This is a genomic window from Vibrio sp. Vb2131, assembly GCF_033338535.1.
GTDB classification, from domain to species: domain Bacteria; phylum Pseudomonadota; class Gammaproteobacteria; order Enterobacterales; family Vibrionaceae; genus Vibrio; species Vibrio alginolyticus.
The window spans coordinates 57,672-115,342 of record NZ_JAWOSW010000008.1; the positions used below are offsets into that span (position 1 = coordinate 57,672).

The 57,671-nt window shown below is 43.8% G+C and carries 47 protein-coding genes and 1 pseudogene (2 of these 48 cut by a window edge); 21 read left to right on the plus strand and 27 right to left on the minus strand.

Going from position 1 to position 57,671, the window contains the following annotated elements; all coding sequences use genetic code 11:
* The 4 genes from R7E38_RS10855 to R7E38_RS10870 form a co-directional block, all read left to right on the plus strand.
* Positions 1–348 carry the 3' portion of a GumC family protein gene (locus R7E38_RS10855; RefSeq protein ID WP_005377649.1) on the plus strand. 1,086 nt of this gene lie to the left of the window's left edge, so only the last 348 of its 1,434 coding nucleotides appear in the window; its start codon lies beyond the left edge, outside the window; its stop codon occupies positions 346–348.
* Between the two features lie 221 nt (positions 349–569).
* Positions 570–1,688, plus strand: a complete 1,119-nt coding sequence (locus R7E38_RS10860) for a glycosyltransferase (protein WP_226083614.1) — start codon at positions 570–572, stop codon at positions 1,686–1,688.
* On the plus strand, positions 1,681–2,871 hold the full coding sequence (locus R7E38_RS10865) for a glycosyltransferase family 2 protein (protein WP_226083615.1): 1,191 nt from the start codon (positions 1,681–1,683) through the stop codon (positions 2,869–2,871). Before R7E38_RS10860 ends, R7E38_RS10865 begins: the two co-directional genes overlap by 8 nt.
* A 10-nt stretch (positions 2,872–2,881) precedes the next feature.
* Complete coding sequence (locus tag R7E38_RS10870; protein WP_226083616.1) at positions 2,882–3,520, plus strand: sugar transferase; 639 nt, start codon at positions 2,882–2,884, stop codon at positions 3,518–3,520.
* Positions 3,521–3,539: 19 nt separating this feature from the next.
* Here R7E38_RS10870 and R7E38_RS10875 read toward each other — a convergent pair whose 3' ends face one another.
* The 5 genes from R7E38_RS10875 to hrpA all read right to left on the minus strand — a co-directional run bounded on the left by R7E38_RS10875 (position 3,540) and on the right by hrpA (position 11,362).
* On the minus strand, positions 3,540–3,929 hold the full coding sequence (locus R7E38_RS10875; protein WP_226083617.1) for an ATP-binding protein: 390 nt from the start codon (positions 3,927–3,929) through the stop codon (positions 3,540–3,542).
* 126 nt (positions 3,930–4,055) lie between these two features.
* Entirely contained in the window at positions 4,056–5,636 is a 1,581-nt protein-coding gene (locus tag R7E38_RS10880) for a BCCT family transporter (RefSeq protein WP_005377659.1), read from the minus strand.
* Positions 5,637–5,998: 362 nt separating this feature from the next.
* Entirely contained in the window at positions 5,999–6,514 is a 516-nt protein-coding gene (locus tag R7E38_RS10885) for an outer membrane beta-barrel protein (protein ID WP_005377661.1), read from the minus strand.
* Between the two features lie 199 nt (positions 6,515–6,713).
* Complete coding sequence (locus R7E38_RS10890) at positions 6,714–7,193, minus strand: outer membrane beta-barrel protein (protein ID WP_021033871.1); 480 nt, start codon at positions 7,191–7,193, stop codon at positions 6,714–6,716.
* Between the two features lie 182 nt (positions 7,194–7,375).
* Positions 7,376–11,362, minus strand: a complete 3,987-nt coding sequence (gene hrpA, locus R7E38_RS10895) for an ATP-dependent RNA helicase HrpA (RefSeq protein WP_206946894.1) — start codon at positions 11,360–11,362, stop codon at positions 7,376–7,378.
* Positions 11,363–11,547: 185 nt separating this feature from the next.
* Here hrpA and R7E38_RS10900 point away from each other — a divergent pair, with 185 nt between their 5' ends.
* Positions 11,548–12,132 (plus strand): FMN-dependent NADH-azoreductase, encoded by a 585-nt coding sequence (locus tag R7E38_RS10900; protein WP_017820648.1) that lies wholly within the window; start codon positions 11,548–11,550, stop codon positions 12,130–12,132.
* A 94-nt stretch (positions 12,133–12,226) separates the two neighbouring features.
* On the opposite strand, the gene R7E38_RS10905 is transcribed toward R7E38_RS10900, so the two are convergent.
* Positions 12,227–12,514, minus strand: a complete 288-nt coding sequence (locus R7E38_RS10905; RefSeq protein WP_005389458.1) for a hypothetical protein — start codon at positions 12,512–12,514, stop codon at positions 12,227–12,229.
* Between the two features lie 164 nt (positions 12,515–12,678).
* Positions 12,679–13,983 (minus strand): MipA/OmpV family protein, encoded by a 1,305-nt coding sequence (locus tag R7E38_RS10910; RefSeq protein ID WP_033905356.1) that lies wholly within the window; start codon positions 13,981–13,983, stop codon positions 12,679–12,681.
* 235 nt (positions 13,984–14,218) lie between these two features.
* On the opposite strand from R7E38_RS10910, the gene R7E38_RS10915 reads away from it, so the two are divergent.
* From R7E38_RS10915 to R7E38_RS10925, 3 genes are all read left to right on the plus strand, one after another.
* Complete coding sequence (locus R7E38_RS10915; RefSeq protein ID WP_017634942.1) at positions 14,219–14,569, plus strand: hypothetical protein; 351 nt, start codon at positions 14,219–14,221, stop codon at positions 14,567–14,569.
* Between the two features lie 9 nt (positions 14,570–14,578).
* Entirely contained in the window at positions 14,579–16,519 is a 1,941-nt protein-coding gene (locus R7E38_RS10920; protein WP_226083618.1) for an alkaline phosphatase D family protein, read from the plus strand.
* A gap of 189 nt (positions 16,520–16,708) precedes the next feature.
* On the plus strand, positions 16,709–17,149 hold the full coding sequence (locus R7E38_RS10925) for a TerB family tellurite resistance protein (RefSeq protein ID WP_017820644.1): 441 nt from the start codon (positions 16,709–16,711) through the stop codon (positions 17,147–17,149).
* Between the two features lie 241 nt (positions 17,150–17,390).
* Here the strand turns inward: R7E38_RS10925 and R7E38_RS10930 are convergent, their stop codons facing one another.
* Together R7E38_RS10930 and R7E38_RS10935 are read right to left on the minus strand one after the other, a co-directional pair.
* Complete coding sequence (locus tag R7E38_RS10930) at positions 17,391–17,921, minus strand: 3'-5' exonuclease (RefSeq protein WP_005377684.1); 531 nt, start codon at positions 17,919–17,921, stop codon at positions 17,391–17,393.
* An 83-nt stretch (positions 17,922–18,004) separates the two neighbouring features.
* Complete coding sequence (locus R7E38_RS10935) at positions 18,005–19,546, minus strand: sensor domain-containing diguanylate cyclase (RefSeq protein WP_005377686.1); 1,542 nt, start codon at positions 19,544–19,546, stop codon at positions 18,005–18,007.
* A 291-nt stretch (positions 19,547–19,837) separates the two neighbouring features.
* On the opposite strand from R7E38_RS10935, the gene R7E38_RS10940 reads away from it, so the two are divergent.
* Genes R7E38_RS10940 through R7E38_RS10950 form a run of 3 tightly spaced genes read left to right on the plus strand, consistent with a single transcriptional unit; the run spans position 19,838 to position 25,300 of the window.
* Positions 19,838–20,470: a DUF2760 domain-containing protein gene (locus tag R7E38_RS10940; protein ID WP_226083619.1), complete on the plus strand. Its 633-nt coding sequence runs from the start codon at positions 19,838–19,840 to the stop codon at positions 20,468–20,470.
* On the plus strand, positions 20,470–22,434 hold the full coding sequence (locus tag R7E38_RS10945; RefSeq protein WP_020195930.1) for an Hsp70 family protein: 1,965 nt from the start codon (positions 20,470–20,472) through the stop codon (positions 22,432–22,434). The genes R7E38_RS10940 and R7E38_RS10945 overlap by 1 nt, the downstream gene beginning before the upstream one ends.
* 55 nt (positions 22,435–22,489) lie before the next feature.
* Positions 22,490–25,300: an Hsp70 family protein gene (locus R7E38_RS10950; RefSeq protein ID WP_226083620.1), complete on the plus strand. Its 2,811-nt coding sequence runs from the start codon at positions 22,490–22,492 to the stop codon at positions 25,298–25,300.
* Positions 25,301–25,385: 85 nt separating this feature from the next.
* Here the strand turns inward: R7E38_RS10950 and R7E38_RS10955 are convergent, their stop codons facing one another.
* Positions 25,386–25,580, minus strand: a complete 195-nt coding sequence (locus R7E38_RS10955) for a hypothetical protein (RefSeq protein ID WP_005377692.1) — start codon at positions 25,578–25,580, stop codon at positions 25,386–25,388.
* 86 nt (positions 25,581–25,666) lie between these two features.
* On the opposite strand from R7E38_RS10955, the gene R7E38_RS10960 reads away from it, so the two are divergent.
* The gene (locus R7E38_RS10960) at positions 25,667–26,353 is read left to right on the plus strand and encodes a DNA-3-methyladenine glycosylase I (protein WP_226083621.1); all 687 of its coding nucleotides are present in this window, start codon (positions 25,667–25,669) and stop codon (positions 26,351–26,353) included.
* Between the two features lie 84 nt (positions 26,354–26,437).
* On the opposite strand, the gene R7E38_RS10965 is transcribed toward R7E38_RS10960, so the two are convergent.
* Both R7E38_RS10965 and R7E38_RS10970 read right to left on the minus strand, forming a co-directional pair.
* Positions 26,438–27,415 carry a Gfo/Idh/MocA family protein gene (locus R7E38_RS10965; protein WP_226083622.1) on the minus strand — a complete coding sequence of 326 codons (978 nt, stop codon included), beginning with the start codon at positions 27,413–27,415 and terminating at the stop codon, positions 26,438–26,440.
* Positions 27,416–27,426: 11 nt separating this feature from the next.
* The gene (locus R7E38_RS10970) at positions 27,427–27,714 is read right to left on the minus strand and encodes a putative quinol monooxygenase (RefSeq protein ID WP_053303095.1); all 288 of its coding nucleotides are present in this window, start codon (positions 27,712–27,714) and stop codon (positions 27,427–27,429) included.
* Positions 27,715–27,817: 103 nt separating this feature from the next.
* Between R7E38_RS10970 and R7E38_RS10975 the strand changes: the two genes are divergently transcribed.
* Positions 27,818–28,696 (plus strand): LysR family transcriptional regulator, encoded by an 879-nt coding sequence (locus R7E38_RS10975; RefSeq protein WP_226083623.1) that lies wholly within the window; start codon positions 27,818–27,820, stop codon positions 28,694–28,696.
* 128 nt (positions 28,697–28,824) lie between these two features.
* On the opposite strand, the gene R7E38_RS10980 is transcribed toward R7E38_RS10975, so the two are convergent.
* Positions 28,825–28,980 carry a hypothetical protein gene (locus tag R7E38_RS10980; protein WP_154204611.1) on the minus strand — a complete coding sequence of 52 codons (156 nt, stop codon included), beginning with the start codon at positions 28,978–28,980 and terminating at the stop codon, positions 28,825–28,827.
* A gap of 142 nt (positions 28,981–29,122) precedes the next feature.
* Between R7E38_RS10980 and R7E38_RS10985 the strand changes: the two genes are divergently transcribed.
* From R7E38_RS10985 to R7E38_RS11005, 5 genes and pseudogenes are all read left to right on the plus strand, one after another.
* The gene (locus R7E38_RS10985) at positions 29,123–30,466 is read left to right on the plus strand and encodes a sodium/glutamate symporter (protein ID WP_226083624.1); all 1,344 of its coding nucleotides are present in this window, start codon (positions 29,123–29,125) and stop codon (positions 30,464–30,466) included.
* A 204-nt stretch (positions 30,467–30,670) separates the two neighbouring features.
* The gene (locus R7E38_RS10990; RefSeq protein WP_318081784.1) at positions 30,671–31,162 is read left to right on the plus strand and encodes a type II secretion system protein; all 492 of its coding nucleotides are present in this window, start codon (positions 30,671–30,673) and stop codon (positions 31,160–31,162) included.
* Between the two features lie 271 nt (positions 31,163–31,433).
* Entirely contained in the window at positions 31,434–33,173 is a 1,740-nt protein-coding gene (locus R7E38_RS10995; protein ID WP_065274505.1) for an ABC transporter transmembrane domain-containing protein, read from the plus strand.
* A gap of 3 nt (positions 33,174–33,176) precedes the next feature.
* Positions 33,177–34,950: pseudogene (locus R7E38_RS11000) on the plus strand (ABC transporter transmembrane domain-containing protein).
* Positions 34,951–35,201: 251 nt separating this feature from the next.
* Positions 35,202–35,750 carry a hypothetical protein gene (locus R7E38_RS11005; protein WP_005377712.1) on the plus strand — a complete coding sequence of 183 codons (549 nt, stop codon included), beginning with the start codon at positions 35,202–35,204 and terminating at the stop codon, positions 35,748–35,750.
* A gap of 42 nt (positions 35,751–35,792) precedes the next feature.
* Here the strand turns inward: R7E38_RS11005 and R7E38_RS11010 are convergent, their stop codons facing one another.
* From R7E38_RS11010 to R7E38_RS11045, 8 genes are all read right to left on the minus strand, one after another.
* Positions 35,793–38,015 (minus strand): TonB-dependent siderophore receptor, encoded by a 2,223-nt coding sequence (locus R7E38_RS11010; RefSeq protein ID WP_318081785.1) that lies wholly within the window; start codon positions 38,013–38,015, stop codon positions 35,793–35,795.
* A 199-nt stretch (positions 38,016–38,214) separates the two neighbouring features.
* On the minus strand, positions 38,215–40,191 hold the full coding sequence (gene fhuB, locus R7E38_RS11015; protein ID WP_226083626.1) for a Fe(3+)-hydroxamate ABC transporter permease FhuB: 1,977 nt from the start codon (positions 40,189–40,191) through the stop codon (positions 38,215–38,217).
* On the minus strand, positions 40,188–41,072 hold the full coding sequence (locus R7E38_RS11020) for an iron-siderophore ABC transporter substrate-binding protein (protein ID WP_226083627.1): 885 nt from the start codon (positions 41,070–41,072) through the stop codon (positions 40,188–40,190). The genes fhuB and R7E38_RS11020 overlap by 4 nt, the downstream gene beginning before the upstream one ends.
* An 11-nt stretch (positions 41,073–41,083) precedes the next feature.
* Positions 41,084–41,848, minus strand: a complete 765-nt coding sequence (locus R7E38_RS11025) for an ABC transporter ATP-binding protein (RefSeq protein ID WP_226083628.1) — start codon at positions 41,846–41,848, stop codon at positions 41,084–41,086.
* A gap of 324 nt (positions 41,849–42,172) precedes the next feature.
* A complete protein-coding gene (locus R7E38_RS11030; protein ID WP_005377723.1) occupies positions 42,173–42,391 on the minus strand; it encodes a hypothetical protein in 219 nt (72 codons plus the stop codon).
* An 87-nt stretch (positions 42,392–42,478) separates the two neighbouring features.
* Entirely contained in the window at positions 42,479–43,603 is a 1,125-nt protein-coding gene (locus R7E38_RS11035) for an HD-GYP domain-containing protein (protein WP_226083629.1), read from the minus strand.
* Between the two features lie 274 nt (positions 43,604–43,877).
* Entirely contained in the window at positions 43,878–45,083 is a 1,206-nt protein-coding gene (locus R7E38_RS11040) for an aromatic amino acid transport family protein (RefSeq protein ID WP_017634024.1), read from the minus strand.
* A gap of 161 nt (positions 45,084–45,244) precedes the next feature.
* Positions 45,245–46,438, minus strand: coding sequence for an iron-containing alcohol dehydrogenase (locus R7E38_RS11045; RefSeq protein WP_238852933.1), 1,194 nt, complete (start codon positions 46,436–46,438; stop codon positions 45,245–45,247).
* A 629-nt stretch (positions 46,439–47,067) separates the two neighbouring features.
* Here R7E38_RS11045 and R7E38_RS11050 point away from each other — a divergent pair.
* Positions 47,068–48,333, plus strand: coding sequence for an HD domain-containing phosphohydrolase (locus tag R7E38_RS11050; RefSeq protein WP_025766702.1), 1,266 nt, complete (start codon positions 47,068–47,070; stop codon positions 48,331–48,333).
* Positions 48,334–48,387: 54 nt separating this feature from the next.
* Here the strand turns inward: R7E38_RS11050 and R7E38_RS11055 are convergent, their stop codons facing one another.
* A complete protein-coding gene (locus R7E38_RS11055) occupies positions 48,388–48,990 on the minus strand; it encodes a 2OG-Fe(II) oxygenase (RefSeq protein WP_005377733.1) in 603 nt (200 codons plus the stop codon).
* Positions 48,991–49,150: 160 nt separating this feature from the next.
* The gene (locus tag R7E38_RS11060) at positions 49,151–49,921 is read right to left on the minus strand and encodes a TerC family protein (RefSeq protein ID WP_005377734.1); all 771 of its coding nucleotides are present in this window, start codon (positions 49,919–49,921) and stop codon (positions 49,151–49,153) included.
* A 411-nt stretch (positions 49,922–50,332) separates the two neighbouring features.
* On the opposite strand from R7E38_RS11060, the gene R7E38_RS11065 reads away from it, so the two are divergent.
* Positions 50,333–51,271: a LysR family transcriptional regulator gene (locus tag R7E38_RS11065; RefSeq protein WP_005377737.1), complete on the plus strand. Its 939-nt coding sequence runs from the start codon at positions 50,333–50,335 to the stop codon at positions 51,269–51,271.
* Positions 51,272–51,290: 19 nt separating this feature from the next.
* Here R7E38_RS11065 and R7E38_RS11070 read toward each other — a convergent pair whose 3' ends face one another.
* The 4 genes from R7E38_RS11070 to R7E38_RS11085 form a co-directional block, all read right to left on the minus strand.
* Positions 51,291–52,172, minus strand: coding sequence for a YjjW family glycine radical enzyme activase (locus R7E38_RS11070; protein WP_193837397.1), 882 nt, complete (start codon positions 52,170–52,172; stop codon positions 51,291–51,293).
* A 22-nt stretch (positions 52,173–52,194) separates the two neighbouring features.
* Entirely contained in the window at positions 52,195–53,739 is a 1,545-nt protein-coding gene (locus R7E38_RS11075; protein ID WP_225496838.1) for a YjjI family glycine radical enzyme, read from the minus strand.
* Between the two features lie 212 nt (positions 53,740–53,951).
* A complete protein-coding gene (locus tag R7E38_RS11080) occupies positions 53,952–54,575 on the minus strand; it encodes a LysE family translocator (RefSeq protein ID WP_158156333.1) in 624 nt (207 codons plus the stop codon).
* A gap of 201 nt (positions 54,576–54,776) precedes the next feature.
* On the minus strand, positions 54,777–55,994 hold the full coding sequence (locus R7E38_RS11085; protein WP_225496836.1) for an HD-GYP domain-containing protein: 1,218 nt from the start codon (positions 55,992–55,994) through the stop codon (positions 54,777–54,779).
* Positions 55,995–56,481: 487 nt separating this feature from the next.
* Here R7E38_RS11085 and R7E38_RS11090 point away from each other — a divergent pair, with 487 nt between their 5' ends.
* A protein-coding gene (locus R7E38_RS11090; RefSeq protein ID WP_226083630.1) for a putative bifunctional diguanylate cyclase/phosphodiesterase crosses the window boundary here: on the plus strand, positions 56,482–57,671 show its 5' portion. Its footprint extends 514 nt past the window's final position; 1,190 of the gene's 1,704 nt are visible here — the first part of the coding sequence; it begins with the start codon at positions 56,482–56,484; the stop codon falls past the right edge of the window.

Sequence of the window (57,671 nt, forward strand, 5' to 3'; positions counted from 1 at the left end):
ACGGCAACAGAAATCAACCGCTTAGCTCGTGACGTCGCAGTGAAGAGAGAAATGTATGATGAACTCGTCGAACGCTATGAGATGGCCCAACTAACGGGTTCTTTGGGAGAGTTTGAAGAGAATAAGCGCGTAAAAATCATTGATGAACCGTTCACGCCAACGATTCCAACTAACTTACCTAGTTTTGTATTTGTCATTTTAGGATTTATTGGTGGCGCTGGTTTAGGCATTGGATTAGCGACGATACTAGAGTTAGCCGATAACTCTATCCGCTCTAAAAGAGCATTAGAAAAACACCTTGGTGTTCCTGTCATCACCACTTTACCTAACGTAGTGTACGGAAACTAACCGCCATAAGAACTCATTTACAAGCACTCGGTCGGCGAGTGCTTTTCTTTTACTACTGCCTTATACAGCCTCATAGTATGTCCACTAATATGAATCTCAAATTGAGAATAAACATAGAACTTCACACGAGCTGAAATTAACCTATTGTTTTTAAATATTTAATTTCTTGGCACGCTGTCTGCAATTCCTAAATAAACAAAGAACTCAACGAGGGTTTGAAAATGGAATTCAGACAAAAACACAATAACACTAAGCATAGCAAAAAAGTGATATTACACGTCGTGCAGCACTTAGCTCCTGGCGGTTTGGAAATGCTCGTATTAGAGATGCTTCGTTTTGCGCAACCGAATCATTCCGTGTTTGTCGTAAGTTTAGAGGGAAGCAAAGCGCAAGCACTGCAATGCTGGCAAAAACTAGTGCCCTACCAAGGCCAACTGCACTTTCTTAATAAAAGACCTGGATTCAGCGGAAAAACCATCAGTACGCTGACTTCCATGCTCAAAGGACTTAAGCCTGATGTGGTCCACACTCACCATATCGGACCACTCTTATATGGTGGGATTGCGGCACGTTTAGCGCACGTACCTGTAGTTATTCATACCGAACACGACGCATGGCACCTTAATAACAAAAAATCAGCTCGACTGCAGTCCCTACTGCTAAAAATGATTCGTCCACATGTGGTTGCCGATGCGAACTTTGTCGCCGAACAAATCCAAACAAAACTGAATTACCGCAAAGTCTGCACCATACATAATGGGATCGATTGCCAGAAATTTCAAAGCGGTAACCAAGCAACCAAGAGAAACTTGTTTGGGCTTCCAGCCAACAAAACCGTGATTGGAGTGGCTGGACGTTTAGAAGCAGTTAAAGGCCATAAAGTGCTTATCGAAGCCTTCTCTCATCTTGCGCCAAACACACACCTAGCCATTGCTGGAGATGGTTCTCAGCGAGCTCAATTGGAAGCACAAGTTAGAACGTTAAAACTTGAAGATCGAGTAACCTTTTTAGGTTTGGTGGACGATATGCCCAGCTTTTACCAAAGCCTAGATTTGTTTTGCTTACCATCACTTCAAGAGGGCTTTCCTCTCTCAACCCTCGAGGCTCAAGCATGTGACATTCCTTGCGTCGCGACGGATGTTGGCGGCGTGAAAGAGACGCTCTGTCCGAACAACAGCACACTGGTTGAAGCAAATCGCGTGTTTTCGTTGGCCGAAGCGTTATCACAGCAACTGGAATCATCACACCATTCTCCTCGAACTTTTATTCTCAAACACTTTGATATCAGAGACATGGTGAGTCGCTACTCACGTTTGGCCAAGGAGGCTAGCTATGAATGATTTACTTTGGATTATAGGGTTTGGTTTATCCGCGTTTTTGATTGTCTATCATCACGTTGGGTATCCACTGCTCCTTAAGTGGCTTCCTTTAAAACAGCAAGACGAAACCAAAGCACCATTTGTAGAGCGAGCTTACAAAGCCTCCAAAGCAGATAACCAGCTACCCTCTATTACTGTCATCGTGCCCGCCTACAATGAAGAACAATGGATAGCAGAGAAGATCCGTAACCTTGCGAGCCTAGATTACCCGAGGGATAAATTAAGAGTAGTGATCGCATGTGATGGCTGCACAGATAACACAGCCGAGATTGCCCAAGCGACAATTCAAGAAGCAATCTGCTCTGATACTCTGTTCATTATTAATGATCACCAAGTCAATCGCGGTAAAGTTGCCCTACTCAACGAAGAAATGCGTCATGTTAGCTCGGACATTACCGCACTGAGTGACACGTCGGCATTGATTTCTTGCGATTCTCTATTGCTAGCTAGTCAGCATTATCAAAATGAGAACGTTGGAGTGGTTAACGCAACATATCAAATAATGAGCACTGATAACCAAGGTGAAGCAGCGTATTGGCAATACCAGTCTCGAGTAAAGCACCAAGAATCCTTGTTAGGTTCAACGATTGGTTCCCACGGTGCGTTTTACACTTTCAGAACTCACTTATTTGAACCACTGGAAGTTAGCACCATTAATGACGACTTTATTCTCCCTATGAGAATCGTTTTGCGAGGCTATAGCGCTATTTACGAGCCAAACATGCTGGCGCTTGAGCTCGAACAAAGCTCAGATGACGCAGATTTCAAACGACGCCTAAGAATTTCAGCGGGTAACATGCAGCAGCTCATGCAATTAAAGAAATTACTGCTACCTCGTTATCGTGGCACTGCCTTTGCATTTCTATCTGGAAAGGTCCTGCGCTTAGCAACACCCTATTTGATGATTGTTTGCTTTATTTGCTCACTACTACTGGCACACAATCCGCTGTTTCAAGTAATGCTGTTCGCACAAGTTGGCATTTACAGCATCGCGCTTATCACTTACTTGATGCCAACACTTAACACAATTAAACCTTTTAAGCTGATTAGCTACATCGTCATTGGTCATCTCGCCAACTTTATCGGCGGTATGAAGTATTTACTCGGAATGGAAAATGTACGTTGGAAACGCGTCAACCAATAAGGAAAGCATCATGAAAAACTCACGCTACGATTCAAATGTATGCCACGCGAAAAGAACGTTTGATGTACTGGTTGCAATGCTTATTTTGGTCGTCACTGCACCACTATTCCCATTTATCGCGCTAGCTATAAAAATCACATCGAAAGGCCCAGTGATCTATCGTCAACTGCGTGTTGGGCGCTGTACACCAGAAAAAATGGATCTTTTTCAAATCATGAAGTTTCGCACCATGTATATTGATGCAGAGCAACGCTCTGGCGCAGTATGGGCAACTGAAAATGATCCCCGCATCACGCCAGTAGGACGCTTTTTACGCAAAACGCGTTTAGATGAACTACCTCAACTATTTAATGTATTGAAAGGTGAAATGTCGATGATTGGGCCGCGCCCAGAACGCCCAGCTTTCTACCAGAAATTGGAAGATGAAATCCCCTATTTTGTAGAGCGCACATATGGCGTGTTACCAGGTATCACAGGCTTAGCTCAGGTTAACCAAGGCTATGATGCATGCATTGAGGATGTAAGACGCAAAGTTGGGTTTGACCACAGTTACGCACTAAGCTTAGGTTCGTTTTACTCTTGGATTTCAATGGACCTTTCAATCATGAGCAAAACATTCGTTGTGATGATTGACGGACGAGGTCAATAACTTCCGGTTCTGGTAACGGTCACTCTTGCCACTGGCGTCGCATCTTTTCTATCGTCGCTGGTGGCACATCATGAATGCTTTGATACGCTCCGCGGCACACTTTAATTTCCACCTCGATGCGCTTCTTCATGCAGTAGTCCATGTAACGCTTCATCTCCCAATGTCGAACAAACGTATTGCTCACAATCACGACTCTCCCTTTGTTCAACCACTTTCTAGTTTGCTGAAAACACCACTCATGCGCTTGAGGTAATTGAACTGGTTCAAAGTGATAATCACCTTCATCATTTTCAAAATACATGTCAGCTTCAAAATGCTTAGCACCAAGCTCTATCGCTAGTTGTTTTGCTAAGGTTGTTTTACCTGAACCCGGAAGTCCACGAATAAGAATGAGTTTAGCCAGTGACATAATGCAGTTTAATGAGGTGGGAATAAGCCTAAACTGTAACGAAATTATTGGAAAAGAAAAGTAGAAATAAAAAATGCCGAGCACATTAGGCTCGGCATTTAAACTCAATCATGGATCGTGTTGTATTTATTTGTAAGCTGGCAGTTCTGTTCTTAACCCTTTCACCAAACTTACGCACATCAACAGCAGAACAAAAGTAAACGGTAATCCTGTTGCAACAACACCTGATTGCAATGCTTGCAGGGCTTCTTTACCACCAACCCAAAGCATTACGGCTGCAATTGCACCTTCAATACACGCCCAGAAAATGCGTTGCGGTACTGGTGCATCAATCTTACCACCGGCGGTAATACTATCGATAACCAGTGAGCCAGAGTCTGACGATGTAATAAAGAATACCAGAATCAGCACGATAGAAAGCATTGAAATCACTGAGCTATACGGAAGCGCATCGTAAACATGGAACAGAGTCAATGAAATATCAGTTAGGCCATTTGCACCTAGCTCACCAACTTTATTCACCACTTGGTCAAGCGCGATACCACCAAACACAGACATCCAAATCAAAGTAACAACTGTAGGAATAACGATGACTGCGAATAAGAATTCTCGAACCGTACGACCTTTAGACACACGCGCGATAAACATACCAACAAACGGTGACCAAGATACCCACCAAGCCCAGTAGAATACCGTCCAGCCGTGCATCCAAGTTTCATCTTCACGACCGTGAGGGTTACTCAATGGAATAATATTTTCAATGTAAGCCATTGTTGTGTCGCGTAGCGAGCTCCACGCCGTATCAAACGTGATGAAGGTAATGAAAATAAGCAGCGCAAACGCAACCACCATATTGACGTTACTCAGTAGCTTAACACCACCATCAATACCACGAATCACTGATAGCACCGCGATAAAGGTAACGAAGGTGATCACAATCATTTGTGTACCAATGCCGCCTTCTAGACCAAAGACATGATTAATACCACTGGTCGCCTGCTGAGCACCCAGACCTAGCGACGTTGCAAGACCAAATAGCGTCGACAAAACGGCAAGGATATCAATAACGTGACCTAACCAGCCCCATGCACGGTCACCAAAAATTGGATAGAACGCCGCGCGCAATGAAAGTGGTAAACCTTTGTTAAAGGCAAAAAACGCTAATGCTAGTGCAACGAGTGCGTAAATACTCCAACCATGTACACCCCAGTGGAACATAGTGGCACCCATCGCGAGGGATTTTGCTTCTTCGGTGTATGGTACTGCGTTAAGTGGCATTCCCCACCAATCAGTGAAATACGCGGTCGGCTCAGCCACACTCCAGAACAGAAGACCAATACCCATACCCGCGGCGAAAAGCATCGACAACCAAGAAACGGTTGAGTGATCCGGCGTTGCTTCTTTGCCACCTAAGCGGATTTTACCTAGCGGAGAAAAAAGAAGAGCAACGGCGAACAATAAGAAGAAGTTTGTCGACCACATAAAGAACGCATCAAACTGTTCGATAATTCCGTTTTTTAGACCGTTTAATACGTCACGAGCAGTGGTTGGCTCAACAAGAAGAAGTGAAATCAGACAGAAAACAACGAGCCCCGCACTAATGCCAAAAACCGGGTTATGTATATCGAATCCCCACTTTTGAACGTTATCCTGTCCAACCTGATAATCGGTTGTATCAATACTATATTTTTTAAATGCATTATCCATAAATACAAATTTAACGTGAATTTGAAACGCCCCTCAGGTGAGAAGAACTCCAATACCGCCCTCCATTAATTTGAACTCTAAAGTTTTAAAGCGGAACGAATTTTAGCAGCAATCACATATTTTTGCAAAAAGTCGTGGTTTATTGCATTTTAGGCTCAATTCGAGACAAATGAAGGGGAAATAATATCAACACAAAAATTACGAGGTCTAACGATTGATTTTGTCGTAGGTTGTAGACTAGAAAAGACACAAGAAATACTTAAGTTCATAGCCAGTCACTGCGCAAATAGAGAAGACCTGCGCTGATTTGGTTTCACAATTAACGACGAAACCAAATCAGCAAACCTTTCATCCAGCGAGCGTTATAAGAAATGGAAGGTGATGTTCCCTGTTACGCTGCTAACGGTATCGCTATCGCCTTCAATATCCACGCCAAACGCTTGATAACTCGCGCCCACAGACACATTGTCAAGCAAGAAGTATTCGGCACCAACACCATACATGTAAGAGACGCCATCATCTTTGTCTAAGTTTCTCAGTCCACCGTCATAATCAACGTTGAATGCATTGATGCCGCCTTTTGCGTAAACGTGTAACGGGCCGAAGTCGATACTAGGTTTCGCCGCTAAATAGAATGAATCAAAATCAGCACTACCCCTGCTGCCACTCAAAGATAAATCCACTTTGCCGTGGTTAAAGTAGCCTGCTTCAATGCCAATGAACGGCAAAATACCAGTACCAACATGAATACCGTAGGTTGTATCATTTTCGCTGTCGATATCGGACTGACCAATTTGGCCACCAGCGTAAATCCAAGAGTCAGCCATAGCTGATGTTGAGCACAACGTTAGAGCGAATAACGAGAGTGTTTTTTTCATACTATCCCTTCCTGATCGATTCCTAAGCGAAACATTACGCAAATATGCGCATTTAATCGCCACTATATATTGGAAAGCATAGGCATTTTAAGACTCTAAAAGTGAATAATTTATGTTCAACTTTTGTTTTGTGACTTCCAGACAAAAAAACACCGGCATAAAGCCGGTGTGTTTCATATGGTGTTAGAAAGCTTGACGCTTATAGGAAATGTAGTGTTGCGTTAACAGAGAACGTGCTGATATCGTCTTTACCAGCAGTGTAGTTCATGTAGCTAGCACCAACAGACATTGGGCCAAAAATGAAGTACTCAGCACCCACACCGTACATTAGGTCCAAATCGTCATCGTCTTTGCCGCCTTTCACTTTTTTGTCCCACTGATGGAAACCACCTTTTGCGTACACGTGTAGCGGACCGAAGTCGATACTTGGCTTAAGTGCTGCGTAGTAAGAAGTTAGCTTAGTGTCTTGACCATTTACGTTGAACTCACCGTGTTGTGTTACACCAGCTTCAACACCAATGATAGGTAGAATGCCTGTACCAACGTGAACAGAGTATGATGTGTCCGTTTCACCTTTGTAGTCAGACTGACCTACTGTTGCACCACCGTAAATCCAAGAATCCGCCATTGCCGCAGAAGATGCGCCAAGTAGCGCCACTGCTAATAGAGTTTTTTTCATCATCTACCTTTACTCTTTATTATTCCCACGTCTGCATAACTCAGTCGTTGGTACTACAAATAAAGGGAGGCGAACTATTGCCTCCCAGAACTAAAAAATAATGCTTATTGAGTTACTAGCAATTAGTGTACCAGCAACTTCTTAAGCGATAATTACAAATCTGACACTATTTTACTGGTTGATTAGCAAGCATCAATCGCGTTTTTGACTCGTTTATCAGAAACAGGATAAGGAGTGCCTAATTGTTGAGCAAAGTAACTCACGCGAAGTTCTTCAATCATCCAACGCACTTCTTTTACATTTTCAGGAATGGCCACACCTTTCGGGATCTTGTTCAGCAACTCTTTATAGTCTTGAGTCACAGATTCAATCTTCAGCATATGTAAACGATCTTTGTTTGGATCGATTGGCAACTTCTCCATACGACGCTCTATCGCGCGCATGTAGCGAAGAATATCCGGCAAGCGCTTCCAGCCACATTCCGTTGCAAAGCCTTTGAAGATCAAGCCTTCAATTTGTGCTTTGATATCGGACAGAGCAAACGCCATTGTGAAGTCGATCTTGCCTTTTAGCTTCTTATTGATGCTAAACGCCGTGGTCAGAATAGTCTCAACCTGTTGAGCGATCTCTACAACGGTGTCACCCAATTCAGCACGAACGTGTTCTTTCAATGCTTCGAACTTCTCTGGCTCCCAAACTAAACCACCCTGCTCTTCAATAAGCTTATCGACACCGCAGGCAATGCAGTCATCTATCAGATCAAGCACTTTGCCGTAAGGGTTAAAATACAACCCCAACTTCGATTTGTTCGGTAAGTTAGCGTGCAAATATTTAATTGGAGACGGTACATTCAACAAAATCAAACGACGCTGGCCAGCGCGCATTGCGGTGATCTGCTCGTACTCCGTTTCGTAGAGTTTGATTTCAACGCTGTCTTTGGTATCAACAAGCGCCGGATACGCTTTTACATCGTAGCCGCCACGTTTTTGTTGATACACTTTCGGCAATTCTCCAAAACTCCACGTATGCAGACCTTGCTGTTCGATATCGTCATCCGCAACTTTGGAAAGCGTTTCTTGAACTTTGTCTTTCAAACTTTCTTTCAGTTCATGAAGGTCTTTGTTTTCCTTCAGTTTACGATTTCGGTGATCAACCGCACGAAACGTGACTTTCAAGTGCTCAGGTACTTGTTCCAAGTTCCAGTCTTCACGCAGCACTTCTACGCCCGTCATGCGTCGCAACTCTTTCTCCAATGAATCTAACAGCGGAGCTTCCATTGGCGTAACGCGCGCTAAGAATGCATCGGCATAGTTCGGCGCAGGCACAAAGTTCTTACGAATTGTCTTTGGCAACGATTTAATCAAGCTAACCACAAGCTCATGGCGTAAACCTGGGATCTGCCAATCAAAACCCGCTGGTTCAACTTGGTTTAAAATCGGCAACGGCAAATGCACTGTGACACCGTCACTATCATCGCCTGGTTCAAATTGGTAACTCAATTTGAGCTTCAAACCATTTTGATGCCAGAAGTTCGGGTAATCCAAATCGGTCACATGGCTAGCATCACCCTTGAACAGCATCTCTTTTTCAAAGTTCAGCAGTTCCGGATTTTCTTTAGATGCCTTTTTCCACCACGTATCGAAGTGTTTGCCAGAAACGACTTCAGTACCAACACGTTGGTCATAGAAATCAAACAGCTCATCATCATCCACCAAGATGTCACGACGACGAGATTTATGCTCAAGCTCTTCCACTTCTTGCAGAAGCTTACGGTTTTGCTTAAAGAACGCGTGTTTGGTTTCCCATTCCCCCTCAACCAATGCACTACGAATGAAGATTTCGCGACTTACGGTCGAATCGATACTGCCGTAGTTGACCAAGCGTTTCGGTACGATTGGTACGCCGTAAAGCATCACTTTTTCGTGCGCCATCACCGCAGCGCGTTTCTTCGACCAATGTGGTTCGCTGTAACTACGTTTAATAAGGTGTTTAGCTAACGGTTCAATCCATTCTGGCTGAATCTTTGCGATGATACGACCCCAAAGTTTTGAGGTTTCCACCAACTCAGCAGACATGATCCACTTAGGCTGTTTCTTGAATAGACCTGATGCAGGGAAGATATGGAAACGAGCATTACGCGCGCCTTGATATTCATTCTTTTCTTGGTCTTTCATGCCGATGTGCGACAGCAAACCAACCAAAATGGCACTGTGTACGCCATGGTAAGAAGCGGGCTCATCGTTAAGCTTGAACTCCATCTCACGCATCGACTGATGAATTTGGAAGTACACGTCTTGCCACTCGCGAACGCGCAAGTAGTTCAAATAGTCTTGCTTACACTGTTTGCGGAACTGATTGCTAGACAAGGCTTTTTGCTGCTTTTGGATGTATTCCCACAAATTCACAAATGTCAGGAAGTCCGACTCTTCATGGAAGAAGCGACGATGTTTATCGTCTGACGATTGTTGTTTGTCGGAAGGACGCTCGCGTGGATCTTGAATCGACAAGGCCGCTGCAATGATCATCACTTCTTTAAGCGCACCATATTTTGGTGCTTCCAATACCATACGCGCCAAGCGCGGATCGATTGGCAAACGCGCTAATTGGCGACCAATGGAAGTCAGGCGTTTTTTCGGGTCTTTTACCTCAGAGTTAATCGCACCAAGCTCTTCCAGCAAACGTACGCCGTCTTGGATGTTACGTTTATCCGGTGCTTCCACAAATGGAAACGCTTGAATATCACCCAAACCAAGTGCCGTCATTTGCAAGATAACCGACGCTAGGTTGGTACGCAGGATTTCAGGATCAGTAAACTCTGGGCGCGACTCAAAATCTTCCTCTGAGTACAGACGAATACAGATACCCTCTTCCACACGACCACAACGACCTTTACGCTGGTTCGCACTCGCCTGAGAAACTGGCTCGATTGGAAGACGCTGAACCTTAGTACGGTAACTGTATCGACTGATACGCGCCGTACCCGGGTCGATAACGTATTTAATGCCCGGAACAGTTAGCGAGGTTTCTGCCACGTTGGTTGCCAGTACAATTCGGCGACCAGTGTGAGGTTGGAAAATCTTATTCTGCTCACCTGCCGACAAACGCGCGTAAAGCGGCACAATTTCCGTGCTCTTCAGATTACGTTTGGACAATGCATCTGCGGTATCACGGATTTCACGTTCACCGTTCATGAAAATCAGGATGTCACCTAAACCTTCATCGCACAGTTCATCTACCGCTTCGAAGATGCCTTCAAGCTGGTCACGATCATTGTCGTCATCACCGCTTAGTGGGCGGTAACGTGTTTCTACTGGGTAAGTACGACCCGATACTTCAATGATTGGTGCATTGTTGAAGTGTTTTGAGAAGCGTTCTGGGTCGATGGTTGCCGACGTGATGATCACTTTCAAATCAGGACGACGTGGCAGCAACTCTTTCAAGTAACCCAAGATGAAATCGATGTTGAGGCTGCGCTCGTGCGCTTCATCGATAATGATGGTGTCGTATTGATTCAAGAAACGGTCATGCTGAATTTCAGCTAGCAAGATACCGTCCGTCATCAATTTGATTTGGGTATTTTCAGAGATCTGATCGTTGAATCGAACCTTGTAACCAACAAACTCACCAAGCTTGGTTTCCATCTCTTCGGCAATACGGTTAGCAACCGAACGCGCTGCAAGACGACGAGGCTGAGTATGACCAATCAGACCAAATTTACCGCGACCAAGCTCAGCACAGATTTTGGGTAGCTGAGTGGTTTTACCTGAACCGGTTTCACCCGCGACGATAACCACTTGGTTTTCTTCGATCGCTTTCGCAATATCGTCGCGTTTTTGGCTGACTGGAAGAATTTCAGGGTATTCAATCGTTGGTTTGTAGCTACTACGTTGCTCCACAACCATCATGGATTGGGCGATGTCTAATGCGATTTCGTCGAACACAGCATTACGCGCTGCGTCCTTCTTAATTTTGCTTGCACCAGAAATACGTTTACTCAAGCGGAAACGGTCGCGCATCATGCACTGATTCAGCGCTTTACGCAGAGATGCAGCACTATTCACTTGAGCCTGAGGTGTTTGAGCTTGTTTCGCTGTCGCTTTTTGCGCACCATTTGACGGTGTCGCTTGCTCTTCAGCTAGATTCTTTTTTGGGGGCTGTGACGAAGTCAAAGCGTTTCCTATTCTTTTCATTACAAAAACTGCGCGGATTGTATCACACAAGATCTGTAACAAGATAACCGAAAGCTCATTCAATTTTTTCGAACATGTTCAGCGAATCGCTAGGCTTTTGAACTCACTTACGTTGCTTATAATAGCTCCCATAGTCGAAAGCACTTATTTAAGGAATAACCATTATGTCTCGTGTACTAGCTCTAAAATCAAGCATCCTTGGCGATTACTCTCAATCAAACAAATTGGTTGAAAACTTCATCAAAAATGTAGACCAAGACAAGCTTACTGTTCGTGATTTGGCTGCAAACCCTCTACCTGTTTTGGACTTCGCCGTTGCGACTGCACTGCGCGCTACGGAAGATCTTTCACAAGAACAGCAAGCGGTGGTCGACTTGTCTGACACCCTTATTGAAGAAGTAAAGGCCGCAGACACTTTGGTTATTGCCGCTCCAATGTACAACTTCACCATCCCGACTCAGCTTAAAAACTGGATTGATTTGATTGCTCGTGCAGGCGTGACATTCAAATACACAGAAAACGGCGTTCAAGGTTTGATTGAAGGTAAAAAGGCGATTGTAGTAACGACTCGCGGTGGTATCCATAAAGATTCACCAACTGACAACGTTACGCCATACCTACGCACTGTGCTGGGTTTTGTAGGAATCACTGATGTGGAATTTGTTTACGCAGAAGCGCTAAACATGGGTGAAGATGCGGCTGCAAAAGGCATTTCAGAAGCGCAAAGCCAACTTGCAACAATGGCGTAAGTTAGAATAAACCAGAATACAAAAGGGATTGGTTCGCGCCAATCCCTTTTTGGATCCTGATGCCTTAATCGTATTTATAGGGTCTCTTACATCGTCAAAAACGATTCACTTTCTCCAAGTTGCGTATTGCATCAAGGTAGACTTTTTCTAAAGACCGCTCAGCTTCGCTTATCATATTCTCGATCATCGCATTAAACGCGACATCGCTACGGATTTCTATATTGTCTCCCGCCTTAACGTCAAGAGAGTTGACGTACAACACCAACCATTCATCGCCCTCCAAGTGCCCTTCTCCGTGAATGGCAAAAAAGCGTTTGGCAAATTCAGCGTTGGTACAATTTATCGCTTCAATTTGAAGATTGAATGAGGAGTCGATACTCATGGTGCTCATCCCATCCGATTCATCAGATGCATCACAAACAGCCTTAACTCTGGCACGATATACGAAATTTCTCGTTGAAAGCAGCATAGTATTATTCATCATTACTCATAATGGGCGATAAATAAGTCAGTTGCAAATCCGACTTATATGCATCTCGCGATGCGCTAAAACTCGAACTGGAAATAAATAGTATTGTAGTTACTCCCACCTTTAATTCGCCCAAACTGGGAAGCGCTTTCAAAAATCGCCGAGCGGTGATGCAATGAATAGCCCACCCACATATTGTTCCAGCTCTTTTGGTTGAAGAGATCGCCTACATTGACATCAAACGAGAAATCTAAGTAGTTGAGCAACTTGCTTGGTGTATAACCCTTGTCTTCCATTTCTGTGCCTTCAATATAGGTAATGCTATCAATGTATGACACACCTTCCGCTACACCAAATCGCCAAGTCGTAGGCCAATTAACCGTATAATAAGCCTTAATCGCCATGACGTATTCTGTGCTCGCAGACTGAACACTGGACGACCAGTGATGAACCAACCCTGGCGTTAAATAAATATCAAGAGGAAAACCAAACAGCTCATCCGTTAATGGATGCCCATAAAACAATGAAGTAAGTTGATTGTCGTATGGGTCTTTTTCTCTCTCAAAGCTAAATATTTCACCGATGTTCGAAGGCGTCGCCCAACCATGCGCAATACGTAGATATGCTTTATTGCTCAGTGTCGGTTTCGGAGCTTTGCTTTTATCGTTGAAAAAGCCAAAACCGACAAACACTTCTCCCTGATATCGATCTTCTACAAGCTGACTGTTGTAGGCGTTATCATCTAAGCGAGTAACACTCGTCTCACCCAATAAATACAAATTTGAAGTTACATGGTAACGCGCTTTAATACCAAGATTGGTGTCAAGCCCAGCTCCAATTCTCTCGCCAGTAATATCCTTAAAGGAATAATATTCACTATTGAAATCAGCGTCTTTGTATCGAATCGTAATCGATGGCTCTAATTCCCAATCACCAAATACATAATTGGCAGCAAGGCGGTAATTAGAGTGAAACTGGAGTTCGTCGTCCGTCATCAACTCTACTTCTGCGCGCCAAGTGTCGTTAATGCTATAACGCACTTGCCCACCGAAATCGACTCTGTCCCCTTCATTAGCATTTTGTAGCGACATGGGAATATCGACAAATCTCAATCGCATGAGTGCGCTCGCGCGCCAGTCGGAATCACTCTCGTTATACAAAAAAGCGCCACCTTCAATGCCATTGATATACACATGTTCGTTTTCAAAGAACATCATTGGTACAAATGTACTCACCGTAGAGTCATTATCGGCGGTGTAAAACGGAATCGATGCTGTGCGATACATCGCAGCAATCCCCCACGTTTGTTCGTCTGCACCATGCGCAGAAGAAACTGCCGCAGCTAAAGGTAAAGCGAGTGTTGTTAGAATTAATCTCTTCATGAGTTCGAAAAATGTTGGTTGAGAAGCAGGCAAACATCAATGATTTGCCATTAAAAGCTTATGTTCTGCTGATGATAGCCGTTACAATGGCAAATGTTGTCATCCTCGTGACAGTTTGAGTCCCAAGATCATATTAATATTGCACGACTAGGTGAGCTTGTTTGCGAATATTTTACCATTACAACAAGCGCTTAAACTCTAGCTTAGTTCTAAATCAAACATAATGAAGTAAAAAGTGAAAGCATCAGAACTCATCTCTACCTTGAATCATTTACCCGCAGACACAGACCCAGACATTGTGATGGGAGAAGCATGGCTGCCAGAGAGGTTGATAGGGACTCAACTCGATGGTGACATGTTGTTTTTGCACTTTGATAATGCACCAGAAGATGGTCAAGGTGACGAAGAAGGGCGTGGCTTCGTCGAACACGAAATCGACCTAATTAGAACTCGGCTTCAGCAAATTTTGGATGAAGACAGTAATAACGCGTCAAAAGCCGATGCGATGCTTGGTTTGTTCCTTATGGGACATGAACTTAGTAGCTCGCAAGTTATCGAAATATTAGAAGAAGAAGCTGACACATAAGGAGCCGTTTTGCCAGCATTGATGAACACGACTGAAATTTCTTCACTTCCTCTTGTCGTTGCAGGTCCGATCCTACGTAAAGTGACCGCAACTGAAATCAATATTTGGCTAGTCACCACCCAACGCTTGGAGGGTATGGTGCAAATTACGGCTGAAAATGCCTCCATCCTTTATCAAGCCCCTTTAAGTGAACAAAAAGAACAGCTTCAAATCGGCCTCAATGCGTGGTGTTGCTTACTTAAATTAGAAGGCGAGTTTCCAACCCATCAAGCGTTACGCTATCAAATAAAAACGCAATATGGATTAGTGACGGAACTGCTCCCTCACCTGACTTATGAGCGAGATAATACGCCAAACTTGGGTATTGAGTTCCTCGTTAGTGAAAAAGCGGATTATCTCCTACATGGCTCTTGCCGTAATCCCCATCACTTCAGTGATGATACATTGGTCGCTGCGGATCATAAAATCGCGTCTCAATCCATTGAAGAAAGACCGGATATGCTCATCATGAGTGGTGATCAAATCTATGCAGACCATGTTGCAGGCCCCACTCTCGATGCCATTGAGCAAGTCATAGCTTTATTGGGTTTGCCAGGCGAAGAATTCGATCAAGCTCCGATAAAAAATACCAATGAGCTCTACCAACACCCTGCTTGCTATTATGGTCGAGATAAATTGTTGCCTCATTATGTGAGTGATGACAGTTTACTAAGTAAGTTTTTTCCACACCGAGGGACACCAATATTCAGCGCCAAAGAGTGTGAGAATCACCTAATAAGCTTTGCTGAGTGCTTTGCAATGTACTTATTGGTTTGGTCTCCGACCTTGTGGAAGCTTGTTCGAACGGATCGTTTGTTAGAAAACGAATTTACTGTCGGCGGAGAAGTTCTTGAACCCAAATGGCAGCAGCAATGGCGCGAAGAAAAAAAGCAAATTGATAAATTCGTCGCAGGTCTGGACAAGGTTCAACGCTTACTCGCTCACATTCCAACCTATATGATTTTTGATGATCACGATGTCACCGACGATTGGAATCTCACCATAGGCTGGGAACAAGCCGCATACAGCAACACGTTTGCAAAACGCATTATCGGTAATAGCTTGATTGCTTACTGGCTTTGCCAAGGTTGGGGAAATGCGCCAGAAAAATTCAATGATGAATTTATGAGCCTCGCTCAACGCTTTATCGATGAGCGAACCTCGCAAACCCAAGATGCATTTATTCAATATTTGTATCGCTTTGAGAATTGGCACTACACCATTCCTACGACACCAAAAGTTGTCGTGCTAGATACACGAACCAGACGCTGGCGTTCTGAGTCTAAAATGAACAAACCTTCTGGCTTAATGGACTGGGAAGCGATGATTGAGTTCCACCAAGAACTCGTGCACCAAGACAAAGTTGTTATTGTTTCTGCCGCGCCAATGTTTGGTGTGAAATTTATCGAAGCACTACAACGTGTGGTGACCATGCTTGGTAAACCATTGATGGTTGATGCTGAAAACTGGATGGCTCACCCCGGAAGTGCGAATACTCTTATTAGTATTTTCACACACACAAAGACACCAACTAACTTTGTTATTCTCTCTGGCGACGTACACTACTCTTTTGCATACGATATTAAGCTCCGCTATCGAAAAAACAGTCCGAATATCTATCAAATCACCTGTAGTGGAATTAAAAATCAGTTCCCTACACAACTGCTCAATATTTGTGATGGCCTAGATAGACTGCTATACAGCCCTCGCTCACCTTTAAACTGGTTAACAAAACGTAAACGACTCAAGATTTACAAACGCGCACCAAGTACGCACAACTTTTATCGCTTGGTTAACCATAGTGCCATTGGTGAGCTACGCCTTGATGATGAAGGCAAACCAAGTCAAATTAGTATTCTGACGAGTGATGGTGACGAAGTTCATTTTCCACCGACACGTGCTGAAAGCTGAGTATCAATCCCAAAATGACTTGCCCTGTGTAAGAGGCAAGTCACCTTGAACTAACTCAGGAGTTTAGTTTTTTTGGGGAGAAAGTGGCCGTTCTTAAATGTCAACGGCGTGCTAAATTTGGTATCGCACCTTGAGATCTTCCGTATTTATTACCATGTTAACCAAATAAACAATAGCTCGGTGTTCATTATGTTTAATTCTCTCACATCATTATTTAAACAACTCATTGATGGCTCTGATTTAAGCCAAACCAACACACTTTCCCCTAACATGGCTATCGCGTGTTTGCTTTGTGAAGTTTCTGGCGCAGACCATAGTGTCGATGATAGAGAACAAGAAACAAAGCGCTCTTTATTGATGAAACTGCTTTCGTTAAATGAAGAAGAATCAAATACTTTGTTAGAGCAAGCGCAACAGAAAATAAAAGATTCCGCTTCGCTGTACGACTTTACCTCTCAACTAAGAGAACTGACTCAAGAAACTCGTTACAACTTAATCAAAAGCATGTGGGAAGTCGCTTACGCAGACGGCGAAATTGACCCGCTAGAAGACGCGGTGATCCGTAAAACAGCAGAGCTACTCTATGTTGATCACAGCGAGTTCATTCGAGCGAAGTTACAGTCTCAGTAAAGTGACGAGATGAGTATATAAGTCGCTGGCTAACTCTAAGCTACCCCTAGAATGACAACAGATATCGCTTCTGTAGCCATAAAAAAACGCGCACTCTGCGCGTTTTTCAATAAGCCAACGACATTGTTATTAAAATACTGGTCAAGGTATGTGTTTAGCTCTTTCCACACTAAACAGACTGCATGACAAAACAACAATGGTTGGATGATTATTTAATTACAAGCTAGCTAGGTTCGAATAACTAAAACATGGTCAAAGCAAGCTTAGCTAAGTTGTATGCATCTACATAGCCAGAGTGTTGACGCCCTTCCCAGTCTATTCCTTTTGCTTCTTGAGCGGCTCGATGGCCTATACGTTTATCTTTAAGACGATTTTGAATACGGTAGAGTGTCGCTAAGTTGATGAACTCTGTGAACGGTGCTTCAATACCTTTTTGCTTACACTCTTCTAGAAGAATGAGGTCATCTCGCCCCCAAGATGCAAAGATTTTGTTGCGACCACCGAAGTTCTTCACCATGGATTTAAGCACTTCTTCTAGTGGGCGTCCTTGTTTTTCAATCTTACGTGGTGTGATGCCCGTTAACTCAGCGCAAAACAGAGACACTTCATCGTGTTCTGGTTTCACGTAGTATTGAGCACGCTTGACTATCTCACCTTTAGACAAATCTATTTCAGCTAACCCCACTTCGATAATTTCACCCGTGCTGCCGACGCCATTTTCGTTCCAGCAACACATTTCTAAATCGAAGCATACAATACGGTTATGGTTCATAGTTTGCCTTGGTTCCTAACATAAAAATTTAAAGCGTGCGATTCTATCGTAACACGGCGTAAAACTCGAATTTGTGCGCCCATTTAATCGCCGATCGACACATTATTACGGCCGTTTTTTTTACTCAAATAGAGTTGACTGTCCATTTTGTGATACAAGCTCTCAGGATCTTCTTCTTTATGGATAACCGCACCGATACTCAACGTACAGATGATTGACGCATCACCATAATCAAAAGCCGTACTTGCCACAACACTCCGTAACTTTTCTAGGTAAGCTTCTAGCACTGCTCTATCAATGACTTTAGAAATAATACAAAACTCGTCACCACCAGCGCGGTAAAACTTATCTCCCGGTTTTAAATTAGCACTGACCAGCTTAGTGACATGTTGCAACGCTTCATCTCCACCTAAATGGCCGTGTTTGTCATTAATCACTTTGAAGTGGTCGATATCAAAACCAACCAAGGCGAAGTTAACACCTTTGTTTATCTGATTAAGCAAGTGATCGTTGAATGCTCGGCGATTCAGTAGTTGAGTTAGAGGGTCTCGCTCTGCCATTCTTTTTAATTCAACGGTTTTGAGCTCCAACATGACCGCTAAGCGCTCTTTTTCTCGAGACTGTAAATTCACAATCCAACTGATCAAAAAGGCGATTACCAATCCGGCTAGCGTCGTGCCCGCTAAAATAGAACGCTCCCAAGCTGAGACTGCGTCAGAAAGTTTAAAGTCAATACGCCATTCACGGTTAGGCAGTTGAATGGTTCGGCTTATAACGGTTCCTCGAATGTTATCCCAGCTAGCACTTTGAAAGAGAACAGGGTCATCTGCTGCGTCGAATCCCAAATCTTCTACGCGCACCGACATATCGAGCTCCGTCGCGGTTTTCGTAATCAAATCCTCAAAGTAAACCGTACTTCGGATAACACCGGTCACTACTCCTAATAAATATTTGTTCTCGAAGTCGAACACTGGATGGAACACCAGCAACCCAGTCTTAGGTATGGACTTGTCATAACCATCTTGCAGTAAGCGAACTTTATCCGAGACATTCGCTCGCCCATTTTCGGAAATATCATCCAAGATTAAATCGAAGCGTTTACGCGAAAAATAGAAACCCAATAGAGAAAGGTTTTCCGGTGTTCTTGGGTAGATATCCGACGCGATGAAAATTGGCTCATTGTGTTCAAAAATGTACCCGTAGGTTTTGGGACCATCTTTAGGAACGGTAAACGGTTGGAAGTTTGGAAATTTTTGACGGGTCTTTAAAATATGTTCATCAAGATCTTCGAATTCGACCTTTTGCATCCATTGAAGTCCAATGAGACTTCGCGAGCTGTTAATCACTTGTTCCGCATACATCGGAAACGATGGCCAATAGCTTCGCTCAATCGAATGGAAAAAGTTTGCGCCCGCACCAATGAACTTTAGATCATTCTCGACGTTTGCTTTAAGTGATTCTGCTTGTCGGTCGGCTAAAGTATCAAACGTCGTCTGTGTATACCGTTGCTGCATTGTATAAGCAGCACCAACTACACCAGCAGTGACACATAAAGTCGCCAAAAAAGCTAAAATAGAGTCTGAATGTCGTTTTATAAAGCTCTTATGAGCGGTGCTTTGTGTCATATCGTAATTTTTGATACTTCCGTAAGTTAAACTTCGGGATCTATTGAAATACTGCGTTAGCAATGCACAAACATCAAGCAACAACCTATATTGGGGAGTCTGATCGTCGATTTTTCACGCTGTTCGTACGGTATAGTCACGAATTATTACAGCCTTAAGCCTTGAATATGCTACCATCCGTCATCATTTTAATGTCTAAACTTGGTGCAAGATCGCAAAGACGATCGTTTTAGTGAACAAATATGAGCCAATACTGAGCACCAATAAATCAATAGAAAGAGAAAAAACGTCATGAACATTGATTTGAACCTAATTCCTCAAACGTTCGATATGCTTCACGCTGGCCTAACCGCATCGAGCGTTTTGCTTCTTCTAGTTGCAGTGTCGCGCAAATCAAAAGTGGTCGAGAAAGTGGTAGAAAAACCAGTCGAGAAAATCGTCGAGGTTGAGAAACCAGTTGAGAAGATCGTTGAAGTAGAAAAAGTAGTGGAAGTAGAGAAAGTCGTAGAGCGTGTTGTAGAAGTTGAATCAAAACTTGCAACCGCATCAACAGACTCTGCAATGCAGCTGCTTTCTATCATGCAACAAGAAGCTCGTCTGATTGACTTCCTAAAAGAAGACCTAACGTCATTCTCTGATGAAGAAGTAGGCGCAGCCGCTCGCGTAATCCACACTGGCGGTCAGAAAGTACTGAACGACTACGTCACGCTAGCGCACATTCGTAACGAAGACGAAGAAACTCGCATTACGGTTGAAGAAGGCTTCAACCCACAAGAAATCCGCCTAACTGGCAACGTAACAGGCAGCGCGCCATTCAACGGCACGCTAGTTCACAAAGGTTGGAAAGCAACATCAATGACGTTGCCTAAACTGGCTGAGAACTACGATGCATCTGTGATCGCTCCAGCTGAGGTTGAGCTGTAATGGAACACATGAACCAAGAAAACCATTCTCAAGAAGCGTCTGTTGAAACTCAACAGACGCCTAAATTCAGTGTCGGTATCGACTTAGGTACAACACACTGTGTCATGTCTTTTGTTGATACTCACGACGAAGACGCTCGCGTTGAAGTGATGCCTATCCCGCAGCTTACTGCGCCGGGTACGGTAGAGACTCGTAGCCAATTAGGCTCTTTCCTATACCAGCCGCACGAGCACGAAATGAACCCGCAATCACGCGTTCTTCCGTGGTCGAGCGAGCCAAAAGCTCTGGTTGGTGCAATTGCACGTAACCTAGGTTCGAAAACGCCAATTCGTCTTGTTGCAAGTGCGAAATCTTGGCTTTGCCACGCTGGTGTAAACCGTCGTGATGCTTTCCTGCCAGCAGGTAGCCCAGAAGAAGTGGAAAAAGTATCCCCTCTTCGCGCGACAGAGCTTTACCTAGAGCATCTAAAAGACGCTTGGAATCACGCGAATCCAAATCACAACCTTGCCGATCAAGACGTGACTATTACGGTTCCTGCTTCCTTTGATCCTGCTGCTCGCGATCTAACTGCAGAAGCAGCACGCAATGTTGGTTTTGTGCACCTAACGCTTCTAGAAGAGCCACAAGCTGCGCTTTACAACTGGATCGATAACAGCAACGACAAATGGCGCGACGAAGTTGAAGTTGGCGACATCGTGCTTGTAGTCGATATCGGTGGTGGTACAACCGACCTTTCTTTGGTTGAAGTAACTGAAGATGACGGCAACCTAACTCTGAACCGTATCGCGGTAGGTGAACACATCCTACTTGGCGGTGACAACATGGATCTTGCGCTTGCATACCGCTTGAAAATGAAGCTAGCGCAAGAAGGCAAAGAGCTACAGCCATGGCAAGTTCAGGCAATGACACACGCATGTCGTGACGCGAAAGAAGCGCTATTGAACGACAGCGAACTTCAGTCAGTGCCAATCGTAGTACCAAGCCGTGGTTCTAAACTGCTTGGCGCAACGCTGAAAACAGAACTGACTCAAGAAGAAGTACAACAAACACTGGTTGACGGCTTCTTCCCTCAAGTTGCGATTACTGACCACCCTGTTCAACGTAACCGTGGTGCACTAACGCAAATGGGTCTGCCTTACGCGCAAGATGCAGGCATCACTCGTCACATTGCAGCGTTCTTGTCTAAGCAAGCTAATGCCCTTTCTGCTTCAGGAAATGGCGCAGAAGCAGCAGCTCAAGATTTCAACCCATTCGCTAACATGCCTGGTATGCCTGGTGCGGATGCAGCCCAATCAGCTGACTTCATCAAGCCAACCGCAATCCTATTCAACGGTGGTGTTCTGAAATCGAAACTTCTAGCAACTCGTCTAGAAGACACGATCAACGAATGGCTAATTGAAGCAGATGCGGAAATGGCAAAACGCCTAACAGGTGTAGATCTAGACCTTGCGGTTGCTAGCGGTGCGGCTTACTACGGCTCTGTACGTCGTGGACAAGGCGTTCGTATTCGTGGTGGTATTGCTTCGGCGTACTACGTGGGTATCGAAAGTGCGATGCCTGCGATTCCTGGCATGGCGCCTCCAATGGAAGCACTTTGCGTTGCACCATTTGGTATGGAAGAAGGTTCCAGCGTTGACGTACCAAGCCAAGAGTTTGGTTTGATCATCGGTCAGCCGGTTAACTTCCAATTCTTTGGCTCAACGGTTCGTCGTGATGACCTAGCAGGTACTCACCTAGACTACTGGGCACCAGAAGAGCTTGAAGAGCTTCCAGAAATCCAAGTAACGCTGCCTGTATCTGAAGGTCGCCGTGAAGGTGAAGTGGTTCCGGTAACCCTAGCCTCTCGCGTCACAGAGCTTGGTACGCTTTACTTAGAAGCCATTGCCGCTGATAACGGTCAAAAATGGCATGTTGAGTTCGATGTGCGCGAAGACGCGAAAAGCAACTCAAACGAAGAAGAATAAATAGAAATCAAACGGCATCCAATCGGGTGCCGTTTTTAAATACACGAAGGTTTGTATGGCATCTCCTCGTTTTCTTGTTGGTATTGACCTTGGCACCACAAATACTGTGGTGGCGTACTGTGAAATCACCGACAACCTTGAACAATCCGAAGTATCCCTATTCGACATCGACCAATTGATTGGTCCGGGTGAAGTGGTTCGTAAACCATTGCTGCCCTCTTTCCGCTATCACCCTGCGGTTGGTCAAATCTCCCCTTCTGACCTTACACTCCCTTGGGAAAACGAACCTGTATCTGGCGACATTAGTAATGTGATCGTGGGTGAATGGGCTCGTGAATTAGGCGCTAAGGTGGAAGGACGTCAGGTATCCAGTGCTAAAAGCTGGCTATCGCACCAAGCAGTGGATCGTAGCTCAGACATTCTTCCTTGGGCTGGTGCACAAGATGTAGATAAAGTATCTCCCGTCATTGCCAGCGCAAGCTACCTCAATCACATTCGCCAAGCGTGGAACTACCGTCATCCTAGCAATAAGTTAGAAGACCAAGATGTGGTTGTGACCGTTCCAGCTTCGTTCGATGAAACCGCTCGTAAACTCACGCTTGAAGCTGCACAGCTGGCTGGTTTAAAGAAAATCGTCCTGCTCGAAGAACCACAAGCCGTATGTTACGACTGGTACGCACGCCACCAGCAAACCGCAGCTGATGAACTCAAAGAGTTACCGCTGATTCTGGTGTGTGATGTGGGCGGTGGTACTACCGACTTGAGCTTGATTGAAGCCAGTTTCTCTTCTCAAGATGAACTAGCCCTTGATCGTATTGGTGTTGGCGAACACTTAATGCTGGGCGGTGACAACCTCGACTTAGCATTAGCACACCTTGCAGAGAGCCGCTTCAACCAAAGTAAGAAGCTCACTGCTGCAAGCTTGACTAAGCTGATTCAGCAAACTCGCAAAGCGAAAGAAAACTTGCTTTCAGCGAGTGCACCTGAAGAAGTGAAGATCACCATGCTGGGCAGCGGCTCGAAACTTCTTGGCGGAACAAAGAGTATTGGGCTGAGCAAACAAGAAGTGCACCAAATCGCTTTAGATGGCTTCTTCCCTCTTTCTGATTTCAGTGAAGTACCAGACAAGCGCCGCAGCGCCGTTGTCGAGTTTGGTCTTCCATACGTTGCAGATCCAGCGGTGAGCAAACACGTTGCCGAGTTCTTAACTCAGCACCAACAAGTTGCTCGTGCCGCTCTTGGCATTGAAGACGACAAACAAAATGCAATTCCGGTAGGTTTGCTACTTAACGGTGGTGTGTTCAATAGTGAACTTGTGACTGAGCGAGTCACTACCCTACTGTCCGATTGGCGCGGCGCTCCGGTTACGGTATTGGATAACCCACATCCAGATTGGTCTGTTGCACTAGGTGCTGTTGCGTTTGGTAAAGCACGTCGTGGTGCACAGCTAAAAATTGGTGGTGGTGCAGCGCGTTCTTACTTCTTGCATCTTCAAGAAAAGAACAAGATGGGCAAAGCGCTTTGTTTACTTGCAAAAGGTACAGAAGAAGGACACGAGATCCGCTTAAGTGGTCGTCGTTTCTCGCTTACCTTAGGTGAGCCTGTTCGCTTTAACCTGCTGACTTCTACCCACGACACCTTAACCAATAACACCGCTATTCAAAACGGTGTGATGGTGGACGTCGATCCTGACTTGTTTGCTCCTCTGCCACCTTATATCACCACTCTTGAAGGTGAAGGCGCCGAACTGCAAGCCAACCAAAAAGAGCGCGTAGAAGTACAATTGGCGTGTCAGTTGACTGAAGTCGGCACACTTAAGATGGAATGTGTCAGCGCAGAAGATGACAGCAAACGTTGGGAGCTGGAATTCGAAGTTCGTAACAAGCAAACCGACGACAGCGAACAAGTTAAGCTTCACCCTAAACTGAACGAATGTAAGGAGCTGATCGCTCGCCTTTACAGCGGTAACAAGAAAAGCGCAGAAAGCAAAGAGATCAAAACCTTAGCCAAAGATCTTGAGAAGAAACTGGGCAAACGTGACGAGTGGGATTTCACTACCCTACGTCAACTGTTTGATACCTTTGCACAAGGTCGTAAGCGTCGCCGCCGCTCTGAACAGCACGAGAAAAACTGGCTTCGTTTAGCAGGTTTTGCACTGCGTCCGGGCTTTGGCGATCCAACAGACTCTTGGCGTATTGAGCAAGTTTGGGGACTGTATCAACAAAATATTCAGTTCAAAAACCATCAAGGCTGGACAGACTGGTGGGTATTCTGGCGACGTATCGCGGGCGGTCTAAGCCAAGAACAACAAGAAACCATTTTGGCAGACATCGCGAAATACCTACACCCTGGCGCGATGAAAAACCCACAGTCAGCTAAAGCGGCACAAGACATGGGTTATGAATCCATGGTTCGATTGGCGGCGTCGCTTGAACACCTAGAAGTCGAAGACAAAGTTCTATTGGCAACGTGGTTCTTGAGCAAAGCCATCAACCAAAACCAGTTTGAACAAGCGCACTGGTGGGCATTGGGACGCTTGGCATCGCGAACGCCACTTTATGGCAGCCAGCACAACGTCATTCCTCGTGAACAAGCGGAACAGTGGCTACCTAAATTACTGGAACAAAACTGGCAGAAAGAACCAATGATCGCGTTCGCAGCCGTAATGATTTGTCGTAAGACGGGCGACCGCCTATTCGATATCTCTGACGACTACCGTGAGCAAGTGCTGGCTAAGTTGAAGCAAAGCAAGGTGCCTGAATCTTGGATATCACTGGTTGAAGAAGTCAAAGAGTTATCTGAGAGCGAATCGAAGCGTATCTTCGGTGATGCACTACCAAGCGGTCTGACACTGTTAAATAACTAGGCTCTCACGCTTATAAACGCAACAAAGCCCTTCTCGTGAAGGGCTTTGTTTTATCTGATTCTAATAGCTGACGAAAGACGACTCGTTAGTTCATTTCCGTATTGATCACCACATCACGCGTTTCATTATCCATATCACTGATGCCAACAACTGAGATTTCACGGTCAGATAAATTCTCAATCATGCTGTCTTCTAACCCACCGTCCGTCATCCACGCATAGAATTTTTCCGCAATACGATCCGAACCTTCCCCGACAAACGTTAATGTGACCTTCTTCATTTGTGACACTCCATCAATTTACGATTCAGCCACTTAAGCGTAGTATGTTTCCCAAATATCGACATAAACTAGGACTAACTTCTTTTATGAGTATCGAAAAATTTGACGCGATTTATCAGCGCGCTGCCGAGCGTAAAGGTGGTGAAGATCAACTTGAAGCGCTTTTATCTCATCCACTAAGCAAAGAAGAGCTGGCAGCGATTCCCGACGACCGTTGGCTGGCCGCTTTTTCAATGAAGGTATTCCAAAGTGGGATTTCGTGGAGCGTGGTTCGCAACAAGTGGCCGAACTTCGAAGAAGTGTTCTTCGGATTTAAGATTGAGCCGCTGTTGATGCTGTCAGACGAGCAATGGGAAACCAAAGCAACCGACAAACGCATCATTCGCCACCTCACTAAAGTCATGTCGATTCCTGCTAATGCTCGTATGATCCACGAAGCAAAAATCGAATACGGCTCGTTTGGCAAAATGGTTGCCGATTGGCCGCAAGAGAAAATCACCGACCTATGGGCGTATTTGAAGAAACGCGGTAATCGCCTAGGTGGCAATACAGGTCCTTACACACTTCGTCAAATGGGCGTTGATACCTTTATCTTGTCTAACGACGTTGAAGCTTACCTGCGTAATTGCAAGATCATTGAAGGTGGCAAAGATACGAAAAAATCGCTCGATGCAGCCAACAAAGCGTTTGTTCAATGGCAGCAAGAAAGTGGCAGAAGCCTGTCTGAGATCAGCCAAATTATTGCGTTCAGCACCGGCGATAACCGTATTTAATCCAGACTGAACACAAAACAATGACGGCGCACTAATCATTATATTTAGTGCGCCGTTTTAATGTTCATTGGTTCAAGTACAAACTTACTTTGAAGCCAGTGATTCCCACTCCGTCAGTAGCTGCATAATGCGGTGAGAGTCTTCCCACGTTGCACAAGGGTTCTCTAACGATGTACGCCCTGCTTCAACCGCCTGGCGAATATTGCGCACTTGATAGAAGAAAGCATCCCCTGCCGCCGGAACAAACACTTCACGCTTCGACGTCTCGTAAATTTCCACACTAAACTGGTTTTCTTGCGTTGGTAGCCATGGGTTTGAATCTAACGTAATACAGCCTTTGCTACCCAGGATGGTGAACTGGTGTTTCAATCCGTGATCTTCGGCAGTGTGTACGCTCGCCGTTTGTTGCTCACCGAATTGCATCATCAAACTCGATTCACAGATATTCCCATCGTTACCTTGTCGACCAATCGCTGTCATTGAACGGTTCTCAAAGGTTTGTTCACCCAACATGGTTTTCACCACCAAATGCACCAATGACATTGGGTAACAACCTAAATTATACAAAGCACCTTTACTGTCTGGATTAACAAACTGCGCAATCGACGCGATATAAGAAGTATGGATCGAGCGAAGCTCACCAATCTCTCCCGATTTCAGCACCGAAACCAACTCGCGGATCAACGGGTGATGTAAATACATTAAGCCTTCAGCTAAGAATACCTTGTGCGCTTCTACTGCTTGAAGTGCCAGCTCGGTTTTTTCCATATCTACCGAAAGTGACTTTTCACACAGGATCGCTTTGCCCTGCTCAGCCGCTTTGACGATAAAGTCATGATGAAGGTGATTTGGCAATGCGATATAAATAATGTCGACTTGCTCATCAGCAATCAACGCATCGTAATCGTTGAACGTATTCTCGATGCCATATTGCTCAGCGAATGCCTGTAAGTTCTGCTCCGAACGCCCAGCAACCGCGTACAGTTCACTCTTGTCATCGCCTTGGATTGCCTCAGCCATGACTCCTGAGATAAAGCTTGTGCCTAAAATGCCCCATTTCATGTTCACGTCTCCTATTGAGCTTGGGTTTCGAATGCTTGAACTAACTCTGCCATTTCAGCCGCTATAAACGCTTGTGTATGCGGCATAGCAAAATGCGCTTCAATCGCGGCGCGGTTTTCATATCGCTCCCAAAGAATCACACGTTGTGGATCTTTAGAATCGTAGGTCGCATTCGCTTGCAAGCACCTCGCTTCGCTTTGCATATCAAGGCAAAATTGTTCAATGGCTTCAACTACTTGTTGTCTTGGCTTATCGGCATTCATTTTCAGTTCGGCGGTAACAAAAATCGTATCATTCATGATGGATCTCTTTCTCCATTCTTAATCATACGCCCACTGTAATTAACCTCGTTTGATTGATAAACTCTGCTTTAGTTATTTCTTTATCAACTCTGGGTGTGCAATGGATAAATTAACAAGCATGAAAGTTTTCGCTTACGTGGTCGAACACGGCAGCTTTCGTAATGCTGCACACCACTTTGATCTTTCACCGACTATGGTTGGCAAGCACGTGAGCTTTCTTGAGCAAAGCTTAGGTACACAGCTGATTCATCGCACCACGCGTAAACAGTCCCTGACCGAAGCTGGCAGACTCTACTACCAAGAGTGCCACCGCATTATTGAAGACATCACCAACGCAGAGAACCTGATCCAGACGCTGATTAACCGTCCAACCGGAACAGTGAAAATTAATTGCCCTGTCACGTATGGCAAAAAGGTGATCGCGCCCATCGTGGCTGACTTCTTAGCAGAATTTCCCGAACTGAACGTCGAGCTGATGTTGGATAACAGTTTGATTGACCCATACCGAAGTGAAGCTGACGTGATTATTCGAATCGGTGAATTGGTCGATTCGTCGTTAGTCGCGAGAAAATTGGGTGAATACCACATGACTTATTGCGCCTCACCCTCTTACCTTGAGCAACATGCCCCTATCCAATCGCTTGATGACCTTGAACATCATCATTGTTTGGGATTTCAGTACCACCAAGGGGAAAGCCAACAGGTGGTGAACATGCCATCTAATACCTTTGGAAACAGCAACACCCGATTAACGTCTAATAATGGTGATGTGCTTAAGTTTGCCGCGTTAAAAGGCTCTGGTGTTCTTCTTCAACCAAAGATCTTAGTTGAACAGGAAATTCAATCTGGTGCCTTGGTAGAAATTCTCCAGCAACATACTCCCAAGCCAAAACCGATCCACCTGCTTTACCGTTCAAAACAGCTTTCCCTTAAAAACCGCACCTTGGTTGATTTTGTTCTTTCGCATGTGAATCCGTAACACCACCTCATAAAGCGGCGACAATTTAACCACTCAATCAACTTTTATTGTCGATATGACAAATATTATTTCTTGTTAATTGTCTTTATTTTTCAGGCCGTTAGTATAGAACGCTCACTTAGTGAACACTATTTGTTGATTCCCATCAATTGCATTGCTCTGACAAAGTGACTAGGATTGCCGCCTTTCCTGAGTGAACTATCAAAATAACATCGAGAAATTTCATCAAATTTCTCTTCCTGTTCGTGTGCAATCACAACATTTACACTCATTTCAAATTGCATAAGCACATTCCTTTGCTTATGAAAACGACATTGATTTCTCAACGCTTTTAGTCACGTATGTGGCTTTTTGGCTTGAGAGAGATTTTTATTCAAGGTAGGTCACAAGGACGCTACCCCTTGACTGCATTTACTGGAGGATAAGATGCCTAAAGGTCTAATGCTGACTGACTTAGCCATCGCTGGCTTACTATTGATTTTGGCAAAAGTCATTCGCGTTCACGCGCCATTACTACAGCGTATGTACATTCCATCGGCGGTTCTCGCAGGATTATTCGGTCTAATTTTTGGACCAGCCCTGTTAGACGTACTGCCTTGGACCGATACGTTTACCGCTAACGCAAGCCTATTAACTGCTGCACTTTTTTCTGCGTTAGGTCTGGCAACGGATGTTCCATCACCTAAAACCGTCGCACAGCGTGCTGGCTCATTGTGGGCGTTTAACCAAATCGCTTCTGTTTCTCAGTGGTTGTTTGCGGCAATGTTTGGTCTAGTTCTCACAACCTTCTTCTGGCCAGAGATTAATCCTGGCTTTGGTGTGACAATGTCTGCGGGTTTTATGGGCGGACACGGTTCAGCCTCTGTTGTTGGTGAAATCTTCACGGGGCTTGGCTGGGAAGATGGCTTCACACTTGGCTTAACGTTCGCAACCGTGGGTATTTTCATTTCAATTTCTGTCGGCATGCTCATGCTGCAATTCGCATTGAAGATGGGTTGGATTCGTAGCTTTACGACCTTCGACAGCATGGATGAACACGAACGCAAAGGCCTTGTTAAGCCTGTTGATCAAGAACCGGTAATGAAAGACACCATGTCTTCCCTGTCGGTTGATTCTTTTGCGATTCACGCGGCGTTGGTTGTAGTGGTAACAGCTTTCTCGTATGTAGCGGCTAACTACTTATCTTCTTTCCACGATAAGGTACAAATCCCTACGTTCGTAACCGGCTTCCTTGGCGGCATGCTTGTGCGAATCATCGCGAAACAAACGAAAGCTTCACGCTATCTTTGTGACGGTGCATTCAAACACGCCGCGGGCATCAGTACCGATTATTTGATTATCTTTGGTATCTCAGCCATCAAGATTACCGTCTTAGCCCAGTATTTAATGCCGATGGTAGTGCTTGCAATTGGTGGTATCGCCTTCACACTATGGCTAATCTTCTGGGTTGCCCCACGTATCATGGGCGAAGATTGGTTCGAGAAAGGCATTTTCTCTTGGGGTTGGTTAACCGGTACGGTTGCCATGGGTATTGCCTTGCTTCGTATTGTTGATCCAAAAATGCGTAGCAAGGTGCTTGATGATTACGCCATCGCTTATGTCCCTGGCTCAATCACTGACATCTTCATCATCTCTTTGATGCCAATCGCGATGTATAACGGCATGCACTGGCAAGCGCTTGGTGTAGGATTAGGTTACATCGCAATTGTCTTATTTATTTGGCGATTCATTTTTAAACGTAGCCGCAGTGCTCTGACACACGAATCTTAGTCGCTTTACTCGGGAGGATTTTATCCTCTCGAGTTCATTCCTTGGTTTTTATCAAAATCACTCCTCATCCCGAAAATAAGCAACTTGTTTTATATTTGAGATTTGCAATCCCGATCTCTTATTATCATTCTTTTTTAATACTTGACCTGAAAGTTTCTATATCAGAATAGCCGCCTATTCGTTTCTAAAACATGGAGAAAGGCTGTGCGTCGCTCTCAAGGATTTACTCTTATTGAACTCATTGTGTGCATCATCATTCTTGGTATTGTAAGCGTCGTTGCATTTCCTAAATTTCTTGGCTTACAAAAAGATGCCAGAGTGGCGGTTCTATATGGAGCCAGAGAAGCACTCATGACCGCCAACAACTTTGTCTACACCAAAGCAGTGATTCAATCTCAAGAGACAGTAGATGGCGGCATACAATATAACATTAATCTAGATAATGACGGCCATAACGACCTAATTGGTTACTTTGGATTTATCAAAAATGTTATTCCAGCAAAAGAGCTAGCAGGCTTTGATCCGCAACTCACTATTAACACTTGGTATGGGGTAGATAGCCCAGACGAGCCCTACTTCCTTATTGGTTTTGCAAACAAGCCTGTTGGTCCAGAACATATGTGTTATGTCGAAGTTTACTACCCAGAAACTCCTGGTGGCCAAGTGAAATACAAAATACAAACTGACGATTGCTAATGCCCATATAGAGTGGCAGTAACACTTTTACTTTTGGTGTCTTCATCGTTATTGCAAGGTAATGGCTCCAAAACCACCATTAACAACTATTTCACATAATGTCGTCGCACAGTTAGCTCATAGAGATAAAACCAGTAATTTGCGCCGACACATGGTTATAATTGAAACAATCTATCGTTTTTAAACCCGCCTATAACTTGTGCTTGTAAACTCATCATTTCGCTCAATAATAGTTCTATAACAAATTCAATAATTTAAAGCGGGAGGCGTAATGAGAATATTCTGGCAGCTACGTTGGTATTTCCAACAAAAGTGGAGGCACTATGTCGGATCCATTCTGCTTTTCGCTGTGATATCAGCACTACAGCTTGTTCCGCCCAAAGCAGTTGGCATCATAGTTGATGGCGTCGTAGACAACACTTTAGATACAAATACGCTGATTCTATGGCTCTCAGGGTTAACTGTACTGATCTTTACTATTTATGGGTGTCGCATCTTATGGCGAATTTGGCTTTTCGGCGCAAGCTGGGAGCTCGGGACCATTCTACGTAACCGTCTATATAGGCATTTATCGACACAGCCACCTCGTTTTTTTGAACGTTACAAGACGGGGGATCTGATGGCTCGTGGCACTAATGATGTGCGTAATATCGTTATGACAGCCGGCGAAGGGGTTTTAACCGCCGCAGACTCTTTGATCACTGGTATTGCGGTTTTAATCATTATGGTAACGCAAGTAAGCTGGAAGCTCACCGTAATGGCGCTTCTTCCAATGCCATTTCTTGCCATCATCATCTTCTTTATTGTGCGTATCCTACATCAACGCTTTCGTGTCGCTCAGGAAGCCTTTTCTACCATGTCAGACATGACACAAGAGTCACTTAATGGCGTGCGAATGCTGCGTGCTTTCGGATTAGAAAACCAAGAGCAGCAACGTTTTGAAGAGGTTGTGGATGATACTGGCGAAAAGAACATCGCTGTCGCAAGAGTCGATGCTAGATTTGACCCGGCAATTCAGTTAACCATCGGTCTTTCTTTCCTTCTTAGTGTCGCTGCTGGTGCTTACCTTGTTGATAAAGGTGAGATCACGCTTGGTGATCTGACCGCATTTACGATGTATTTAGGGTTGATGATATGGCCGATGCTGGCATTCGCATTCCTATTTAACATTTTAGAAAGAGGCTCAGCTGCATGGAACCGACTACAAGAGATCTTTGATGAAAAGCCAGAAATTATCAGTGGTAATAAGCCAATAGAAAATAAACCACTTCCGTTAAAAATTGATATCGACGATTTCCACTGGTCTAGTGATTTACCGCCCGCTTTGACGGAAGTAAACATCGAACTTGAACCCGGAAAAATGTTGGGAGTTGCAGGGCCTGTAGGAAGCGGAAAATCGACCCTGTTAACACTACTTTTGCGTCAACATGATTTAGAAAACGGCTCAATTAAATTCGGTGATGTCGAGATCAAGGATGCCCTACTTCCACAGTGGCGAAACCGCTTTGCTGTCGTTAACCAAAGTCCGTTTCTATTCTCCAAATCTATCTTCGACAATATTGCCTTAGGCAACCCTAATGCAGAGAAAGAAGAAGTCTATAGAGCAGCAAAGTTAGCCTGTATACATGACGATATTGAGAAGTTTCCTGAAGGCTACCAAACAGAAGTTGGTGAAAAAGGTATTACACTCTCCGGCGGGCAAAAACAACGTATTGCGATAGCACGCGCTATGCTGCTGAATGCCCAAGTGTTGGTTTTGGACGATGCACTTTCCGCTGTTGATGGACGGACCGAACATCAAATCCTTAAGAATTTGGAAACACACTACCGTGATCAAGCCCTAATCGTTATTGCACACCGCCTCACCGCATTGGAAGCAGCAGACGAGATCATTGTCTTGAATCACGGCCACATTACTGAACGTGGGCAACATAGCGCTTTATTAGCGCATCAGGGATGGTACGCCGAAATGTTCGAGTACCAAAAACTAGAACAGGCGATGGAGGAATAATGAATGAACCAGACCAGCACGTTTAAACGGTTAATGTCTTACCCATTATCTCAACCAAAGCCAATGATTAAAGGACTCGCCTTGCTGTTTATTGCAGCGTTAGCTAGCGCCGGCGGCCCTTGGTTGATTCAATATTTCATTGATGAGCACATCGCTAAAGGTGACTATTCACAAAATGTTCTGATTTCGCTAGCAGTAGGTTATATCGCTCTTCAGATCGTATCGGCAACATTCCAGTATTTTCAGTCATTGCAATTTAGCATTGTCGCGGCTAACACGATCAAAGCGATTCGTAAGCAAGTATTTTCTGGCGTGATTAAGCAGCCGTTATCTGCGTTTGATTACACTCCTGCTGGAAAATTGGTGTCGCGAATCACCAACGATACGGAATCTTTACAGCAATTTTATGAGCTTTTGATCGCGACCGTGGTGAAAAACGTGGTCATGATTGTCGTAATGCTTGGCGTTATGTTTTTCATGAGTTGGAAGCTCACACTCGTTGTGCTTGTATTGCTGCCGATCGTCATCGGCTTTATGTACTTGTTTAAGCAGCTAAGTACAGAAAGCTACCGAAAGATGCGTGACCTATTGACCGATATAAATGCGAATCTGAGTGAATCCATTCAAGGGATGAGTGTCATCCAATTAATGCAACAAGAAGAGCGTTTTAATAAACAGTTCAACGAGCTAACCGCAGAGCATCTGGTGGCATCTAAACGAGTGATTCGGCTAAACGGCTATCTGCTAAGACCATTAATGGACTTACTCGCTGGTCTTGCGTTGCTTTGCTTGGTTGCGATCTTTGGTTTTAATGGTATTGAGTTGATTGGTGTGGGGGTACTGTATGCATTTATCAGTTATCTTGCGCGAGTTACTGAACCACTAATTGAGATGACTCAGCAACTTGCTCTACTTCAGCAAGCGTTAGTATCAAGCGAACGTGTTTTTGAATTAATTGACGCGAAAGAACAAACTTACGGGGACAATCATCAACCATTAAGGTCAGGTGCTATCGAACTTAGAGATCTCACATTTAGCTACGATGGTAAACAGGACGTCCTGAAAGACATTTCGTTGAAGGCCAACCACCAAGACTTTATCGCGCTTGTCGGGCATACAGGAAGCGGTAAAAGCACATTAGCGTCACTGTTAATGGGCTTTTATCCAACGCAATGTGGTGAACTGCTCATAGATGGTCGTCCACTTAAAACATTAGGGAAAGACGTACTTCGCAAAGATGTGGCAATGGTTCAACAAGATCCACATATTCTCCCTGCTTCAGTCAGAGAAAACATCTCTCTCAGTCGGGCGGTTGATGACAATCAAATATGGGATGCGTTAGACAAGGTAGGTTTGGCAGAACAAATTCATCGTTACCCTAACGGGCTAGACACGCAGTTAGGTCAAGGCGAAACTAATTTATCTGCAGGTCAGAAACAGCTTTTGGCGTTAGCACGTGTGCTTGTGGTAAAACCTAAGGTATTGATATTAGATGAAGCAACCGCAAATATTGACTCAGGAACAGAGGCTTTAATCCAAAAGAGCTTGGCGGTACTCAGACAAGACATGACGCTCGTTGTTATTGCTCATCGGCTTTCAACTATCCTAGATGCAGACCAAATCATTGTTCTTCATCATGGGGAGTTAGTCGAGAAAGGCACACAAAGCACTCTTAACGCAAAATGGTCGTTATGCTCAAATGTATCAGTTACAGCAAGCAAACCGACATCTACAACAGATTGAAGAAGACACCAAGCAACTCGAAGAAGCGGTGTGATTTTATGCCCGTGCCTTCTTTTTATTTAGTCGGCATGGGCATAATTGGTGTAACTTCAAAATTTAACCTTGTTAGCTTCCAATTTCTTCATAATGTGAACTAATTTTCTATTTCTTACCTATTATTGACATAACCCCTCGCTATATCACGCAAGGTCGTTGTAAAATCGTACGGTACTTAAGTCTACTGCCTGTGGCATTGGGCTGAATTCCGCTTTCTAATTATGCACATTAATCTCATGACACAAGTCCATGGACAAAGATAAGTTTACTAACATCTATCGCTTGCCTGGTTCGATTCAAATTCGTATCGGTAAATGGCAAAAGACGTTCCGCGGCACCTCTGATTTAGTTTTACATCAGGCGCTAATGGAGCGTAATAAGCAATTTAAGAAGCCAGACTTTTTACCTAAAGGCTGGTGTGTCACTCCTATTGATGAAAACGACATTACCATTACGCATCACGGTAAATATATCCAAACCGTTATGCGCACAATGCTGGACAGAAAGGTCTCATACAAGCGACTGTTCCTATCTCGAATGAGTCTCGAAGATGGTGAAAAAGTCCTCCACAATTACAAGCTGGAGTGGGTAAGAAAACATAACCAGATCGCCAAAAAGTACAATCAAATTAAAAAGAAACAATATATGAATTTTGCAAGAGAAGAAGAGGAAACCCTCTACCCTTCGATTCCAAAGGGTGAGTTTGACAAAACATTATGGAACAAACTTGTCGTATCATCGTTTGGTCCGCAGAAAAAGTACAAAAACCCGCACTTTGTCCGTAAAGCCGATTTCTAAATAAACACCCCTAAAGTTAGGGGTGTTTATTTATACGTTAACTCACCAGTCGTAAGTTAAACTTGCAATAACATTTTGTCGGTCGCCATACCAACAAAAGCCATCACATGTCGCTATGTACTTTTTATCCGCGATGTTTTTAGCTGCGACTTGTAGCTTGTAATCGCCGATTCGATAACTGACCGTCGCATCCATTAAGAAATAACTTGGTACTTTTAGTCTCTCTTCGTTGTCTCCGTATGACTCACCTGTATAGCGCGCGCCTAAGCCAACAGCAAAGCCATCAAGAGCTCCATCAAAGAAACGATAATGTGCCCAAGCTGATGATACGGTATTCGCCACTTGGGAAGGTGTTTTGCCAACCCATGCCTTATTGATGTCTTCTTTTATCTCTGCATCAACGTACGCAATGTTCCCGATCAATGTTAAGGATGGTGTCACATTAGCTACAGCTTCAAACTCAACGCCGTTATTTTCTATTTTTCCTATTTGCGTTAATTCACTCAAGTAGATACGAGCCAAGTTTTCTTTTGTTGCCCGATACGTTGCAATATTGAAATAACCATCAAATGAATCCGGTTGGTATTTCATACCGATTTCAAATTGATCACCGCTTTCAGGCTTCGCTGGCTTACCATTGCTGTCTTCTTGAATAATTGGATCAAAGTACTGAGAGTAACTAAAGTATGGCGTGAAGCCAGAATTAGAAATATAAGCCGTTCCCACGCTAAACGTCCACTCTCCATGATCGACTTTCGTGCGAGCACCCGTGGTAACATTATGTACTTCATTACTTGTATCGTCGTAACGTGCGCCCAATAACATCGCCCATTTATCGTTGATCAGCATATGATCTTGAAAGTAGACGCCGAGCTGCTGATTATCGATTTTCGTTCTTTGCTTATCGGTTTCGCTCAATGGTTGTAGCGTATTCGGATCGAGTAACATTATGTTATCCGAATAAGTAGGATTAAATACATTAAACCTAGGATCGGGCAAAGCTCCCATTGGTGTGTTTAATAATGCATTACCATTAGCAACTATAGGGTCATTGGCAAAATCTTTACCATCGATACTGATCATTTGAAAATCTATGCCCAACATCAAGTTATGCTCAACACTTCCCCAATTTCCTTGGTGCATCAAACGATTATCGATATTAAAAGCATCAGATGACCCATCTTCTGTTGAAGCACCCCGAAGTATGGTTTTGCGTTCATTTGATGGGTCCAAAGCCGGCCCCAACGCAGGCACGTCAGCCGAGTAAACGTACGAATACATTTGTCTTAGCTTAACATCCATTTCGCTGTAACGAGCTGCTTGAACAAATGAAGTGGTATCATTAAATGCATGAGAAAACTCATAGCCTAAAGACACCTGCTCACGCTCAAACGTCTCCCAGTTAGGATTGCCTATCGCTAAACTATCACTGATCTTTCCATTTTTGTTTGGCGTTAACGTTCCTTCGACTGGCAAAAATTGCAGATAAGGATCTGAGTCGTCTTTTTGATAGCTCGTTAGAAAGGTAATTTCAGACGTCTCATTAAATTTGTACGTCATCGATGGAGAGAGAAGAATGCGCTCTGCTTCTACCCCACTAATTCTCGTCCCATTTTTTCTCGCTAACCCTTGAAAGCGGAAAGCTAGCTGCTCACTCACCTCAGAGTTTACGTCAAGAGAAAGTTGTTTACGGTCTTCAGAACCGTACTCCAAAGATACAAGTCCTGACCCCCCATCAAATTGAGGTCGCTTACTGACAACATTGATAACCCCACCTGGAGGGTTTTGCCCATAAAGAACAGACGCTGCACCACGTAAAACTTCAACCCTCTCTAACGCAAACGGATCTATTTGCCAACTATAGAAGCCAGAAGAATATAAACGGGTACCATCTTGATACAACCCGCTGTTCGCCTGTTTAAAACCACGAATAATAAACCAATCTTGCTTGTTATCTTCGCCAAAATAGTTAGTTTGAATGCTTGGTGTGTACTGTAGCGCGTCAGAAATGCTAATAGAGGCACGATCATCCATTTGCTCTCGCGTAACAATAGACACCGCTCTTGGAGTCTCATTGATGGCAATATCAGTTTTCGTTGCTGCCCGACTCTTCGCTCCAAGATAACTAAAATCAGGACCAACTGCACTGTCTTGCTGCTGTCCAATCACAACTATATTTTCATCTTCCTGAGCCAAGACATTTGGCGTTGATAAAGCTAATACAACCGCCATCGACGTTGGTGTCAGCATAAACTGCCGAGTCATATTCTCTCCTTTTTGTCGGCAGCCAAACCAACCCTTCATGACTTCAGCGACCGCTGAAAGAAAAGCGAGTTACGGCATCGCCAGTTGTTTCCGTAAAAGACAAACCAGAGGTTTTGCATAAAGCACTCGCATAGGTTACGAATGCCACTACGAGTGCTTATTTGTATAAGTACTTTCTTGGTTGAGGCTTAGCTCATTTCTATAAGCGGCGTAAACCCCACATTAAATACAAACCGCCAATGAGAGACGCCATAAGCCCTGTTGGTATTTCTTGCGGGTAAAGGACCTGTCGTCCCAACCAATCAGCCAACAACATCACCCCTGCCCCCAGTATCGCGGCGCATAACATGTGTTGTGACGCTTTGTTAAAACCAAATAAGCGAGCTAAATGCGGAGCCAACAACCCAACAAAGCTAATCGGGCCAACAACCAATGTCGCACTGACCGTGAGACAAGCAACTAAAAGAAGCAGTATTGCGCGTGAACGATCAACTCGAATTCCAAGTGCTTTAGAGGAAGCGGCACCGACAGGAAGAATATCTAGCCATCTTACGCAGAGAAAACTCAACCCTATAAAGACAAGCGCAGATAAAGACAATGGGAGTAACGTTTCAACCGAGACATAGTAGGTAGACCCAGACAACCAAGCCAATGCTTGATAACTTCTTGGGTCACCAGTGGCTAGAATAAAGCTCTGTATTGCATTCATCAGTGCGGTTATCGCAATACCAGTCAACAAAATACGCTCCGGCTGAAAGCCTGACTTACGGTTTAGCAGCACAATGACTAATACCGTCGCTAATGCGCCTACGAGCCCGCCTAGAGAAAGAGTGAAAATTGACGAACCAAACCCAGTAAACATCGCGATGATCAATCCCATCGCTGTCCCTGAACTGATACCGATCACTTCAGGACTTGCCATTGGGTTTCCACTTAGGCGTTGAATCATGGTTCCAGCAATCGCCAACATTGCCCCCGCAATTGCTGCTGCAAATAATCTAGGTGCGCGCCATTCCAAAAAAATCCAATTTTGGCTAGCAAATAAGTTTGTCCACCCTTCATTTTGCACAGCAACCGTGGCAAAAAGGACAACGGAAATTAACGTACCGATCAACGCCAATGAGATCGCTTTAGGGTTTAGCTTGTAAACATGTTGACGGTGTCGAGTTAACACTGTTTGAGTATGGCCCTGCGTCTTTTGTGATAAACGAGGTAACAGCCATAACAGTAACGGAGCGCCCAATGCAGCCGTTGCTGCTCCCGTTGGTATAAAACTCGCCATTAGCCCTGGCAGTTGCTGAATAACCAAATCGGTTAAAGTCAATAACATGGCACCAATTAGCATTGATACCCAAAGCTTATGCTGGACTTTATTGATACCTATCAATCGAGTAATCGCTGGCGCCGCTAACCCGATGAAACCGATGATTCCTACGGCAGAAACCACCCAAGAAGTGATTAACACCGCAAGCCCAAGACAGACAAAACGCAACTTAGCTAGCGAGACACCTAAACTCTTGGCACCTTGCTCGGAGAGTTCCAACAGACTTAACGGCTTTGCAATCACAAATGCAACGACCATAGCAAGTGCGATTCGAGGGGCAAGATACGAGAAATCTCCCCATCCACTCTGAACAAGCGAACCGGCTCCCCATATCATTAACCCATTCAGCTTTTCGGTATTCATCATCAGAATAACCGTACTTAATGATGCAAAGTACAGGTTTATCACTAACCCAGAAACGACGACAACCGTTGGAGATAACGCTCGTCGCCATGACAACAGCATCACCAACCCCATCGATATCACACCGCCGATGAGAGCAACCAAATTAGGCGCGATATCCAACATCCAAGGTGCGAATAGCGTTGCTAACATCAAAGCAAAACTTGAACCGCTCGCCACACCAAGTGTCGTGGGTGAAGCGAGAGGGTTACGCAGCACTTGCTGCATCAATACCCCAGCAACCGCTAATCCAGCACCAGATATAATCGTGGTGAAGACTCGAGGCCACCAGCTAAAGTGAAGTAAAACAGAATCGATAGATTGAAAGTTAGGCTCCCATAAACTGCTTAGAGCTAACGAAAATGAGCTTACTTGGTACAATTGGAAAGCACCAATAGAAAAGGTAAATGCCGAAAGTAACACCACAAAGCTTAAAGGCATCGTTTTCATTGTGTTAACTCCTCGACCTTACTCGCCGTAACTAACTCTGCGAAACGGAGGGCTGAAGGCATAGAACCAAAACTCCAAACGGGCGCGACTTGCATGACCTTTTCACCAGATTGTTGAACAACATATTGCCAAAATGGGTCTTGAGAGAGCTGCTCCGCTCCACCGTAAGGTAATGGCTCTACGATAACGATTTGAGCTTTTATGCCAGCTAACTTGTCGATGCCAACTAGGCTGAAGCCCCAGCTATTCGTCTTTTCATTCCATGCATTACTCAGCCCAATCTTTTCGATAGCCTGGGAGTAAAGACTATTTTGACCAAAAACACGTACGTGCTTTGTATCCATAAACTGAATCATTAGAAGTGGCGGCTGGCCTTTATTTATACGCTGTTTTAATAAAGAGAAACGTTTTTCATATTGTTGGATAAGCGCCTCTGCTTCCGCCTCTCTTCCCAGCTCTTCACCAAACCTCCGAGTGAAACTGGTAAGTACCGACCAATCCGTAATCCCGCTTTCATATAAGTCAATGGTGGTAACCGGGGCGATATCAACTAAGCGATGCTTCATTGAGGAGAAGTACGGGGCAATAAAAATACGATCAGGTCTGAGCTCGTAAATGCGCTCTATATTGGGTTGAGTTCTTAACCCTACATCCTTCGTTTGAGGTGGTAACGGTGGCGATTTTACCCAAGCATCGTAATCTTGCCCTTGAGCAACGCCTACAGGTACGACCCCTAAAGCCAACATCGTTTCAGTTTGTGTCCAATCAGCCGACATCACCCGAGGTGATGCGTCAGCTAGTGCTTGAAAAGAACTGACCAAAAGCGCACTAAGTGAGAGAGCGAAAGAGAAATGTTTAAGTCGAGTGTTTGTACTGCTCATTATTCCAACCTTTAGCTTGGCATCGCCACCGGATAACCCGCAGGGTGGTCAGAGATCATCATCTCTATCCCATATATGTCCCTCAACTTAGGTTCAGTAAACACCTGTTCAACATTGCCTTGTGCAATCAAATCACCTTGATGTAATGCAACGATGTAGTCGCAAAATCGTGCAGCCAAGTTGATGTCGTGTAATACGATAATAACGCCCAAGCCCAGTTCTTGACTGAGTTTAGAGATAAGCTTCAACATATCGACTTGATGGCTGATATCTAGCGCAGACAAAGGCTCATCAAGAAGCAAATACTCGGTTTTTTGGGCTAACAGCATAGCTAGCCACACACGTTGACGCTCTCCTCCAGATAACGTGTCCACTAAGCGATCTGCGTATTTTAGTGTGCCTGTCAACGCCATTGCTTCTTCAACAATGTCGTGATCTTTCTTACTCAAACGTCCAAGTAAACCATGCCATGGATAACGACCAAAACCGACTAAATCTCGACCTAAAATACTGTCGGTCACCGGAAGATACTGAGGCAAGTAGGCAATGTGTTGGGCGAATTTTTTCGCTGAGAGATCGTTAATGCTCGTTCCATGCAGAACCACGTCACCAGCGGTGTATGGCTGTTGCTGTGCCAGCAACTTTAACAATGTGGATTTTCCTGAACCATTGTGTCCAACAAGAGCGTATGTTTTTCCGGGTTCAAATGTCACATCAAACGCTTTTAGCAATGACTTGCCTTCAATCTCAAACTGGAGTGCTTTAGCTTCCAACATCCCTACTTCACCTAATAGCCATTTACGAATAACAGTTATTCAAAGCTCTCATTCGTTGATCACGTTTGCCGTTCTTATTCAACAGAACGATTAATAAGGGAGGTTTTATATAACAACAAAGATACAAATGCAAACCGTTGTCATTATCATTACATCAACAAGATCATTGAGAGAATTGCTAAGTGTTAGTGATAATTTGCTCTGCTGAACTTCATTAGTAAATTATAGGCAGGTCAACGAGAGCAGCGGTCTCCCACTGCTCTCGCATAAATTTGAACGAATACTGCAGCGTATGAAGAAATGAAAAATGCCGCAGTGAATACATTAATGACGAGCGTCAGCGCCAAACTCTACTTCTTTATAGATATCGGCCAGCGACTTTTTACCTTGTTTGTCTTTGGCTGAACGCTTTTTCTTAGTTTGATAATGGTATTCTTGCTCCTGAAGTGCTTGTTCGTGCTCTTTTGCTGACTCAACAAACTCAGGATTTGCAAGTGCTTGTTGGCGTAAGCGGTTTACTCTTTCAAGGGTTTCCCACAACATACTTCACCTCCAAACTTATTACTGTATATAAAAACAGTATTGTTTAAATATTCCTCCTCGTCAACATTTCAACTTTGTTACTGCTCTTCACATTAACCCCAAGCCTGTATAGTGCTCGGGATATTTGTGGATGATTTGCTTTATATAACCTTGATGCTCTCGCAGAGCATCAACACATTCTCGAGATAACCATCCCTGATATACCCATTTTTCAAGTTCTAACAATGCGTATGGGATGGACCACGCTTGTCTGTACGGATGGTGCGTCGTCATAAAATCAAAGGCATTCGCGACAGCCGTAATTTGCGCGGCGATTGGTATATCATCATTGGTTAAACCATAAGGATAACCAGTGCCATTTAAGTTTTCGTACTGATAAGTAACCATCTGCAAAAACAAAGTCACACTCGGGTGAACCGGATTTCCGATACGGGCAACTATGTCATCCGCTGAATCGATACAACGCTCAATATGTTGAATCAATATCGCCTCTTGTTCTTGAGAGTAATTTGTTCGGCGGCTAGCAATTTCAACTGGCAGCTGACTATCACCGAGCGAATGGAACTGAGCAAAAATACCAATATCTTCGACCATTTCGTCATTCAGGTGATAACGATCCGCTAACTGCGTCGCGATGATTTGGCTGTAGTACTTCATGCGTTTGGTATGCGCGTAATACTCAGGTGAGTAGCCTGGCATCATACATTGTATTCGGTTCGCTAGCGTTTCTATCGCATTGACTACTTGAGTTTCTGATTCAACCGCAAATCGAATCATTTCGAAATAAGGTTTAAGACCATTCAGCGCTTCTAAACTAAACGCATCACGTTGAGTGGAGTTCAAAAATACAAAACCAGTAAAAGCTTTGTTGTCATAACAAGGAATAGCAGCCGACGACTGATATCCGTGTTTGAGTAAAATTTGAACCCGAGGACAGTGATTAATATCATGAAGGTCTTCGACGATACGAGGAACCGCGTTTTTAGAGGCAATATTGAGGTGGTGGAGTTTACGGAATGCTGATTCGTGATGGGCTAAACACCAAGTGTCAAACTCACTTTCTGCAAATGATTTGAGCACATCTTGGTCTGGGTGATATTTTGCAAATGACACCCTATCAATACATGGCAAGTGCGCCTGCATCCTGCCTTTTAGCGTTTGCAGTTGCTCGTTAAGCGGTTTTGCAAACGGGTAAAAACTCCGGTGCGCCATGCTTCACCTCCACACCAAAGCAGAGAAACAAGAAAAGCTCATTGTGTTGCAAATTCAATGGTATTTTGAGCGGTTTTCTCCACTTAAATTATCGATATACCACAACTTAAGTGTACGAAATAAAAGCACATTTCTACCAATTTTTTCACCGGATATCTTACGGTAATTTGATCCAGATTAAAAAAGCCAACGAGCAAAACTCGTTGGCCTAACAATACTGATTGATTACGATGGATTCAGTAACTAGAGGTTATTCAAAGAACGTTCTAAACAACTAGCCTAGAGCAGGAAGCACACCTAGCGTAATTAACACCTGAGCTAATACGATGCCAGTGCCAGCAATGCCCGTTATCACTAGCGCACCTTGACCACCAGCGACGCGGTACTCCCCAGTAAAATCATCCGATTTACGAACCTTGATCACCATAACCAAAGGCAAAAAGATGGCTAAAATCGCTAAGGCAATCGCTGCATAGCCCAAAGCCATAATAAAGCCTTGAGGATAGAAAAGTGCGAAGCCTAGCGGTGGAGTAAACGTCACTAGTGCCGCAATCAAACGATTAGGCTTATCGTTACTTCCTTTGATGGTATCACCCAAAAATTCGAATAGACCCAAACTCACGCCAAGGAACGATGTCAACAATGCCAAGTCAGCAAACACACCAACAATGCTACCCAAATTTGATTGGTGTACTGTCTGAGATAGTTGACCAATCAGTGCGCTCAACCCTCCGTTCTCAACAAGCGTACTTTGGCTAACCACACCCAACGTCACGATTTGCCAAAAGATATAAATAACGAGTGGAATCGTCGAACCAATAATAACGGCTTTGCGTAAAGAAGAAGTGTCACCGTCTAAGTAATTCACAATTGCAGGTATACTTCCGTGGAAACCAAACGAAGTAAAGATCACCGGAATCGCCGCTACAACAAGGCCTTGTTCGATTGGCATACTTAACAAGTAAGATTCCGTAACGTTTGGAGCAAGAAAAGAAAGCACCGCAACCATCGCAATGAGCTTCATCGCGAACAGAACTCGGTTTACTTTATCGACCGTACCGGTACCCACTGTCACAACTAAAGTCACAATCAAGGTAAAGATTATCGTTGATGTAGGCCCTGAAATATCGAGGTCAAACCATTGTGCAAGGCGGTCTCCGAACTGAGCACCACCGCCAGCGATATACGCTGCACATAATGAGTAGAAAAGAAACAACATCGCAAAACTTGCCACCCACTTGCCTTTTTGACCTAGGATCTGTTTCGCCAAAGTATGAAGTGTAGCACTACTCTCCGCATGTTGATGAAGCTCAAGCATAAGTAAGGCAGTGAAAGCCATCAGAGCCCATAAACCTAGCATGATGATAATTGAAGTTGAAAAACCAATGCCGGCAGAGGCAAGTGGAAGCGCTAGCATACCAGCGCCTATTGTAGTGCCCGCAATAATTAGCGTACTACCGAATACTTTAGAACGACTCATTGTATATTAATCTTTACACTTTATTAGAAATTATCAGTATTAGATCGGGCAACGGCGGACCGAAACCAACACCATATTTGTATTGCCGTCGATATTGTAGGATCTTTAGCAGAAGATCAAGCAAAGTGTAAGGATAAAAAACCACACATGTAAACTATAATTTACGACTTGCTGATATTTAACAATAACTGTGTGCATTCTTCCCTGTTCATGAACTTGGGAACAGGGTAATTCCAGTGCGCCTCTTTCAGAATTAAATCAACAAGCGCATCAGCATCTTCACGTTGAATGAGCGCACTGGTTTGCTCAATATCAATAGTTGAAAACAAGGACTCCAGATTCGCCAAAAAATGCTGAGCACTTGCGTTACCTAACTGCCCCTCGGCCGTCAACTCATCGAGCTTTCTTAGTTGAGGCTCAATCTCTGATAATGAAAAGCGCAGCACAGGCAACAAGGCTAATCCGTTTGCCATACCATGAGGTATTCCATATCTCGCACCGAATGTGTGAGCAAAGGCATGAACATAACCCAAACTCGCTTTGGTAAATGCTAAACCCGCGTAATAGGATGCCATAGCCATTTTATGACGAGCTTCGACATCATCCCCTTGCATCACAGCCCTAGGAAGATATTTAAAAATGAGTTTAATAGCGGCAACCGAATAAGCCATCGTTTCTTGAGTAGCGTTTTTCGATACATAGGCCTCAATAGCGTGGGTTAATGCATCAACGCCAGTATCAGCCGTGATCTTAGGAGGTAAACCAATCATTAAATTCGCATCTAAAGCTGCCATTAGTGGCACCAACTTTGGATCCATTAAAGGGGTTTTAATGTGTGAGGAGGGATCTGACACGACCGCAGCGATAGTAACTTCACTTCCGGTTCCAGCCGTTGTTGGAATAGCAAAAAGCGGCGCTGGCATTCGCCATACCTTCAATAGTCCAGCTAATTTTTTTATTGGCCGTTTATTGGTAACTTTCGCAGCGATGACTTTTGCACAATCCATTGCAGAGCCGCCACCCAAAGCTAATATGCCCTCACAATGAAAACGATGATAAGCCTCTAGACCGCTCTCTACCTGATCATAGGTAGGATCGGGCTTAACTTGCGAGAAAACATCTAACTGTAAATCGAGTTGTGCTGCAGCCTCAAGCACCTTATCTACAATACCGACTTGGACTAACCCTTCGTCGGTAACTAACAAAACGCGTTTAAATCCCAGCTCGGTCATCGATTCTAATAGCTCATTCATCGAACCAGGGCCGGAAAACAAGGTTGGTCTCGGCATAGGAAGGATAAGGGCTGCTATTTTTAACCCTGCGGTGTAAGTCCGATATAAACGATGCTTCAACATACGAAATCCTTTTCATTTAGAGCTATCATTCTAGCTACTTTTACTACCTATGCTTACTTTGCAATCACACATTTTCAATAAACTTATCTCACTAAAAGGGCTAGCATCGCTGGGAAACCGTACCATTTTATTATCTTTCCTCAACGACATGAGCTACAGAGAAAACGTTTTCAACGACGCTCTATTGTCATGTAGTTAACAAGCTGCTTTCCCTATTACTCTGTTAGTTACAGAGCAAGCCTCGAAGAAGTCTTCTTATTTTTTGCCTTCAAAAGCAACAATATGAATTCTGTTAATCAAACATCAATACCGTGTGTCTCTGGTTGAGCCCGAACACGATCTACAAAAATAAAAATAAGAATGCGTTACATCATGATTTATTGTCGTTTTCAAATAAGTCAACAAGAGCAACAATAATCTTTCAAAACTTATACTTAGTTCAAATATCTGACTCTTAACCATGAGCTTCAGGTGATATTATTATGCAACTAGGATTATTATCCCGCCCATAATCAAAACTATGTCTAAACGCCCACCTTTTTGGGGTCTATTCGCTGTCGTACCCAATTTTTCCTATCACCTTCTGATTTGGGTTTAGCGTGGGCTAATTAGCAATGTCGGTATAAACCATGAATCATTCTTGCCATTCCCATACGGACATGGGCTTTGAAGTCGATCTGAAACAAGCACTTATCTGGGTTGCTCGAGCACTCGACTATGTCGGTGTTGATGATACGCACCATAGCCATCGTGTCGCTTACATCGCTTACCAATGTGCTCGGGTCATGAACTGGGAACCAGAAAAAGCGGAGTTTTGCTACTTCGCAGGGATGATCCACGATTGTGGGGTCTCCGAAACACAAGAACATAAAATGTTACTTGAGGAGTTGGTGCCACAAGATGTAAAAACACATTGCTTAAGAGGATACCGAAGCCTCAAGCAGTGTCGTTTGTTGCGTCAGTTTGCTACACCTGTTCTTTACCACCATACACATTGGAGTGAATTAAAATATCTTGATTTACCGCCTTTTGAAAAAGAGGTCGCTGCCCTACTCTATTTAGCCGATCGTCTCGATTTTATGCGTTCCAAATACGTCATGAACTGCCACTGTGACATTGTCACACTTCATGAAGAACTAATTGCAGAATGCATCATGGCAAACGCTGGAACTTTGTTTAATCCAGACATGGCTAAGGCAATGGTTAAGCTCGTTATGACCGACGCATTTTGGTTCGCGATGGAGTCTGAAAATATAGAAACCATCGGATTAAACTTTAAAAGCATTGATTGGCTTCAAAAACAGCTCACCATCCAAGATATGAATAGTTTGGGAATGTTTATCGCTCGAATTGTTGACGCAAAAAGCCCATTTACTTATCAACATTCGCAAAAAGTGGCGGAGTTATCTCGGTATCTAGCCATCAAGCTTGGGTTTTGTGAGCACGACCAAGAGATGTTATTTATTGCTGGGTTGGTGCATGATATCGGAAAGTTAAAAACACCAGATGAGATTCTTCATAAAGAAGGCTCTCTTAATAAACAAGAGTATACGCGTATTAAACGCCATACAATTGATACTCAGCTCGCATTACACAAAGTGTTTCCCAACGCTAAAATAGCGGAGTGGGCCTCTAATCATCACGAGCGTTTGGACGGTTCTGGCTATCCTTATCATAAAACAGGAGACGAACTCGATGTACCATCGCGTATTGTCGCGGTTGCCGATGTTTTTCAAGCTCTGTCTCAGGACCGGCCCTACCGAGGACGAATGGCTCAAGCACAAATCGCCGCGATTATGGGTGAGCAAGTCGCTAAACAAGAACTTTGTTCTGACGTCTATGCAGTGCTAGAGCGAAACATGACCGAGTGTTACGAGCTATCAACTAATGTTTAATCGATAAAGGGCGTATCTACGCCCTTTGCTGATTTTATGCTGGTTGCAAACCAATCATTTTGCAATATCAAGTACATTGTCTCGCACACCATTGATTCTGAACCAACCTGCAATACTGAAACGCTCAGCATTGGTCGGTAAAACCTCATGCGGGAATTGCTCAGATAAGAATAAAAGTAAGCGTCCCGATTGAGGAGGGATGGTTGCTATCTTATTATCATTTAGATCGTAAACCACCAATTCACCTGCATCCTTTTCCGTCCAAGATTCGTTCATGTAAAAAACGGTTGTCAATCGACGGTTTTCATTGCCCTTAAAACAATCTAGATGCTTTTGGTAGAAATCCCCTTCCTCGTACTTGGCAAAGTGAGCTTCATACTCAAAAAGCCCCAGAAACAAGTGACGGTTCACTTCTTGGCGTATTTCTTCCATCTTATCTAAGTAAGAAGTAACCGCGTGCCCCATATTGGGCGATAACCATTGAATTTTGTCACTTCGAATTGACTCAATACGAGTCACATCGTCATTACGACCAATACGCGCTTTTTTCCAGTTACTTGGAATGCAGTCTCGTAATTGAGCCACTTCTTGTTCAGAAAGAAAATCATCCCAGATGTAGTAGCCATGGGTTGCTAACGCATCGATCATTTTATCCATTATTGTCGTTCACTCATATTAGTTGGGCGGTCTATATAAAAAATCTTCAACCTCACAACAAATGCGATTTTTTGTCGAAACGACAACAAAATAAAAAGAGAGCAAAAATAGGTGATGACGAATATAAAAATGCCGCTCATATGAGCGGCAATATCTTTTATTATTGACGAGCTTCTAATCTCGTTGGATGAACTCGCAACGGACTAAGACGTTTAATAGTCGGGCGTTGTTTGTTTTTTAACTGGATATGACAAAGTTCCAGAATTAAGCCGAATGCCATCGCAAAATACACATAACCTTTGTTGATATGAATTTCGAAGCCTTCTGCCATCAATAAACCACCTAACAAAACGAGGAATAACAAAGCAAGTGTCTTAAAACCAGGGTAACACGACACCAGGTTATTGATTTTTTCTGCTGTCATGACCATCACGATAGCAGAAGAAACAATCGCTGCGACCATAAGTGGGACATCACTTGTCAAACCAACGGCGGTTATCACCGAGTCCATCGAGAATACAGCATCCACGGCAACAATCTGCAACAGAACTACCGCTAAACCAGTACGGGCGTGAGTTGAGTGAGCAGACTCGTTGTGATTTAACCAACTCCACAACTCTTTCAGGCTTTTAGCCAAGAGGAATGCACCACCCGCAATCATGATGACATCTCTTCCGGTAAACGCTTGGTTCGCCAAAGAAAATAGCGGTTGAGTCAATTGCATGATCCAAGAGATTGAAAACACTAAACCAATACGAGCAATAACAGCAAGACCAATACCAAGGTTTCTTGCCAGTTTACGTTGGTGCAGCGGCAGTCTTTCACATAAGACAGAGATAAAAACGACGTTATCAACGCCTAAGACAACTTCAAGCGCAAACAAAGTGGCGAAAATAGCCCAAGCTTCTGGTTGCATAAAAAGTTCTAGCATGAGCATGTCTCCAATAATAAGAAGACATATGGTGAAGGGTTTTGTCGACTAAAGGGGTCGTCCATTAATTATTTATACCTTTGTTACTGAGGGAGCATGAGTAAATCACCAAACAATCAACAAAACAATATCTATTTTAATTAACAAGGAACAAGTTTAATTCGTGTACAAATCAATCAACTCCTCCAAATTGATTAAAATTACATAGAAGCTTTAGAATTGAATAAATGAAAGCATTAAAGTCCAACAAAACTAAGATAAATTTCTAGACTTATAAGCACCATCAATCCTTATGCAACCCATTAAATGCATTGAGCTCAAAGAGAAACAGGCGTATTTCCGAGATAAACAATAGTAAAAATTTGTTTCATGCTGATATACTGCCAAAAATCATAAGAAACCATGCTATTTATGGACTACATTGCTCTTTCGCGTATAAGCCTTAAACATCTAACTGTTTTACATATGTTGTTAACCACTCACAGCGTCACACTTGCGGCAGAACGCTTGTGTGTAACACCATCGAGCGTCAGTAAAACGCTCGGACAGTTGCGCGAAACGCTAAAGGATGACCTTTTTTACCGTGATGGCACTCGCTTAGTGCCGACCGCATTTGCGCTGCATATAGGCCCATCAATCCATGGCATACTCTCCAGTATGAATGGATTATTACATCAAGGCTCTTTCAATCCGGCTTACTATCAAGGTAGTTTTTCATTAGCAATGCGTGAAAGTTCATTTGAGCTCTTTGCGCCAGTTCTACAGCACTTGTCCCAACAACTGAGCAATCACGCGCACTTGAATGTCCATGCGAAAGAGGAAATGAGCTTCGATGCATTAGCAAGAGGTCAAGTAGATTTTTTGTTGCTTCCTCACGATCTCAGCCAACCACCCACACAAAATAAAGACTTGGTCTGGAAAACCATTTTGAAAGACGAAATGGTTTGCTTAATGAGAGCATCGAACCCACTTGCTGAGCAACCCTTATCTGTTGAAAGTTACCTTTGTGCAAGACACATCGGTATTCATGATAAAGATCTGTCACAACCTTATTTTGAGCAAAATCTCACCCAAAGGCATTCAAAACGAAACTTGGCCATGCGTGTAGCCGACTTTGGTTCAGCTGCGGTGATGTGTCAGCACTCGGATTACTTGTTCACATGCTCCAAGCTTTGGGCAAGAGCGGCAATGCAAGCAAAAGGTTTGGTTGAGCAAGCTCTTCCATTCGATTACGGGCAAGTAGCCTACAGCCTCGTTTGGAACAAAGCGAGCTTAAACGATCCCGCTTTAAAATGGTTACAGCAACAATTACTCGACGCTTGCGCCATGTTAGATGCCTGTGATGCGTAAGCATAGATAAACAACGGTACTACGTGAGTACTGTCGGCACTGTGATAGGGTTACTCACGTAGCATCGAAGCTCTGATTTTAAGCGTTCGATATCATGATGAGAGCACGTATCCCAAGTTAACGCCTCCCCCACTACTCCGTGATGCTGAAAGGCATTTAAACGGATAAGCACCGATTCAGGAAGAGTACTCAAGTAACGTCCAATTGCTACGATTTCTATATCTAAATCACTTTTTTGGGGAATATGCAGTAAGCGGACCTCGTACAATTTTTCGTGTTCAACTAGGTATTGAAGGGTTTTAAATACACGATGATTATCACGCCCAGTTAGCCACTGATGCGTCTCCGTCTGCCACGCTTTCAAATCGATCATTGCGCCATCCAGAAAAGGTAGAATACGCTGCCAACCAGCAACCGCTAAAGAACCGTTACTGTCGATGAAACAAGAGAGGTGCCGTAATTCAGGATCTTGTTTTATCCCTTTAAACAGCTCAATAATGAAAGGAAGTTGTAAGGTAGATTCCCCACCGGATACTGTAACACCACTGATGAAAAAGCGATGCTTGCGTATCAAATCGAGCATTGTTACTACAGAGTAGTCAGTAATTTTTGGATTAGATTGGTTCTGACATATCTCTATACAATGATCGCAGTGGGTGCACTCCTCTTTAAGCCAAACAACGTTGTTGTTTTCGTCGAACTTCAATGCGCCTGCTGAACATTCACTCACACACTCACCACAATGATTACAATGGTTTATCGTGTGAGGATTGTGGCAGTTCAAACACTGATAGTTACAACCCTGTAGAAAGATGACTAGACGATTTCCTGGCCCATCAACACAAGAGAAAGGAAGGATACGAGTGACTTTTGCCAAAAGGCTTCCACTTCGTCTAGACATCTTGTTCTTTCCTAAACCGAACTTATGCCTGCGTGTAAGTCGGTGTTACTTCATGACTCACCACACGTGGCGAGCGTTCTAAAATTTTGGTATTTTTTGCTGCTTCTGCACCTAGAAACGTCGTGTTGGTTCTCGAACCTTCTTTATCATATTTCGCGACATCTGAAAGTTTGATCATGTAGCCTGTCACGCGAATTAAGTCATTTGAAGTGACATTCGCGGTAAACTCACGATAACCAGCATTTAGTGCCCCTTTACATAAATTGAACATCGCTTCTGGGTTAGATTTCACCGTTTCATCAATCGTCAAAATATCGCTGATACCCGCACGATAATACTGATGATGCTTCGCCGTTGCTTGTACATAAGTGACAGCGTCTGGCTCTGCACCATAAGGCAGACGTACACCTGGCGTAACATCATGATCTAAGCTAATGCCGCCTTGTGCATGTAAGAGCGCTTTGCCATCTAAACCATATTTCACCGGGGTTGAGTCCACCAGTTTAGCCAGTGTTGCTGAAACATCATGAGCAAAAGTATTTGCTCGATCATTTTTTCCGTATCGCCCTATTTGCCCTTCTTTTTCAAATAGAAGGTTTACCGCTTCGGCCATGCCGTAAACGCCATACATTGGCGCGAAATAGGACTCTTTTATCAACCCTTCTTGCGTCAAAAAGCCTTGAAAGAAGTTCGATTTTTCATGCAAGTGCGTGCTTCTTGCGTTTATGAGCTCGACCATTAATCGATGGTAAGAAGGCAACGCACTGTTTAAGAAGTCGTTACAGTCTGATGCTCGTTTTGCAACTTCTTTTAAATTCATTCGCACCAATGTGTTCGAGCCACCTGCTAATGGAAGCGAGTTGTAGCAACTTACAATACCAAAGCGTGAGCCGTTGTAGGCTTTCGCGTGCATTGGGTAATTGGCAATATGCGGTTTACTGCATTCACAAATGTTCTGTGTCGCTTGACGAAGTAAATCATCAGGTGTAACTGTCTCGTCGTACATAAAGGTGAGATTCGGTGCGATCTGCTTGAGCTCCGCATCTACTTTTAAAACAGTGCGACAAATAATGTTGTCTGTCGGTCCGACATTCACATGCATAAACGCATCTGGCAATGTGCGATCCAGCATGATCCAAAAATGTTTTAACTTTTTGTAAATCTGGCTCTCTGTTAGGTCGCCTATGTAAGGCAACAAGACATCATCTAACTGGCCTAAGTAAACCGGAATGTTCGTTACCGAAGGAACATGATGGTAAATGATGGTCAGCATGTTCAACGCATCATCGAAATCATCAGCCGGAGACAACTCTAAATAGTCTGAGCCTTGCGATAGAAATTTAGCGTAATCAGGCAACACATAGCGAGGTTTAAACGGTGCATGACCTTCAAACATATCGCAGATGATGCCTTCATCCATTGCTTGTCTCAGTGATGGAGATACGGTCATGTAAGGAATGCACGCTTCAGCCTCTAAAGCTAAACAACTCGACTTCTGTTTTGGAGAAAGACGGACGTCGGTCGCGATATCTAGAAAACGTTGTTGTAGTTTAGAAAGGCTTGTCATCTAAGATATTCCTACAAAGTAACCACAAGCCCACAAGACAAAATACGAGCTCTACCCCTAAAGAGTAACGTGATTTTACTCCTGCTTGGCTGTTGCCACTAATGAAAATAAACAAAACGTCTATTTCCATTCTGGAAATAAGACAAAGCTAAATTAGCGCATTCCAACTTACTATATGGGAAAACCTAACTGCGTACCGAAATCTGTCTTACTTATCGGTTTGCCGTCGACAACATCACGCCTGCACCAATAAATACTCCACCAGTCAAACGATTGAACAACTTCGCCCTTCCAGCGACAAACAACCAATCGGAGGCTTTTACCCCTAACAATGCATAAAATGTTAGCCAGCTAAGCTCAAAAACCACAAATGTAGACGCGAAAATCGCGTATTGAGCCAGTAGCGGTGCGGAAGGTTCAATGAATTGAGGAAACAAAGCGGTGAAAAAGACTATCGCTTTGGGGTTACTAGCGCCAACAATGAAACCACTAGTGAACGCGCTGAACGCTGTCGCGGAACTTTGAGTCGTTGCCGTTTTATTAAAATCTCTCTGAGATGAGCGCAACGCTTGAATACCTAACCAGATTAAATAAGCGGCACCACACCATTTGATAATATTAAAAACTAACTCAGATGAAGCAATGACAACTCCCAACCCGGTAAATGAGAGCGTAAGGATGATCGTAATCGCAGACAAACTGCCAAGCGCAGTCATGAAAGCAATACGAAACCCACTACTCACTCCTTTACTCAAACACAACAGTGAGCTTGGTCCTGGTGAAGCAGTGAGCACGAGAATGGCAAGAGTGTAAAAAATCCATGTATCTATTTGCATTGGCATCCCTTCCAGCAAAATGAGGTTTATAGCCCATTGTGTAGAACTATTTTATCGCCCGGTTTCTATCCATGATAGCCGAGGTCTTAATAACCATCTTGCATCTAAATAACTTAGAAAAAATTAATAGATAGTTATGCAAATAAAATACGTTCTACATGCAAGGGTGTAAAGCCTGTTGTATAAGCTTATCTATTTCTCTTAATCATAAAAAGGCTTAGGATCGATCTCTAACGATGAAGGCGCGATCGCTCTTTCAATTTTGTACGCACTCGTTTTTAAGTCCACCATCGTGACATCAATGTATCGTTTATACTTGCGGGAGTAGAAACATTTCACTTCTGGCTTTAATGCTTGAGATTCATTTGAAGACCAAACAATACCAACACGCCCATCGTTCAATTCGACAATGGAGCCTACGGGGTACATCCCAATGCAATTAATGAATTTGTAAACTAAGTCTGCGTCTAAATGAAATGGCGTTAGACTCAACAAGATTTTAAACGCTTCCGCAGAACTCATGCCTTTTTTGTAACAGCGATCAGCCGTTAGCGCATCGTAGATATCTACAATACAGCTCATACGGCCGTGAATTGGAATCTCATCCCCCTTCAAGCCTCTAGGATAACCATTGCCATCTAACTTCTCGTGGTGCATCAAACAAACATCACGGCTTACTTCACTAAGCCCTTTTACGTGAAGGATAATCTCACCTGCGAACACTTGATGTAGCTTCATATGTTCAAATTCTTCAGGCGTTAGCTTCGCTGGCTTGTGCAAGATCTTATCATCGACTTTAATTTTACCTACATCATGAATAATGCCACCTACAGCAAGCTGTTTTAGCGTTGGTTTATCCAAGCCCAAGTACTTACCGAATGACACTAAAAGACAAGCGACATTGACGGAGTGTTCCAATAAATAAGAGTCTTTTTTTCGGAGTGCAGAGACACACTGCAACGCATCTGAGTCAATAAAAACACTTTCAATGACATCGTCAGCCCAAGCTTCTACTTCATCAACTTCTATGATTTTTCCTTCAAAAGTTTGATTCAATAGTTTTTGCGCCAAATCTTTTGCTTCGGCGATCAGCCTTTTGGCTCGCTTGTGTTGGATGTCTCTCGAACGATAAGCTCGTTGACCCCTCTTAAAATCGGAGTGTTTCTGCTCTCGCGTCTCTTTAGTGGCATCAGCTGATTCATCTACAGGCTTGAAGACACACTGCTGCGAAGATAATGTTTGATCTACCCAAACATACTTTACGCCACTTGTAGCAAGCTTCTTAATGCCTTCAGGGCTAGATATCCGCCCTGCATTGGCTAAATTGACGCGCTTGTTGTGCTCTATCGCGGTAACAAACATACCAACGCCGATATCAGCGAGCGCAATTTTGATGGAATTTTTCGGATCGTACTGCATATAAAGAAGGCTTACTCGATATTAACGTCCGCATTATAAGAGATTTGATTACTTGGCGTGATAATAAATTTGAATTGATTACAATTAATGAGCATCCTGTCAATTAATAATCGGTCGCGCTCATTAAGTCCTTTTTGTTATTATGGTTTTATCCAAGATAACATATATACAAATGACGTTAGAAAACAACACATTGGTACCGACACAACTGAAAATAACTTTAGGATAATTATTCATAAATATTTATAGATTGCGGACGGCATCAATAACTGTATTTTATAAATGATTTTTACTGTTGACTATTTTTTATAAATGTCGATGATTAGCCGCCTAATCTTAGTATGTTATTAACCTAGTAGCGCATAAAATGATAGCCAAACAATTTGAACTGACACTTTTGTGATTGTAATGTACGCCAGCAGATCAACTCTATGTTATCAACCCCAACACTCATCTCTGATGCTAAAAGGCTCGAGGAGGAAATATCTTGACCACCCTATTTGACCAACAAGTCTCAGATAGTGACCGAGAGTTCCTAAAAATCGTCGAAGAACGATTCATTCATATCTTCGATGTATTTAACGAAGGCCTCTTTTACATGGATGAGTTTGGCACCATGGTATTTTATAACAAGGGCTTTTATGAGCAGCTTGGTATCAACGCTGGTCGAATCAGCTTAGAGCAATGGTTAGACCTTGTTCACCCTCTCGATCGAGAAAGACTCTCCACTCGGGTCGATGCTCACATCATTACCAACAACACGAGGGTCACAACGACCTACCGCGTGCGTAAACCCAATGGACAGTACGTCTGGATTGAAGGCGTAGCCATGACCAAAGAAACAGAACATGGTCATTATATGGTTGGTAGCCACCGTGATATTTCTGAACGCAAGCTGATGGAAAGCTACATTCATCAAGTCGCATTTCATGACAATGCGTCAGGTATGGCTAATCGCGCCCATCTCTTGCTGGATATTGAAGATAGTGTGCGAGCCACTGATTCTTGTGCATCTATCTGTTACATTCAGATAGAAGAGATTAAATCTTACTTAAATCAATATGGCAGCGAGTTGGTCGATGGGTTAGTGGAAAAATTGCTACAAACTCTCAGTCACCTACCTTCTCCAAATAGTTCTGTATATCGCGTACATGATGATGACTTTGCGATTTTGATTCACGATGAATGCTCGGTAGAAACGCTGCAAAGTTACGCCGAAAGTTTAAAGGAAACCTACCACGAGGCAGTGATTGAAGAGGGCCAATACTTAGGAAGTAACATTAGTATTGGTTTGTATCCTTGCATAGATCCAAGTCACTCAGCAGAGGAAATATTACGTAAAGCAGCACGAACTTGTCAGTACGCAAGCGAGCAGAATAAAGACCGTGTTGCGGTTTACAGTGAGAAAACTCAGCATGCCGTAGACCGTTATTTCTTTATTGAACAAGGTCTAAAAAGTGCACTAGAAAAACAGACATTAAGCGTTAAGTTTCAGCCAATTATTGACGCCAAAAGCTCAAAAGTAGTGAGCTTCGAATCTCTGGTTCGCTGGCGTAGCAAAGAGTTTGGCGAAATTTATCCAGACGAATTCATCCCCGTCGCAGAGAACAAAGGTTTGATTGTCGAGCTCGGATATCAAGTCTTTGCCAAAGCGTGTGAATTTATCAAAAACTACCG

Coding starts and splice junctions, on each gene's coding strand:
- R7E38_RS10860 (WP_226083614.1), top strand. CDS start 570: ATGGAATTCAGACAAAAACACAATAACACTAAGCATAGCAAAAAAGTG.
- R7E38_RS10865 (WP_226083615.1), top strand. CDS start 1,681: ATGAATGATTTACTTTGGATTATAGGGTTTGGTTTATCCGCGTTTTTG.
- R7E38_RS10870 (WP_226083616.1), top strand. CDS start 2,882: ATGAAAAACTCACGCTACGATTCAAATGTATGCCACGCGAAAAGAACG.
- R7E38_RS10875 (WP_226083617.1), bottom strand. CDS start 3,929: ATGTCACTGGCTAAACTCATTCTTATTCGTGGACTTCCGGGTTCAGGT.
- R7E38_RS10880 (WP_005377659.1), bottom strand. CDS start 5,636: ATGGATAATGCATTTAAAAAATATAGTATTGATACAACCGATTATCAG.
- R7E38_RS10885 (WP_005377661.1), bottom strand. CDS start 6,514: ATGAAAAAAACACTCTCGTTATTCGCTCTAACGTTGTGCTCAACATCA.
- R7E38_RS10890 (WP_021033871.1), bottom strand. CDS start 7,193: ATGAAAAAAACTCTATTAGCAGTGGCGCTACTTGGCGCATCTTCTGCG.
- R7E38_RS10900 (WP_017820648.1), top strand. CDS start 11,548: ATGTCTCGTGTACTAGCTCTAAAATCAAGCATCCTTGGCGATTACTCT.
- R7E38_RS10905 (WP_005389458.1), bottom strand. CDS start 12,514: ATGAGTATCGACTCCTCATTCAATCTTCAAATTGAAGCGATAAATTGT.
- R7E38_RS10910 (WP_033905356.1), bottom strand. CDS start 13,983: ATGAAGAGATTAATTCTAACAACACTCGCTTTACCTTTAGCTGCGGCA.
- R7E38_RS10925 (WP_017820644.1), top strand. CDS start 16,709: ATGTTTAATTCTCTCACATCATTATTTAAACAACTCATTGATGGCTCT.
- R7E38_RS10930 (WP_005377684.1), bottom strand. CDS start 17,921: ATGAACCATAACCGTATTGTATGCTTCGATTTAGAAATGTGTTGCTGG.
- R7E38_RS10935 (WP_005377686.1), bottom strand. CDS start 19,546: ATGACACAAAGCACCGCTCATAAGAGCTTTATAAAACGACATTCAGAC.
- R7E38_RS10940 (WP_226083619.1), top strand. CDS start 19,838: ATGAACATTGATTTGAACCTAATTCCTCAAACGTTCGATATGCTTCAC.
- R7E38_RS10945 (WP_020195930.1), top strand. CDS start 20,470: ATGGAACACATGAACCAAGAAAACCATTCTCAAGAAGCGTCTGTTGAA.
- R7E38_RS10950 (WP_226083620.1), top strand. CDS start 22,490: ATGGCATCTCCTCGTTTTCTTGTTGGTATTGACCTTGGCACCACAAAT.
- R7E38_RS10955 (WP_005377692.1), bottom strand. CDS start 25,580: ATGAAGAAGGTCACATTAACGTTTGTCGGGGAAGGTTCGGATCGTATT.
- R7E38_RS10960 (WP_226083621.1), top strand. CDS start 25,667: ATGAGTATCGAAAAATTTGACGCGATTTATCAGCGCGCTGCCGAGCGT.
- R7E38_RS10965 (WP_226083622.1), bottom strand. CDS start 27,415: ATGAAATGGGGCATTTTAGGCACAAGCTTTATCTCAGGAGTCATGGCT.
- R7E38_RS10970 (WP_053303095.1), bottom strand. CDS start 27,714: ATGAATGATACGATTTTTGTTACCGCCGAACTGAAAATGAATGCCGAT.
- R7E38_RS10975 (WP_226083623.1), top strand. CDS start 27,818: ATGGATAAATTAACAAGCATGAAAGTTTTCGCTTACGTGGTCGAACAC.
- R7E38_RS10980 (WP_154204611.1), bottom strand. CDS start 28,980: ATGCAATTTGAAATGAGTGTAAATGTTGTGATTGCACACGAACAGGAA.
- R7E38_RS10985 (WP_226083624.1), top strand. CDS start 29,123: ATGCCTAAAGGTCTAATGCTGACTGACTTAGCCATCGCTGGCTTACTA.
- R7E38_RS10995 (WP_065274505.1), top strand. CDS start 31,434: ATGAGAATATTCTGGCAGCTACGTTGGTATTTCCAACAAAAGTGGAGG.
- R7E38_RS11005 (WP_005377712.1), top strand. CDS start 35,202: ATGGACAAAGATAAGTTTACTAACATCTATCGCTTGCCTGGTTCGATT.
- R7E38_RS11010 (WP_318081785.1), bottom strand. CDS start 38,015: ATGACTCGGCAGTTTATGCTGACACCAACGTCGATGGCGGTTGTATTA.
- fhuB (WP_226083626.1), bottom strand. CDS start 40,191: ATGAAAACGATGCCTTTAAGCTTTGTGGTGTTACTTTCGGCATTTACC.
- R7E38_RS11020 (WP_226083627.1), bottom strand. CDS start 41,072: ATGAGCAGTACAAACACTCGACTTAAACATTTCTCTTTCGCTCTCTCA.
- R7E38_RS11025 (WP_226083628.1), bottom strand. CDS start 41,848: ATGTTGGAAGCTAAAGCACTCCAGTTTGAGATTGAAGGCAAGTCATTG.
- R7E38_RS11030 (WP_005377723.1), bottom strand. CDS start 42,391: ATGTTGTGGGAAACCCTTGAAAGAGTAAACCGCTTACGCCAACAAGCA.
- R7E38_RS11035 (WP_226083629.1), bottom strand. CDS start 43,603: ATGGCGCACCGGAGTTTTTACCCGTTTGCAAAACCGCTTAACGAGCAA.
- R7E38_RS11040 (WP_017634024.1), bottom strand. CDS start 45,083: ATGAGTCGTTCTAAAGTATTCGGTAGTACGCTAATTATTGCGGGCACT.
- R7E38_RS11045 (WP_238852933.1), bottom strand. CDS start 46,438: ATGTTGAAGCATCGTTTATATCGGACTTACACCGCAGGGTTAAAAATA.
- R7E38_RS11050 (WP_025766702.1), top strand. CDS start 47,068: ATGAATCATTCTTGCCATTCCCATACGGACATGGGCTTTGAAGTCGAT.
- R7E38_RS11055 (WP_005377733.1), bottom strand. CDS start 48,990: ATGGATAAAATGATCGATGCGTTAGCAACCCATGGCTACTACATCTGG.
- R7E38_RS11060 (WP_005377734.1), bottom strand. CDS start 49,921: ATGCTAGAACTTTTTATGCAACCAGAAGCTTGGGCTATTTTCGCCACT.
- R7E38_RS11065 (WP_005377737.1), top strand. CDS start 50,333: ATGGACTACATTGCTCTTTCGCGTATAAGCCTTAAACATCTAACTGTT.
- R7E38_RS11070 (WP_193837397.1), bottom strand. CDS start 52,172: ATGTCTAGACGAAGTGGAAGCCTTTTGGCAAAAGTCACTCGTATCCTT.
- R7E38_RS11075 (WP_225496838.1), bottom strand. CDS start 53,739: ATGACAAGCCTTTCTAAACTACAACAACGTTTTCTAGATATCGCGACC.
- R7E38_RS11080 (WP_158156333.1), bottom strand. CDS start 54,575: ATGCAAATAGATACATGGATTTTTTACACTCTTGCCATTCTCGTGCTC.
- R7E38_RS11085 (WP_225496836.1), bottom strand. CDS start 55,994: ATGCAGTACGATCCGAAAAATTCCATCAAAATTGCGCTCGCTGATATC.